The sequence below is a fragment of the Cupriavidus plantarum genome (assembly GCF_905397285.1).
In the GTDB taxonomy this organism is placed as follows: Bacteria; Pseudomonadota; Gammaproteobacteria; order Burkholderiales; family Burkholderiaceae; genus Cupriavidus; species Cupriavidus plantarum.
The window spans coordinates 284,613-341,785 of the sequence record NZ_CAJPUX010000005.1; the positions used below are offsets into that span (position 1 = coordinate 284,613).

The 57,173-nt window shown below is 67.2% G+C and carries 52 protein-coding genes (2 of these 52 cut by a window edge); 30 read left to right on the forward strand and 22 right to left on the reverse strand.

Features of this window, described 5'->3' with window-relative positions; genetic code table 11:
- The 5 genes from KHP16_RS21345 to KHP16_RS21365 all read right to left on the reverse strand — a co-directional run.
- Positions 1-155: the 5' portion of a hypothetical protein gene (locus KHP16_RS21345; protein ID WP_109583922.1), read on the reverse strand. 472 nt of this gene lie to the left of the window's left edge; the window shows 155 of its 627 coding nt (coding positions 1-155); its start codon is at positions 153-155; its stop codon lies beyond the left edge, outside the window.
- 208 nt (positions 156-363) lie between these two features.
- Positions 364-1,848: an HD domain-containing phosphohydrolase gene (locus tag KHP16_RS21350; protein ID WP_211961076.1), complete on the reverse strand. Its 1,485-nt coding sequence runs from the start codon at positions 1,846-1,848 to the stop codon at positions 364-366.
- Positions 1,849-1,945: 97 nt separating this feature from the next.
- Positions 1,946-3,139 (reverse strand): CaiB/BaiF CoA transferase family protein, encoded by a 1,194-nt coding sequence (locus KHP16_RS21355; protein ID WP_121492359.1) that lies wholly within the window; start codon positions 3,137-3,139, stop codon positions 1,946-1,948.
- A gap of 38 nt (positions 3,140-3,177) precedes the next feature.
- On the reverse strand, positions 3,178-4,182 hold the full coding sequence (locus tag KHP16_RS21360; protein WP_211961077.1) for a tripartite tricarboxylate transporter substrate binding protein: 1,005 nt from the start codon (positions 4,180-4,182) through the stop codon (positions 3,178-3,180).
- 63 nt (positions 4,183-4,245) lie between these two features.
- Complete coding sequence (locus tag KHP16_RS21365) at positions 4,246-5,124, reverse strand: HpcH/HpaI aldolase/citrate lyase family protein (RefSeq protein WP_211961078.1); 879 nt, start codon at positions 5,122-5,124, stop codon at positions 4,246-4,248.
- A gap of 133 nt (positions 5,125-5,257) precedes the next feature.
- On the opposite strand from KHP16_RS21365, the gene KHP16_RS21370 reads away from it, so the two are divergent.
- A complete protein-coding gene (locus KHP16_RS21370) occupies positions 5,258-6,160 on the forward strand; it encodes a LysR family transcriptional regulator (protein WP_115954276.1) in 903 nt (300 codons plus the stop codon).
- A gap of 78 nt (positions 6,161-6,238) precedes the next feature.
- Positions 6,239-7,171 (forward strand): MBL fold metallo-hydrolase, encoded by a 933-nt coding sequence (locus KHP16_RS21375; protein ID WP_109583915.1) that lies wholly within the window; start codon positions 6,239-6,241, stop codon positions 7,169-7,171.
- A 34-nt stretch (positions 7,172-7,205) separates the two neighbouring features.
- Here KHP16_RS21375 and mqo read toward each other — a convergent pair whose 3' ends face one another.
- Complete coding sequence (gene mqo, locus KHP16_RS21380; protein ID WP_211961079.1) at positions 7,206-8,900, reverse strand: malate dehydrogenase (quinone); 1,695 nt, start codon at positions 8,898-8,900, stop codon at positions 7,206-7,208.
- Between the two features lie 423 nt (positions 8,901-9,323).
- On the opposite strand from mqo, the gene KHP16_RS21385 reads away from it, so the two are divergent.
- Both KHP16_RS21385 and KHP16_RS21390 read left to right on the forward strand, forming a co-directional pair.
- The gene (locus KHP16_RS21385) at positions 9,324-10,229 is read left to right on the forward strand and encodes a manganese catalase family protein (protein ID WP_211961080.1); all 906 of its coding nucleotides are present in this window, start codon (positions 9,324-9,326) and stop codon (positions 10,227-10,229) included.
- Positions 10,230-10,928: 699 nt separating this feature from the next.
- Positions 10,929-12,593, forward strand: coding sequence for an ABC-F family ATP-binding cassette domain-containing protein (locus tag KHP16_RS21390; protein WP_109583912.1), 1,665 nt, complete (start codon positions 10,929-10,931; stop codon positions 12,591-12,593).
- Between the two features lie 102 nt (positions 12,594-12,695).
- On the opposite strand, the gene KHP16_RS21395 is transcribed toward KHP16_RS21390, so the two are convergent.
- On the reverse strand, positions 12,696-13,319 hold the full coding sequence (locus KHP16_RS21395; RefSeq protein WP_211961081.1) for a TetR/AcrR family transcriptional regulator: 624 nt from the start codon (positions 13,317-13,319) through the stop codon (positions 12,696-12,698).
- Between the two features lie 112 nt (positions 13,320-13,431).
- Between KHP16_RS21395 and KHP16_RS21400 the strand changes: the two genes are divergently transcribed.
- From KHP16_RS21400 to nadC, 15 genes are all read left to right on the forward strand, one after another.
- A complete protein-coding gene (locus tag KHP16_RS21400) occupies positions 13,432-14,724 on the forward strand; it encodes an NAD(P)/FAD-dependent oxidoreductase (protein WP_211961082.1) in 1,293 nt (430 codons plus the stop codon).
- 8 nt (positions 14,725-14,732) lie between these two features.
- The gene (locus tag KHP16_RS21405; protein ID WP_309136565.1) at positions 14,733-15,635 is read left to right on the forward strand and encodes a DUF1365 domain-containing protein; all 903 of its coding nucleotides are present in this window, start codon (positions 14,733-14,735) and stop codon (positions 15,633-15,635) included.
- Complete coding sequence (locus KHP16_RS21410; protein WP_373561956.1) at positions 15,632-16,864, forward strand: SAM-dependent methyltransferase; 1,233 nt, start codon at positions 15,632-15,634, stop codon at positions 16,862-16,864. The genes KHP16_RS21405 and KHP16_RS21410 overlap by 4 nt, the downstream gene beginning before the upstream one ends.
- Positions 16,865-16,904: 40 nt before the next feature.
- Positions 16,905-17,432, forward strand: a complete 528-nt coding sequence (locus tag KHP16_RS21415) for a chalcone isomerase family protein (RefSeq protein WP_244835937.1) — start codon at positions 16,905-16,907, stop codon at positions 17,430-17,432.
- Entirely contained in the window at positions 17,429-18,700 is a 1,272-nt protein-coding gene (locus tag KHP16_RS21420; protein ID WP_211961083.1) for an MFS transporter, read from the forward strand. Before KHP16_RS21415 ends, KHP16_RS21420 begins: the two co-directional genes overlap by 4 nt.
- Entirely contained in the window at positions 18,697-19,233 is a 537-nt protein-coding gene (locus KHP16_RS21425) for a DUF3833 domain-containing protein (protein WP_109583908.1), read from the forward strand. Before KHP16_RS21420 ends, KHP16_RS21425 begins: the two co-directional genes overlap by 4 nt.
- Before the next feature lie 17 nt (positions 19,234-19,250).
- Positions 19,251-20,036: an SDR family NAD(P)-dependent oxidoreductase gene (locus tag KHP16_RS21430; RefSeq protein ID WP_244214745.1), complete on the forward strand. Its 786-nt coding sequence runs from the start codon at positions 19,251-19,253 to the stop codon at positions 20,034-20,036.
- 12 nt (positions 20,037-20,048) lie between these two features.
- Positions 20,049-20,492 (forward strand): nuclear transport factor 2 family protein, encoded by a 444-nt coding sequence (locus KHP16_RS21435; RefSeq protein ID WP_109583907.1) that lies wholly within the window; start codon positions 20,049-20,051, stop codon positions 20,490-20,492.
- Positions 20,489-21,373: an alpha/beta hydrolase gene (locus tag KHP16_RS21440; protein WP_121492351.1), complete on the forward strand. Its 885-nt coding sequence runs from the start codon at positions 20,489-20,491 to the stop codon at positions 21,371-21,373. The genes KHP16_RS21435 and KHP16_RS21440 overlap by 4 nt, the downstream gene beginning before the upstream one ends.
- Positions 21,374-21,490: 117 nt before the next feature.
- Entirely contained in the window at positions 21,491-22,432 is a 942-nt protein-coding gene (locus KHP16_RS21445) for a LysR family transcriptional regulator (protein ID WP_121492350.1), read from the forward strand.
- A gap of 59 nt (positions 22,433-22,491) precedes the next feature.
- A complete protein-coding gene (locus tag KHP16_RS21450; protein WP_109583904.1) occupies positions 22,492-23,457 on the forward strand; it encodes a Bug family tripartite tricarboxylate transporter substrate binding protein in 966 nt (321 codons plus the stop codon).
- Positions 23,458-23,503: 46 nt separating this feature from the next.
- Positions 23,504-24,739, forward strand: a complete 1,236-nt coding sequence (locus KHP16_RS21455) for a CaiB/BaiF CoA transferase family protein (protein ID WP_109583903.1) — start codon at positions 23,504-23,506, stop codon at positions 24,737-24,739.
- 44 nt (positions 24,740-24,783) lie between these two features.
- Positions 24,784-25,578 (forward strand): enoyl-CoA hydratase/isomerase family protein, encoded by a 795-nt coding sequence (locus KHP16_RS21460; RefSeq protein ID WP_211961084.1) that lies wholly within the window; start codon positions 24,784-24,786, stop codon positions 25,576-25,578.
- Positions 25,579-25,631: 53 nt separating this feature from the next.
- Positions 25,632-26,138 carry a MarR family winged helix-turn-helix transcriptional regulator gene (locus tag KHP16_RS21465; RefSeq protein WP_109583901.1) on the forward strand — a complete coding sequence of 169 codons (507 nt, stop codon included), beginning with the start codon at positions 25,632-25,634 and terminating at the stop codon, positions 26,136-26,138.
- 229 nt (positions 26,139-26,367) lie between these two features.
- Positions 26,368-27,201, forward strand: a complete 834-nt coding sequence (nadC, locus tag KHP16_RS21470; protein ID WP_109583900.1) for a carboxylating nicotinate-nucleotide diphosphorylase — start codon at positions 26,368-26,370, stop codon at positions 27,199-27,201.
- Positions 27,202-27,311: 110 nt separating this feature from the next.
- Here nadC and KHP16_RS21475 read toward each other — a convergent pair whose 3' ends face one another.
- Positions 27,312-27,857: a MarR family winged helix-turn-helix transcriptional regulator gene (locus tag KHP16_RS21475; RefSeq protein WP_109583899.1), complete on the reverse strand. Its 546-nt coding sequence runs from the start codon at positions 27,855-27,857 to the stop codon at positions 27,312-27,314.
- Between the two features lie 307 nt (positions 27,858-28,164).
- On the opposite strand from KHP16_RS21475, the gene phnN reads away from it, so the two are divergent.
- The 3 genes from phnN to KHP16_RS21490 all read left to right on the forward strand — a co-directional run bounded on the left by phnN (position 28,165) and on the right by KHP16_RS21490 (position 32,344).
- Positions 28,165-30,030: a phosphonate metabolism protein/1,5-bisphosphokinase (PRPP-forming) PhnN gene (gene phnN, locus KHP16_RS21480; protein ID WP_244835938.1), complete on the forward strand. Its 1,866-nt coding sequence runs from the start codon at positions 28,165-28,167 to the stop codon at positions 30,028-30,030.
- Between the two features lie 43 nt (positions 30,031-30,073).
- Positions 30,074-31,066, forward strand: a complete 993-nt coding sequence (locus KHP16_RS21485) for a tripartite tricarboxylate transporter substrate binding protein (protein WP_121492345.1) — start codon at positions 30,074-30,076, stop codon at positions 31,064-31,066.
- Between the two features lie 132 nt (positions 31,067-31,198).
- Positions 31,199-32,344: a porin gene (locus KHP16_RS21490; protein WP_211961086.1), complete on the forward strand. Its 1,146-nt coding sequence runs from the start codon at positions 31,199-31,201 to the stop codon at positions 32,342-32,344.
- 49 nt (positions 32,345-32,393) lie between these two features.
- On the opposite strand, the gene KHP16_RS21495 is transcribed toward KHP16_RS21490, so the two are convergent.
- Positions 32,394-34,577, reverse strand: a complete 2,184-nt coding sequence (locus KHP16_RS21495) for a xanthine dehydrogenase family protein molybdopterin-binding subunit (protein ID WP_211961087.1) — start codon at positions 34,575-34,577, stop codon at positions 32,394-32,396.
- 60 nt (positions 34,578-34,637) lie between these two features.
- On the opposite strand from KHP16_RS21495, the gene KHP16_RS21500 reads away from it, so the two are divergent.
- Positions 34,638-35,369, forward strand: coding sequence for a TetR/AcrR family transcriptional regulator (locus KHP16_RS21500; RefSeq protein WP_121492342.1), 732 nt, complete (start codon positions 34,638-34,640; stop codon positions 35,367-35,369).
- 1 nt (position 35,370) lies between these two features.
- On the opposite strand, the gene KHP16_RS21505 is transcribed toward KHP16_RS21500, so the two are convergent.
- Genes KHP16_RS21505 through KHP16_RS21520 form a run of 4 tightly spaced genes read right to left on the reverse strand, consistent with a single transcriptional unit; the run spans position 35,371 to position 38,717 of the window.
- Positions 35,371-36,009 carry an N-carbamoylsarcosine amidohydrolase gene (locus KHP16_RS21505; RefSeq protein WP_109583893.1) on the reverse strand — a complete coding sequence of 213 codons (639 nt, stop codon included), beginning with the start codon at positions 36,007-36,009 and terminating at the stop codon, positions 35,371-35,373.
- Entirely contained in the window at positions 36,002-37,099 is a 1,098-nt protein-coding gene (locus tag KHP16_RS21510) for a M29 family metallopeptidase (RefSeq protein WP_244835939.1), read from the reverse strand. The genes KHP16_RS21505 and KHP16_RS21510 overlap by 8 nt, the downstream gene beginning before the upstream one ends.
- 22 nt (positions 37,100-37,121) lie before the next feature.
- Positions 37,122-37,949 carry an alpha/beta fold hydrolase gene (locus KHP16_RS21515; RefSeq protein ID WP_211961088.1) on the reverse strand — a complete coding sequence of 276 codons (828 nt, stop codon included), beginning with the start codon at positions 37,947-37,949 and terminating at the stop codon, positions 37,122-37,124.
- A gap of 15 nt (positions 37,950-37,964) precedes the next feature.
- A complete protein-coding gene (locus KHP16_RS21520) occupies positions 37,965-38,717 on the reverse strand; it encodes a maleate cis-trans isomerase family protein (protein WP_115954259.1) in 753 nt (250 codons plus the stop codon).
- A gap of 329 nt (positions 38,718-39,046) precedes the next feature.
- Here KHP16_RS21520 and KHP16_RS21525 point away from each other — a divergent pair, with 329 nt between their 5' ends.
- The 4 genes from KHP16_RS21525 to KHP16_RS21540 all read left to right on the forward strand — a co-directional run bounded on the left by KHP16_RS21525 (position 39,047) and on the right by KHP16_RS21540 (position 45,469).
- Complete coding sequence (locus KHP16_RS21525) at positions 39,047-40,207, forward strand: FAD-dependent monooxygenase (RefSeq protein ID WP_211961089.1); 1,161 nt, start codon at positions 39,047-39,049, stop codon at positions 40,205-40,207.
- 31 nt (positions 40,208-40,238) lie between these two features.
- A complete protein-coding gene (locus tag KHP16_RS21530; RefSeq protein ID WP_109583889.1) occupies positions 40,239-40,748 on the forward strand; it encodes a (2Fe-2S)-binding protein in 510 nt (169 codons plus the stop codon).
- Positions 40,745-43,858 carry a c-type cytochrome gene (locus tag KHP16_RS21535; RefSeq protein ID WP_211961090.1) on the forward strand — a complete coding sequence of 1,038 codons (3,114 nt, stop codon included), beginning with the start codon at positions 40,745-40,747 and terminating at the stop codon, positions 43,856-43,858. Before KHP16_RS21530 ends, KHP16_RS21535 begins: the two co-directional genes overlap by 4 nt.
- Before the next feature lie 258 nt (positions 43,859-44,116).
- Positions 44,117-45,469: an MFS transporter gene (locus KHP16_RS21540; protein WP_109583887.1), complete on the forward strand. Its 1,353-nt coding sequence runs from the start codon at positions 44,117-44,119 to the stop codon at positions 45,467-45,469.
- An 8-nt stretch (positions 45,470-45,477) separates the two neighbouring features.
- Here the strand turns inward: KHP16_RS21540 and KHP16_RS21545 are convergent, their stop codons facing one another.
- From KHP16_RS21545 to KHP16_RS21580, 8 genes are read right to left on the reverse strand one after another with little or no spacing between them, the layout of a single operon-like run.
- Positions 45,478-46,425, reverse strand: coding sequence for a glycosyltransferase (locus KHP16_RS21545; protein ID WP_115954256.1), 948 nt, complete (start codon positions 46,423-46,425; stop codon positions 45,478-45,480).
- Positions 46,418-47,542 carry a glycosyltransferase family 9 protein gene (locus tag KHP16_RS21550; RefSeq protein ID WP_415831260.1) on the reverse strand — a complete coding sequence of 375 codons (1,125 nt, stop codon included), beginning with the start codon at positions 47,540-47,542 and terminating at the stop codon, positions 46,418-46,420. The genes KHP16_RS21545 and KHP16_RS21550 overlap by 8 nt, the downstream gene beginning before the upstream one ends.
- On the reverse strand, positions 47,539-48,525 hold the full coding sequence (locus KHP16_RS21555; protein ID WP_109583885.1) for a glycosyltransferase family 2 protein: 987 nt from the start codon (positions 48,523-48,525) through the stop codon (positions 47,539-47,541). The genes KHP16_RS21550 and KHP16_RS21555 overlap by 4 nt, the downstream gene beginning before the upstream one ends.
- Complete coding sequence (locus tag KHP16_RS21560; protein WP_211961091.1) at positions 48,512-50,329, reverse strand: carbamoyltransferase family protein; 1,818 nt, start codon at positions 50,327-50,329, stop codon at positions 48,512-48,514. The genes KHP16_RS21555 and KHP16_RS21560 overlap by 14 nt, the downstream gene beginning before the upstream one ends.
- Positions 50,260-51,507, reverse strand: a complete 1,248-nt coding sequence (locus KHP16_RS21565; protein ID WP_211961092.1) for a glycosyltransferase family 9 protein — start codon at positions 51,505-51,507, stop codon at positions 50,260-50,262. Before KHP16_RS21565 ends, KHP16_RS21560 begins: the two co-directional genes overlap by 70 nt.
- Positions 51,504-52,094 (reverse strand): D-glycero-alpha-D-manno-heptose-1,7-bisphosphate 7-phosphatase, encoded by a 591-nt coding sequence (locus KHP16_RS21570; protein ID WP_109583882.1) that lies wholly within the window; start codon positions 52,092-52,094, stop codon positions 51,504-51,506. Before KHP16_RS21570 ends, KHP16_RS21565 begins: the two co-directional genes overlap by 4 nt.
- Positions 52,085-52,828 (reverse strand): SDR family oxidoreductase, encoded by a 744-nt coding sequence (locus KHP16_RS21575; protein WP_375153831.1) that lies wholly within the window; start codon positions 52,826-52,828, stop codon positions 52,085-52,087. Before KHP16_RS21575 ends, KHP16_RS21570 begins: the two co-directional genes overlap by 10 nt.
- Positions 52,809-53,333 carry a hypothetical protein gene (locus tag KHP16_RS21580; RefSeq protein ID WP_211961093.1) on the reverse strand — a complete coding sequence of 175 codons (525 nt, stop codon included), beginning with the start codon at positions 53,331-53,333 and terminating at the stop codon, positions 52,809-52,811. Before KHP16_RS21580 ends, KHP16_RS21575 begins: the two co-directional genes overlap by 20 nt.
- A 415-nt stretch (positions 53,334-53,748) precedes the next feature.
- On the opposite strand from KHP16_RS21580, the gene KHP16_RS21585 reads away from it, so the two are divergent.
- From KHP16_RS21585 to KHP16_RS21595, 3 genes are read left to right on the forward strand one after another with little or no spacing between them, the layout of a single operon-like run.
- Positions 53,749-55,005 (forward strand): glycosyltransferase, encoded by a 1,257-nt coding sequence (locus tag KHP16_RS21585; RefSeq protein WP_211961094.1) that lies wholly within the window; start codon positions 53,749-53,751, stop codon positions 55,003-55,005.
- A 36-nt stretch (positions 55,006-55,041) separates the two neighbouring features.
- Complete coding sequence (locus KHP16_RS21590; protein WP_211961095.1) at positions 55,042-56,043, forward strand: UDP-glucuronic acid decarboxylase family protein; 1,002 nt, start codon at positions 55,042-55,044, stop codon at positions 56,041-56,043.
- 15 nt (positions 56,044-56,058) lie between these two features.
- Positions 56,059-56,934: a glycosyltransferase family 2 protein gene (locus KHP16_RS21595; protein WP_211961096.1), complete on the forward strand. Its 876-nt coding sequence runs from the start codon at positions 56,059-56,061 to the stop codon at positions 56,932-56,934.
- A gap of 16 nt (positions 56,935-56,950) precedes the next feature.
- On the opposite strand, the gene KHP16_RS21600 is transcribed toward KHP16_RS21595, so the two are convergent.
- Positions 56,951-57,173 carry the end of an ABC transporter transmembrane domain-containing protein gene (locus tag KHP16_RS21600; RefSeq protein WP_115954481.1) on the reverse strand. It continues 2,519 nt past the right edge of the window, so the window shows 223 of its 2,742 coding nt (coding positions 2,520-2,742); the start codon falls outside the window, past its right edge; it ends in the stop codon at positions 56,951-56,953.

Genomic DNA, 57,173 nt, shown 5'->3' on the forward strand with positions numbered 1-57,173 from the left:
GACTTCACCTGGAGCTCGTTCCCGGAGAGCGCGGTAACGGTGCCGCGCACACGGACGGTCTGGTCCGCGGCCTGAGCGGCACCCATGGCGCCGATCGTGAGCAGCAGGCCCGCGAGGGTGCCGGTGATTGCCTTGTTCAGTCGTGAGACTGTCATGTTGGATTCCTTAGCCTGGCGCGGATTCGGAGGATTGCATGGAACGATGCGCCGGATCGTTCCATGGCAGCCTACTCAACCAACTAGTTGGTAGACTATAAAGTCAAAAAATTTCAGCGGCCCGCCACCGCGCCGAGGTAGGCCGTGGCCCGCTCGGCGGCGGCATGCAGCAAGGCGGCGACGGGAGCGCCAGGAGGGTGATTGCGCGTCATAGCAGCCCGATCGCCGAAGCCTTGAGCGTCGCCGCCGCCCGCGTCGTGCAGCCTAGCTTGCGAAACACGCTCTCGACGTGCGTCGCCACGGTGCTCGGGCTCAGGTTCAGTTCGCGCGCGGCCTCCTTGTTGGTCGCGCCGCGCGAGATGGCGCGCAACACATCGGACTCGCGCGGCGACAGCAGGTGCCGGGTTTCCGTGCGTTCCGCGGCCGGCCGGGCGATACCGGCGCCGCCCGACACCAGCGCATCGACGGCCTCTCCGCACAACCGCCCCGCCCGCACGTCCTCGCGCAACTGCTGGGCCGCGGCATCGGCCGGCATCGCCGCGCGCCATGGCCGCGGGGACCGCATCGCTACCCAGGCCACCGACGCCGCCAGCACGCGCGCCTCGGTCGACAGCGACTGATCGCGCGCGCCCCGGAAATAGCCCGAACCATCGATGCGCTCGTAGGCGAACGACGCCAGCGTGGCGGCCTCGCCGAGCGGGCCCGCCCACTGGCCGGCGCGCGACGTCCAGTAGGGCACGAGCCGCAGCGTCTCCCACGCGCTGGCGGGCAGATGGGTGGTCATGTTCCAGATCTGGATGGGTACCGAGGCGCGGCCGAGCCCGTGCAGCAAACCCGCGTGATACACGCGTTCCTGCGCGGCCTTGTCCGACGACAGCCGTCCGAACGCCTGCGCTGCCGTCGCGGCCACCGCGCGGGAGAAACCCGTCATCCATGGCAGCTTCAGGTCGATGACATCCGCGATCAGGTCGGCTGGCGTTGTCAGCGCCATCCGCGGCGTGCTCAGCGCCATGTCGAGCGTCGCGGGAGAACTGCCCTCGAGTTCGGCGAGCCAGTCGGCGGCGTGGCGCGCCGCGAGGGCCGCCAGCGATGCGGGATAGCGCTTGTCGCCACGCTCGCGAATTCTGGCGAGTGCCTGTTCCGTGCCGTAGGTGCGACCGAGGACCTCGATATCGCCCGCTATCGACACGACGGACACGGTGGCCGGCACCGCATCCCCCGCCAGCTGGGCGGGCTGCCCGCTGCCATCCCACGCTTCGAGGATATGGCGCAGCGTCGTTTCCGTCGCGGACGACAGGGCCAGCAAGCGGCCCACCTCCGCCGAGACCTCGCAATGGATCTGCGCGAGCGGCCGCAGTACGACACCCATGTTGGCCACGTCCGCCACGGGCCGGATTGCTTCCGGCCGCCCCTCGAGCATCGCCACGCGCACGGCGATGTCGTCCCCGAACACGTCGGAGAAATCGCCCGCGTTGGCGGTGCAGCCGGACCAGCGCAGCAGCGCCGCCTCGCACACCGCCGCCTGCGCGGCGGCATCGAGCTCAGCCACGTGCGCCAGCCGGACGGCCAGCCACGCCGTGCGCAGCGAATGATTCGTCGGCTGACCCATGCTCAGGTCGCCGACGAACGCGAGCGCCTTCACGACATCGAAAACGCGAAGCGGATGGCGCCCGCGGTAAATCTTCTCTTTCATCGCGACTCAGGGAGGGACATCCCCGGAGGGCATCCGCATACCTACTTGAATGAAACCATCGCGACTATACCGTGCCCCCCGCGACGGAGGGGATCGGTCATTCAACCGACCCCGCGGCTGCCTTCAGCCGGTCGGCAGCTTCGCGCACGAGGCTGCCGTGCTGGTCGAGGGTGGGCGCGGCAAAGGGGTCGGGCCCCGGCGTCCGACCGAACTTCACCGGGCGCGTGAAGCCGCGATACCGGCCGACCACCGGATGCTCGAACGTCGCGATCATGTCCTCCGCCATGACCTGCGGGAAGTCGAACATGTCTTCCACGCTGCGCGCCGCCGAACACGGGACCTCCTCGCCGAAGATCGCTTCCCATTCCATGGCCGATCGTTCGCGCAACGCCGCATGCAGCGCGGGCACGATTTCGTCATGATGCTGCGCCCGCTTGCGCACCGAGTCGTAACGATCGGTTTTCAGCAGATGGGAGAGCCCCGTCTTCTCGCACAACGCCTGCCAGAAGTGCGGTGTATTGGCGGAGATGTAGATATACCCTTCCCGCGTCGGATGGATGCCCGTGATCCCCCCCGACCGCATGTCGCGCCCGACGTCCCGCGGTTCCGAATCGGCCCAGATCATGCGCGCCGACTGCATCGTCAATGCCGAACGCAACAGCGAGACGCCGACGTACTGGCCCTGCCCGCTCTTCTCGCGCTCGTAGAGCGCGGAGGCCACGGCGCCCGCCACCAGCGAGGCCGCGTAATAATCGACGATCGAGCCATACAGGATCTCGGGCGGCCCCTCCTTCTTCCCCTGCAGCGTGCACATGCCCGTCATCGTCTGCAGGACCTGATCGTAGCCCGCCTTGTCCTTGAGCGGGCCCGTCTCGCCATAGCCGCTCACCGCGCAGTAGACCAGACGCGGATGGGTCTGACTCAGCTGTTCGTAGGCGATGCCGAGCCGACCGGGCACGCTTGGGCGAAAGTTGTGCACGAGCACGTCCGCCTCGTTGGCGAGCACGCGCAGCCGCTCCAGGTCCCCGGGGTGCTTGAGGTCGAGCACCACACCGAACTTGCTGCGGTTGACGCCGAGGAACGCGCGGCTCTCCGTCTCCAGCGTCGAAGGATACTTGCGCAGGTTGTCCCCTGCGGGCGGCTCCACCTTGATGACCGTGGCGCCCTGATCGGCCAGCAGCGAGCATCCATAGGGGCCCGCGATATAAGCGCTCAGGTCCAGCACCCTGACGCCGCTCAGCGGGCCCGGACGTCCCTTGCGCGCCGCGCTGAAGACATGTTCGGTATTCATGCAATGCTCCTCGGTCGATGCTACCGTTTCGGCTATCGTCAGTCGGCAACGATGTTCTGTTCCTTCGCCAGCGCCTTCCAGCGCGAGACGTCCGCCGCGATCGTCTCGGTGAACTGCTGCGGCGTGACCGGCTTTGCTTCCGCGCCCTCCTTGAGGATCGCGTTACGGATGGCGGGCTTCTCCAGCGCGCGATTCACCGCGGCATTGAGCTGCGCCACGATCGGCGCGGGCGTGCCGGCCGGCGCGAGGAAACCCCACCACAGTTCGAATTCATAGCCGGGGACCGCACTCGCCATCGGCGCGAGGTCCGGTGCGATGGGACTCGGCTTTGCGCTCGTAATGCCCACCGCGCGCACCTTGCCCGCGCGGACCATCGGCAGCAGCGACGGGCCGCTCGAGATCAGCAGCTGGGTCTGGTTGCCGATGAGGTCCGTGATGGCGGGACCCATGCCCTTGTAGGGCACGTGCTGGATCTGCAGCTTGCCCGCCTTCGCCTTGAGCAGCTCGGTGCCGAACTCGTTGACGCTGCCCGGGCCAGACGATGCGTAGTTGTACTTGCCGGGATTCTTCCGGATCAGGTCGATGAGTTCCTGCGGCGTCCTGGGCGGCAATGCATTGCTGACCGCGACGATGAACGGCCCCTGCGCGACCATCGCGACGGGCGCGAAACTCTTCACCGCGTCATACGTCAGTCTCGTCTGGACCGCGGCATTCGTCGTCATGCTCGACGAGACCGCCACGAGGGTATAGCCGTCCGGCGCCGCCTTCGCGACCATCGACGTGCCCGTGTTGCCACTGGCGCCGGGACGGTTGTCGATGATGACCGGCTGCTTCAGGTCCTCTCCGATCTCCTTCGCCACGATGCGCGCGAAGATATCGTTCGAACCGCCCGGCGGGTACGGCACGACGATCGTGATCGGCTTCGAGGGGTAGGCCTCCGCGGCATAGGCGGGCGCGGCCAGCGTCGCCGCGGCGAGGCAAGCGAAGGCCGCGATTCCATACGCTACGCAAGGCGGGCAAGACGAGTAAGACGGGCGAGTCATGGTGTTGTCTCCGGATTTTCTTGTCATGGGGTACAGCGCGATCAGCAAGAGATCGGGCTTGAATCAGGCGGGAATCAAGCCCAGCCGCCTGCCCGTCTCGACGATCGCCTGCGCCCGCTGCACGAACGGCGGATCGATCATCTTGCCGTCCACGACATACGCGCCGATGCCATCGGTTTCCGCACGGGACGCGGCGTCGATCACGCGCAACGCATGCGCGAGCTCCTCGTCCGACGGACGATAGACGTCATTGGCCAGCGCGATCTGTGTCGGGTGGATGCAGCTCTTGCCGAGGAATCCGAGCTGGCGCGACATCTCCGCTTCCGCGCGAAACCCGTCGGCGTCACGGATATTCGCGAACACCGTGTCGTACGCGTAGACGTTGCCCTCCGCGGCCGCCATGCGCACCGCGAACATGGCGTTGGCGATCGCCCCGGTGTTCCGGCGATGGATGCCCGCCGGCTCGAAGAGGTCGCCCAGACCTAGCTGGAGGCCGGCCACGCGCGGATGCGCGGTCGCCAGCTCGGCGGCGCGCCGCAGCGCCGCGGGCGTTTCGATATTGAGCAGCAGCCGGACCGGCGCATCGTTGCCCGTGAACCCATTGGCACGCTCGGCAAGCGCGATCGCGTCGGCCACGCGGCGTACGTCTTCCACGGTCTCGGGCTTCGGCAGGTTGATGACGTCGAGGCCGGGCACGACCACCGCGGCGAGGTCGGCCTCGAAGTGCGGGGTGTCCGCGCCATTGACGCGGACGATCAGCGTCTTGCGCGAGGTCTGGGCCATATCGGACCGCAGCATCCCGGACAGCAGCTCCCGCGCTTCCGCCTTGCGGTCTTCGGCGACGGCGTCTTCGAGGTCGAAGGACAAACCATCGGCCTCGCTGGCGAAGGCCTTGGGAAAGAACTCCGGCCGCGAGCCGGGGACGAACAGCTTGCTCCTCATGGCAATGCTCCCTCTTTGTGGACTTGCTTCGAATGAGAGCGAGTTTGCCTAAAGCCATCCGCAAGATAAACTATACTTTTCTACCTTCACACCATAGAAAATCTATGTAGCCCCGCTATATGGAACCCCCTTCATGGAGACCAACTATCTGCGCGCTTTCGCGCTGGTCGTCGAAACCGGCACGCTCGCCGAGGCCGCCCGGCGCCTCAACGTCACACCCGCGGCCGTCTCGCAGCAAATCCAGGTACTGGAGCGGCAGCTCGGCACCACCCTGCTGGGCCGCGCGGGCCGCACCGTCGCGCCGACGGCGTCCGGCCGCCGGCTCGCGGAACGCTGCGTGGGCCTGCTCGGCCAGGTGGACGAGCTGCGTGCCTGGGTCAATCAGGCCGAGGAGCTGAAGGAGCTCCGCATCGGCACGATCAATACGGCGCTGCACAGCCTGCTGCCCGACGCCCTCGCACGCTTCACCCATGCGCATCCGGACGTGTCGGTCCATATCCGGTCGGCCACGTCGGCCGAATTGTTCGACGCGGTCAAGCAACTCGAGCTCGATGCGGCGGTCTGCCTGCATCCGCCCTTTGCCTTGCCCAAGACGTTCGCATGGGAGCTGTTGCGGCAGGAGCCGCTGGTGGTGCTCGCCCGTGCGCGTGACCGGCAAGCCGATCCGCATGAACTGCTCCGGACGCGCCCGCTCATTCGCTACGACCGGAGTCTCGGCGGCGGCAGGCAGGCGGACGACTATCTGCGTACAAACGGCATCGTTCCCGCGGCCGAACGCTTCGAGTTGAGTTCGCTGCTCGCCATCGCGATGATGGTCGATCGCGGGCTCGGCGTGTCGCTGGTCCCCGATATCGCCTCGCCGCTCACGGCACGCCTGCAGGTCGCGAAGCTGGACTTGCCGGTGCCATCGGAGCCGCGGCGGTTCGGCGTGCTGTGGCGTCGCACGTCGCCATGCGCGAGCCTGATTCAATCGTTCTTCGAACACGCGCGCGCGGCATGCGGCGCGCCGATTGTCGCTTCCATGACAACATACTGAAGGCCTCCAGCACCCTACTGGAACGTGGCTCCCATTACTAGAATCCGTTGCACCCACTGACTGAACAGGATTCTGAAGATGAGCCAGACGACCCACAATGTGCAGCCCGTCCTTGCCCCCATCGGCAAGGAGGGCTTCGGTGAACTCGTATCCTCCCGCTACGCCGTGCGCGTGGGCGATGTCGACGTCCTGCTGATCAGCGATGGCGTGTTGCCGCTGCCCACCTCGACGATGTCCACCAACGTGAGCGAAGCGGATCGTAACGAATGGTTCGACAACCGCTTCCTGCAACGCGACATGTTCGACTGGGCGCTCAACATCGCGCTCATTCGCAGCGGCGACAAGCTGATCCTCGTCGATTCCGGCGTGGGCGACGGCTTCGAGTACTTCACGCGTGCGGGGCAGTCCGTGATGCGGCTCGAAACCGCGGGCATCGATCTGCGCGCCATCACGGACATCGTGGTCACGCATATGCACATGGATCATGTCGGCGGCCTGAATAACGATGGCGTCAAGGCGAAGCTGCGTCCCGACGTGCGCATCCACGTCGCCGCGGCGGAAGTCGAGTTCTGGAAAAACCCCGACTTCAGCAAGACGGTCATGCCGGAAACGGTTCCGCCGGCGCTGCGCAAGGCCGCCGCGAAGTTCGTGGAGCTCTATGGGGAGCACATTGTCCCGTTCGACAAGACCGTGGAAGTCGCACCGGGCGTCTCCGCCCGCGTGACGGGCGGCCATACGCCGGGCCATTGCGTGGTGGATGTGGCCTCGAACGGCGAGAAGCTGACCTTCGCCGGCGATGCGATCTTCGAAGTGGGATTCGAGCATCCCGAATGGCAAAACGGGTTCGAGCACGACCCCGAAGGCGCGGTAGACGTGCGCATCCAGCTGTTCGAGGAAGCCGCGCGGACGGGTTCCATGCTGGCGGCCGCGCACGTTGCGTTCCCCTCGATCGGTCACGTCGCCAGGACCGACACGGGCTACCGGTTTGTTCCCGTGCAGTGGGATTACTGAACCGCGCCGTCCAGGCGGCAGGGCGGGTGTTCCGCTACAGCGCCATATCGGGGTCCGCCTTCGCGGGCGCTGGCACGGAACGCCTCGGGGGCCCGGACGGCCCCGGCTCCGCCGGCCTGCTGACGTCGATGGGGGGCGGCGGCGTCAGCTGCAGCACGCCGGCGGTGTACCGCCATTCTTCGGCGACCCGCGCCGGGCTGTCGTTGAGCCGGGTTCCATAACTCGGCACGATCTGGCGCACCTTCTGTTGCCACGCCGGCGTGGCCAGGCGGTCCTTGAACACGCGCTCCAGCAGCGTGAGCATGATCGGCGCCGCCGTCGAGGCGCCCGGCGACGCGCCCAGCAACGCGGCAAGCGAGCCGTCCCGCGCGCTGACGATCTCGGTGCCGAGCTTGAGCACACCGCCCTTCTTCTCGTCGCGCTCGATGATCTGCACGCGCTGGCCCGCCTGCCACAGGCGCCAGTCCTCCTTGCGCGCCTCCGGGAAATACTCGCGCAGCGCATGGAAGCGATCGTCATCGGACTGCATCAGCTGGCCGGCGAGGTATTGCACGAGCGGAAACTCGTCCACGCCGACATGCACCATCGGCATGACGTTGTGGAAGTTCGTGCTGGTCATCAAGTCGAAGTACGAGCCTTGCTTGAGGAACTTCGTCGAGAACGTCGCGAACGGGCCGAACAGGATGACGCGCTTGCCATCGAGCACGCGCGTGTCCAGATGCGGGACCGACATCGGCGGCGAGCCCACCGACGCCTTGCCATAGGCCTTGGCAAGGTGACGTTCGACCACGCCCGGCTTGTCCGTGACAAGAAATGATCCGCCGACGGGAAACGCGCCATACTTCCTGCCTTCCGGAATGCCCGACTTCTGCAGCAGGTGCAACGCCCCGCCGCCCGCGCCGATGAACACGAACCGGGCATCGACTTCGGTCTCTTCTCCGCCCCGCGTGGGCGCGTAGCTCACGCGCCAGGTGCCATCGTCGTTGCGGTCGATGTCCTTGACCTCGCTCGACAGCGAAAGCGTGAAGCCCGGCTGCGCGGTCAGGTGCGCCACGAACTGCCGCGTGATCTCGCCGAAATTGACATCGGTGCCGATGGGCGTCCACGTGGCCGCGACCTTCTGGCCGGCATCGCGCCCCTCCATCATCAGCGGCACCCATTTCGCGATGGTAGCGGGATCCTCCGAATATTCCATCCCGCGAAATAGCGGACTCGCCTGCAGCGCGTCATAGCGCTTTTTCAGATAGCGAACATTGTCGTCACCCCAGACGAAGCTCATATGCGGCGTGGAATTGATAAACGATCGCGGATTCCTGAGCACGCCCTGCCTGACCTGCCAGGACCAGAACTGGCGAGAAATCTGGAAGGCTTCGTTGATCTCGATCGCCTTGGAAATATCGATCGTTCCGTCACTGCGCTCCGGCGTGTAATTCAGTTCCGCGAGCGCGGAATGGCCGGTGCCGGCATTGTTCCATCCATCGGAACTCTCCTTCGCCACGCCGTCGAGCCGTTCGATCATCTGCATCGACCATCCCGGCTCGAGCTGGTTCAGCCAGATGCCAAGCGTGGCGCTCATGATGCCGCCTCCGATCAGCAGCACATCCACCCGTCTGGGTTGATCGGCCCGAGCCGTCGCGCCGGAGACCGCGATCACGACCGCGAGAAGGAATACTCTGATGTACTGACTCACTTCGACGTTCTCCGTTGGCACGCCGTGATAGCGACGCATCGCTCTAGTCTATGAGGCGGGCACGCCAAACCGTCGCGGATGGCCACGCGGACGGTGCTCCAAAATGCGACCAAATCGAACAGTTCATGGATCGATTTTCCGACCCTAGAATGCGCATCACCCGCTGCAAGACCGAGTGGGTTTCTTTTTGGTCCTAAATCGATTTGCCCGTCATGCGTGACGGGCATTTTTTTTGAAACTTGCATCATGCGGGTCATGCAAATTCCGTCGTCCGCGATGCACGGGTTACACGATCCCGCTGGCTCCCGCCGCACGGTCACGCGCACGCAAGGTGCGGCCGCTTTGCGCCGAATGCCGCCACTATCCTGCGATTCCGGCGTACGAGCCGTCGCCGCGGGTCTTCCCGGCACACTCGTTGCAGATCGGGTCTCTGCGACACACCCCGCCATAAGGAGATCCGCCATGTTCGTTCACAACAAACGTTTGCAGTACACGGTTCGCGTCGCGCAGCCGAATCCCGGTCTCGCCAATCTGCTGCTGGAACAATTTGGCGGTCCGCAAGGCGAGCTCGCCGCGGCGTGCCGCTACTTCACGCAGGCGTTGGCCGAGGAAGATCCGGGCCGCAAGGACATGTTGTTCGACATCGCCACCGAGGAATTGAGCCACCTCGAGATCATCGGCTCGATCATCGGCATGCTGAATCGCGGGGCCAAGGGCGATCTTGCCGAAGGCGTGCAGCAGGAAGCCGAGTTGTATCGTTCGCTGCAGGGTGCGGGCAACGACAGCCACGTGACGCAGCTGCTGTATGGCGGCGGCCCCGCGCTGATCAACTCCGCCGGCGTACCGTGGACCGCCGCGTATATCGACACCATCGGCGAGCCGACCGCGGACCTCCGCTCGAACATTGCCGCGGAAGCGCGCGCAAAGATCATCTACGAGCGCCTGATGAACGTGACCGACGACCCCGGCGTGCAGGAGGCTCTCGGCTTTCTGATGACGCGCGAGGTTTCCCATCAGAAGTCGTTCGAGAAGGCCCTGTATTCGATCACGCCGAACTTTCCTCCGGGCAAGATTCCCGGCGATCCCCGCTTTGCCAGCGTCTACTTCAAGATGTCGCAGGGCGAAGCGATGCGCGGGCCCTGGAACGCGGACAGCACGTTCGCATTCGTGGAAGATCCGCCCCCCGCGGTGGACGGCGGCGACGGCCTGGCCACGGTGCAGTTGCCACCCGACCAGCAGTCCACGCTGGAAGCGTTCGCCATGCGCGCCGAGTCGGACGTCAACAGCGATCCCGTGACGGGGGCCGATCTCGGCAAGGCCGATGACGACCTCGACGGTTCCGGCGATCCGGAGCAACCCGCCCGCTGAAGGAATCCATCATGAACATGCCCGTCTCGGTCCGCCATCGTTGGCAGCGGCATCCGCTGCGGCTGCTGTCCGGAATCGCCATCGTCGTGGCGGGGGCCTTCGCGCTGACGGGGCTCATATGATGCTTTTGCCGGCGGCGCGGGGGACTGGCAACGGCCGCCGCCGGCACCTCACAACGTGACAGGTTTCTGAGGCGGTTACCTGCCAAGGCAGGACGGGTAACGGATTGCTCAGCCTCCCCCTCCTTTAGCCCGGTATGTTCGAGTCATCAACGAGGCGATCCTCTCCAAAAAAGACAAAGCTAGGTAAAACCCTATATCTCTCCTCCCCTTGTCGATTTTGGTTGCATGTCACTGTCTGTTCCGCAAAGGCGCCTTGTTAAGCTTCTGGCACTCGGCGCGCAGCTTCGTATCGTTCGTTCCGTCTTCAATCAAACCCCGGTGTATTGCGAACTCTCGCCCACGGAGGCAGAGGCGCTCATCGAAATCATTCCCATGTGGCGGATCCACAAGCTGCTGGCCACGGACGTCGTGCGGCTGGACACGGGAGACCTCTCCACGGCGAGGGAGGTGGTGCTGACGGCGCCACCCGAGCCCGGGACGGAATAGGGGCGACCGGATGGAGGCGGCCGGATGGAGGCGACAACCCTGGGGCGGCCGGTTCGGCTATCATGCGACTCCCCTCCGAAGCCGTCCCCTCATGATTACCGTCCGCAATGTCACGCTGCGCCGTGGCGTCAATGCCGTGCTCGACCGCGCCTCCGTCACCTTCAACCCCGGCGAAAAGATCGGGCTTGTGGGCCGTAATGGTGCGGGCAAGTCGTCTTTCTTCGCGCTGCTCAATGGCTCCCTGCACGAAGACAGCGGCGAGTTCTCTATTCCGGCCGCCTGGAAAATGGGGCAGGTTGCGCAGGACATGCCCGAAACCGAGCAGAGCGCGACGGACTTCGTGGTCGAGGGGGATACCGTCTTGCTCGCGGCCCAGGCCGAAGTCGCCGCCGCCGAGGCAACCGAAGATGGCATGCGCATGGCGCACGCCTATATGGCGTTGCACGACGCGGGCGCGCACGATGCGCCCGCCCGCGCACAGGCGCTGATCCTCGGCCTCGGCTTCAGCGGCGCGCAGCTCACCCAGCCCGTCAACAGTTTCTCCGGCGGCTGGCGCATGCGCCTGCAACTCGCGCGTGCGCTCATGTGCCCTTCGGACCTGTTGCTGCTCGACGAACCGACCAACCACCTGGACCTCGACGCCCTCGTCTGGCTGGAAGCCTGGCTCAAGCGCTATCAGGGCACGCTCATCGTCATCAGCCACGATCGCGAATTCCTCGATGCGGTGACGCAGGTGACCGTCCACGTCGACAACGCCAAGCTCGTGCGCTATGGCGGCAACTACAGCAAGTTCGAGGACATGCGCGCGGAGCAGCTCGTGCTGCAGCAGGCCGCCATGGCGAAACAGGCCGAGAAGATCGCTCACCTGCAGAAGTTCATCGACCGGTTCAAGGCCAAGGCCTCGAAGGCCAAGCAGGCGCAGAGCCGCGTGAAGGCGCTCGAGCGCATGGAGAAGATCGCACCGGTGCTGGCCGACGCGGAATTCAGCTTCGAGTTCAAGGAGCCGATGAACGTGCCGAACCCGTTGCTATCGATGCTGGACGCCAGCTTCGGCTATCCGGCGCCCGACGGTTCGCCGGATGGCACGCCGCCCACGATCATCGTGAAGGGCATCAACCGCTCCGTGCAGGCGGGCCAGCGAATCGGCATCCTTGGCGCAAACGGCCAGGGCAAGTCCACGCTGGTGAAAACGCTCGCCCATACGCTGGCGCCCACGTCCGGCGAGATCAGCGAAGGCAAGGGCCTGAACATCGGGTACTTCGCGCAGCAGGAACTCGACGTGCTGCGGCCCCACGATACGCCGATGGAACACATGATCCGCCTGGCCAAGGACACGCCGCCGCATATGCGCGCGCCCGGCCAGAGCGGCACGGAGCAATCGCTGCGCACGTTCCTCGGCACGTTCAACTTCACGGGGGACATGGTGCATCAGGCGGTGGGCACGATGAGCGGCGGCGAGAAGGCACGCCTCGTGCTGTGCATGATCGTGTGGCAGCGCCCCAACCTGCTGCTGCTCGACGAGCCGACCAACCACCTCGACCTCGCCACGCGCGAGGCGCTCGGCATCGCGCTCAACGAGTTCGAAGGCACCGTCATGCTGGTGAGCCACGATCGCGCGCTGCTGCGCGCCGTGTGCGACGAGTTCTGGCTGGTGACCCGCGGCGGCGTCGAACCGTTCGACGGGGATCTGGACGACTATCAGCAGTTCCTGCGCGAGGAAGCCGCCCGCATGCGGCAGCTGGCGGCCGCGGCGTAACGGCCGCTATCCGGTTCGCTATCCGGTTCGCTATCCGGTTCGCTATCCGGTTCGCTATCCGGTTCGCTATCCGGTTCGCTATCCGGTTCGCTATCCGGTCCGCTATCGGGACCGTTTCTGGGCGCCGATTCCGCCAAAGCACACGTCCAGCATGTGCGAGACGATCGCCTCGTCGTCGAGCTTCGCGTAGATCCGGAGGTACTCCACCGCCGGATCGCACGTCCGCGAGTAATAGCTGAACAGGATCACGTCGTCGGGCAGGCTCGCGTCTAGCGCGCCGGCCGCCTTCGCTTTGGCGACGAGTCCTTTCAGTTGGCCGTTCAGTTTGAGCACCCGGGTGACATAGCCCACGTTGCGCGTCAGCATGTCCCGCACACCCGGACTGGTCGACGGTAGGAACGGCAGCCCACCTTGAAGCCGCACGCGCAACGCCCACTCCAGCAGGGCCCGCAGGCGCCCCACCGCATCGAGATCGGCCGGCAGTTCCTCGAGGAACGACAGCGCGCCGTCGATCAGACGGATCATCGCCGCGCCCACCAGCGCGTCTTTCGACTTGAAGTGCTTGTAGAGGCTTGGTTTGGAGATGCCGACCTCCGTGGCCACGTCGTCCATGGTCATCAGATCGAACCCCTTGCCAGCCAGGATGCGCGTCGCCGCGTCCAGGATCGCGTCCTCGCGCAATTGAAACGCCTGATCCTTGAAACTGAGCCTGCCGAAAATACTCATTAGTAAATCTCGCTACTATGTAGTAGTCTTCTTTCCGAAGCGGTAGTCTTATCTTAGCACTCGCAGTGCCAAAGGGCGCCAGAAAGAACAAAAGCACAAAGGATGGTGGGTCGTGAGAGCCTTTCAAAACACAAAACAGGGACAAAGCGTCGCGGTCGTGGGCGCCGGCATTTCAGGGTTGGCCAGCGCGTGGCTGCTGTCGCGCCAGCATCGCGTCACGCTGTTCGAGGCGGGCGACTACCTTGGCGGGCATACGAATACGGTGGACGTCACGCTTGACGGGCATACCGCGCCCGTGGACACCGGCTTCCTAGTGTTCAACGAGCGCACCTATCCGAACCTCATCGCGATGTTCGACGAGCTTGGCGTGGCCTCCCACGCGAGCGACATGTCGTTTTCGGTGTCGATGGACCAGGGCCGCATGGAATGGGCCGGCACGAGCCTCAACACCGTGTTCGCCCAGCGCGGTAACGCGTTCTCTCCGACCTTCCTCGGCATGCTACGCGACATCGTCCGCTTCAACGGCGCGGCGCGGCGCCACCTCGCGCATGCCGAAAGCACGCATTGCTCGCTTGGCGACCTGCTCGTGGCGGGCAATTATGGCCAGCCGTTCCAGCAGCACTACCTGTTGCCGATGGCCGCCGCGATCTGGTCGTGCGCCGCCGCCGACGTGCTGCGCTTTCCGGCGGCCACGTTCCTGCGCTTCTGCCTGAACCACGCCCTGCTCCAGATCGCCAATCGCCCGCAATGGCGCACGGTCGCCGGGGGCGGCCGCGCCTACGTGCGGCGCATGACGGCGGCGCTCGGCGATATCCGGCTGCGGACGCCCGTGCGCGCGATCCGGCGCGACGACGACGGCGTCAGCGTGATGACGGACGAAGGGACCTCCCGGTTCGATGCCCTCGTCATGGCCACCCATGCGCCCGACACGCTCCGCATGCTGGCCGATGCGAGCGACGCGGAGCGCGCGGTGCTCGGCGCCGTGCGCTACGCGCCGAACGTCGCCATCCTCCATACCGACCCCACGCTGCTGCCGCGGCGGCCGCGCGTGTGGTCCGCGTGGAACTACCTTGGCGGCCAGCGCGACGAGACCTCCCGCGCGGTCTGCGTGAGTTATCTCGTGAACCAGCTTCAGCCGCTGCCATTTCGCACCCCGGTGGTGGTCACGCTCAACGCCTTCCGCGAGCCCGCGCCGGGCACGGAGCTGCGCCGCTTCCACTATCAGCATCCGTTGTTCGACCTGCAGGCGATTGCCGCGCAGCGCGCGTTGCCCGCCCTGCAGGGCGAGCGCCGCACGTGGTACGCGGGCGCATGGACCGGTTATGGGTTCCATGAGGACGGCCTGAAATCCGCACTGCGCGTGGCCGGTGACTTTGGCGTATTGCCTGCGTGGGCTCGACTATGAGCGCGACGATGAGCGCGACGATGACACCCATCGCGTGGCTGCTCGCCTCCCGCGTGATGCACGACCGCTTGCGGCCGGTGCGGAACCGCTTCGTCTATCCCGTGTTCTGCCTGCGCGTGAACCTCGATGCGCTGCCCCGGCTCGAGCGCTGGTGGTTCGGCGTGAACCGCGCGCGCATCGTGAGCCTGCGCACGGCCGACTATGGCCCGCGCGATGGCACCGACCTTGCGGCCTGGATGCGCGCGCGCCTGCGCAGCGCGGGGCTGCCGGATGACGGGGAAATCTGGCTGCAGACGTTTCCGCGCGTCTTCGGGTATGCGTTCAATCCGGTCAGCTTCTGGTATTGCCACGATCGCGATGGCGCCCTGCGCGCGCTGGTGGCCGAGGTGACCAACACGTTCGGCGGACGGCACGCGTACCTCGTCACGGCACCGGATCTGGGACCGATCGGCGAGGCGACCGTGCTCGCCACGCGCAAATGCCTGCATGTGTCGCCGTTCAATGACGTGCGCGGACATTATGGGTTTCACCTGCGCGAGACGGCCGGGACGTCGTTCGTCGGCATCGATTACTTCGACGATGACGGTCTGTTGCTCCGCACGTCGATGGCTGGCTACAAGCGCCCGTTGACCGGTGGCGCGATGCTTGCCGCGCTGCTGCGGCAGCCTTGGGTGACGCTGTCCGTCACGGCGCGCATTCACTGGCAGGCCTTGCGGCTGTGGGTGCGCGGGGTGCCGTTCCATGGCAGCGAGCCGCCCGCATCGCGCGCCGCGGCCCCCGCTCGGGCCGAGGCCGGCATCGCCCAGATGACGTCAATGCCGGCGTCACTGCCGGCGTCAATGCCGGCGCCCCCGCCCGCGTCCGCAGCCGAACCCGTGTCCAATTTTCTGCCAAACGATCTCCGCCCATGAACCGTTCCTCCTCCGGCCTCCGCGTGCAGTCTCGCCTCGGCGACATGCCGATCGCCGCCGGCGCATTCCTGGCCATGCTCACTCGCCTGACCACCGGGCACCTCGTGGTCACGCTGCCCGACGGCCGCGAGACGATCTTCGGCGATCCGCATGCCGCCCCCGGCGCGCGGCTCACGCTGCGCGACTGGCGCGCATGCGGCAGGATCCTGCGCGCGGGGGACATCGGCTTTGCGGAGGCATGGCGGGACGAGTGGGTCGATAGTCCCGACGTGACGGCGCTGCTGCGCGTGGCCATGCGCAACCAGTCCGTGCTGCCGCGCACGATCGTCGGCACATGGCTCTCCCGCCGCTGGTATCAGCTGCGCCATCTGCTCCGCCGGAATACGCCGCGCGGCAGCCGCCGCAACATCCACGCGCACTACGACCTCGGCAATCCGTTCTACGCGCTGTGGCTCGACGACACGTGGTCCTACTCCGCGGCGCTGTTCGACGGCGATTCCGGCCGGACGCTGCACGACGCGCAGGAAGCCAAGTACGCCCATATCGTCGAGACGCTGCAGCTGCGGCCCGGCATGCGCGTGCTCGAGATCGGCTGCGGCTGGGGCGGCTTCGCGATGCATGCCGCGCGCCGCGGCATCCACGTGCGTGGCGTCACGATATCGAACGCGCAGCTCGCGCTGGCGCGGGAGCGCGTCGCGGAAGCGGGCCTCGGTGACCATATCGATCTTGCATTGTGCGACTATCGCGACCTCCCCGCGCGCGGCGACCGCTATGACGCCGTCGTCTCGATCGAGATGTTCGAAGCCGTGGGCGAGCCCTACTGGCGCAAGTACTTCGACATCGTCCGCGGCTGCCTGCGTCCCGGCGGGCAGGCCGTGATCCAGACCATCACGATCGCCGATGCGCATTTCGACGCGTATCGCGCCAGCAGCGATTTCATCCGCGAGTTCATCTTCCCGGGCGGCATGCTGCCGAGCCCCGAGCGGCTATCCCGCGTCGCGGCGCGCTCCGGGCTCGCGGCGCGCCGCGTGCTGGCCTTCGGTCCCGACTACGCCGAGACGCTGCGGCGCTGGCGTCAGGCGTTCCACGCACGGCGCGACGACGTCTCCGCGCAGGGATTCGACGCGGCGTTCCTGCGGCTCTGGCATCTTTACTTCTGCTACTGCGAGGCGGGCTTCGACGAGGGCCGCACCGACGTCATGCAGTTCCTGCTCACGCGCGAGGGCTGACGTGCGCTACCCCCGCCCACCCCGCACGGCGATCGCCCTGATGGCGACGATCGCCATGATGGCGACGATGACCGCCGCGCGCGCGGAGGCGTGGCGCGACGCATGGCCGGGTACCGCCGACGCCCGCGCCGACATCCGGATGGTGGGCGAAGGCGACTTCCGCTGGTTCGGCATCCGCCTCTATACGGCGCAGCTCTGGGCCGCACACACTCCCGTCACGCTCGATACGCCGCTGGCGCTGCGACTGACTTACGCCCGCGGCATCGCGGGCGAACGGCTCACCGATACGAGCATGGACGAGATCAAACGCCTCGCCGCGGGGACGATTCCGGAAGCCACGCTGGACCAGTGGCGCGCCGCGCTGTCGCGCGTGCTGCCCGATGTGCGCGCCGGCGACGTCCTGACCGGCGTCTATCATCCCGGCCAGGGCGCGCGCTTCTACGCGGGCGATCGCGCCCTTGGCGCACTGGAGGATGCCGCGCTCGCCCGCGCATTCTTTTCCATCTGGCTCGATCCGTCCACGCGCGCGCCGGCGCTGCGCAGGCATCTGCTGGGTCTGCCGTCATGACCGCGCCCACCGCCAGCCGGCTTGCTGCTTATGGCGCGCTAGGATTGCCGCTCGCCATGGTGGCCCTGCCCGTCTACATCCAGGCGCCGGCGTACTACACCACGCAAATGGGCATGTCGCTGTCGCTGGCGGGTATCGTCCTCTTCGCGGCGCGACTGATCGATACCGCGCAAGACCCGCTGCTTGGATTGTGGGTGGACAAGCTGGCGCGCCGCCATGCATTGACGCCCGTGATGGGATGCGCCGCGCTCTGCCTCGTCGTGGCCTTCGCCGCGCTCTGGCTGCCGCCCGTTTCCGGCGATGCCTGGCTGGCGGCGTGGCTCGCCGCCACGCTCGTCGCGGTCTACCTCGCCCATAGCCTGATCAACATCGCCTACCTCGCATGGGCCGCGCGTCTCGGCGACGACGATACGCTGGCTCGCGCCGCCGCATGGCGCGAGGGCGCGGGCCTCGTTGGCGTGCTGCTTGCCACGGCGATACCGGCCACGCTGATCGCGATCGCCGGCACCGACGCGCGCCTGGCGATGACCTCCTTTGCGTCGCTATTCGCCGCGCTGCTCATCGCCGCGCTGTGGCTGCTTTTCCGGCTGGCCTCACCCTGGAACGCGAGAGCCGCCCCGCCGGGCGCCGCGCCAAAACCATGGCATGCCGTGCGGCACAATCGCGGCTTTCGCGCGCTGCTGGCCCCCTACTTTCTGAATGGCATCGCCGTCGCCATTCCCGCCACGCTCGCAATATTCTTCATCGAAGATCGTTTGATGGCGCCGCGGTGGGTCGCCCCCTGCCTGACGCTGTATTTCGTGGCAGGCGCGGCCGGTCTGCCCGCATGGGTTCACATCGCGCACCGCATCGGCGCCATGCACGCGTGGCGGCTGGCCATGGCCCTCGCCGTCGTCGCCTTCGTCTGGGCGGCGTTGCTCGAGCCAGGCAGCATCCTGCCGTTCGTGCTCATCTGTGCCATGTCGGGTCTGGCGGTCGGCGCCGATCTCGCGCTGCCTCCCGTCCTGCTGGCCACGCGCATTCCCGCGGGCGAGGGGCCTGCCGTCTACTACGGCGTCTGGACGCTGCTGACCAAGCTATGCCTGGCGATCGCGGGGCTGACGCTGCCCGTTCTCTCATGGCTGGGCTACCAGCCGGGAACCCCGGCAACCGGCTCGGCGGGCCACGCGCTGGCGTTCATGTACGCCGGCCTTCCGTGCGTGCTCAAACTTGCCGCGATGGCGCTGCTTCGCTCCGCCCGGTATCGGGCTCAGGAGATGTCCTCATGAAACGCGTTGCCATTCTGGGCGTCATCGCCGTCGCCGCGCTCTGCGCGGCATGCTCGGCGCCGGACGTCGCACATTACGCCGACCAGAAACCGCCCCTCGACGTTGCCCGTTTCTTCGCGGGGCGCACGGAGGCATGGGGCATGTTCCAGAAGCGGAGCGGCGAGATCGTCAAGCGCTTCCACGTCGACCTGCAGGGACAGGAGCGCGATGGGCGCTTCGTGCTGGAAGAGGACTTCCGCTACAGCGACGGCACGACGCAGCATCGCACATGGACCCTGACGCGCGCCGCCGATGGCAGCTGGCAAGGCACCGCCCCCGATGTCGTGGGGAGCGCCAGCGGCCAGGCCGCGGGCAATGTCCTGCGCTGGCGGTACACGCTGCAATTGCCCGTCGATGACAAGACCTACGACGTGCAGTTCGACGACTGGATGGTGCTCGTTGACGACCGCACGATGATCAATCGCGCGCGCGTCACCAAGTTCGGTTTCGAAGTCGGCCAGGTGACGGTGTTCTTCCGCCGTCCCGCACCCTGAATCAGGCGGATGTCACCATGCATGGCTTCTCCATGAACCCTCGCTGGACGGACTGGACGGGAAAGCGGGTCTGGATCGTCGGCGCTTCCAGCGGCATCGGCGCGGCGCTGGCGCGGGCGCTGCTGGCGCGGGGCGCGAATGTCGCGGTCTCCGCGCGGCGGGCCGGCGCATTGGCTGCCGTGATAGACGGCCACGCGAGCGGTGTCGCCGCGCCGATGGACGCGCGCGTCCCGTCCGACTGGGTGACCGTGCACGATGCCTTGTGTAAGGGGTGGGGCGCCGTGGACATGATCGTCTTCTGCGCCGCCGACTATCGGCCGCTGCGTCCGTGGGAGATCGACGCGGCCGAGGCGAGCAATACCATCGAGACCAACCTGTCCAGCGTCTATTACGGCATGGCCGCCGTGCTGCCCGCGATGATGTCGCGCCGGAGCGGCAGCCTGGTGATGCTCGCCAGCGTGGCGGGCTACCTGGGCCTGCCGAACGCCACCATCTACGGGCCGACAAAGGCCGCGATGATCAACCTTGCGGAGCTGTTGTACGCGGAGCTGCATCCGCACGGCATTGGCGTGTACCTCGTCAATCCCGGCTTCGTGAGCACGCGGCTCACGGCGCGCAACGACTTCACGATGCCCGCGCTGCTGACCCCCGAGGAGGCCGCGGCGTCGATCATTTCCGGCCTTGCGCGCGGCCGGTTCGAGATTGCATTCCCGTCGCGATTCACCTCGGTCATGCGCCTGCTCAGCATGCTGCCGTACCGGTTGCGGCTATCGCTGCTGCAACGATTGATGAACGCTTCCTGAACATGGCATGACATGACCACCGCCACTCGAGACTCGCAAACGCTGTCGGCCCTGCTGGACTGGTACGCCACGCTGACGCCCCAGTCGCTGTACGACCTCCCCCGGTTCTACGCGGAGGATGCGCGCTTTACCGATCCGTTCAATAGCGTGCGCGGCCACGCGGCCATTCAGGCGTTGTTCGCGCATATGTTCGAGACCGTCGACGTGCCGCGCTTCGCGATTCAGCGCCAGGTGATGGGCGACCAGGAAGCGTTCGCCACGTGGGTGTTCACGGGCGCGGTGCGCGGCCATGCGTTCAGCGTGCCCGGCAGCACGCATCTGCAATTCGACGACGATGGGCGCGTGTGCATGCATTGCGATTACTGGGACGCCGCCGCGCTGTGGCGGCAGCTCCCGGTGATCGGCGCACCCGTGCGCTGGCTCCAGCGGCACTTTGCCGCGCCCCCGACCCGATGAGCGCGCGAGCGATGTGGCGCGTGGCGGCGACGGCGTTCCTGCTGTCTATCGGTGGATGTTCGACGGTGGATGCGCTCAATGCGCTGACGCCGTCGAGCGACTACACCCACCTCAAGGACATCGCCTACGCGGCGGGCGACCGCACGCAACTGGACGTCTACGTGCCACGTGAACCGGCCTGTGGCGACAAGGCGCCCGTCGTCGTGTTCTTCTATGGCGGCACGTGGAATACCGGGTCGCGCGCGGACTATGCGTTCGTGGGCGCCAATCTCGCGCGCCATGGGATTCTGACGGTCATCGCCGACTACCGGCTCTATCCCGAGGTCACCTATCCGGATTTCCTGACCGACAGCGCGCAGGCCGTGGCATGGACGTTGCGCAGCATCGCGGCCTACCGCGGGGATCCCTCGCGGGTCTTCGTCATGGGCCACAGCGCGGGCGCCTACAACGCCGCCATGATCGCGCTGGACCAGCGGTGGCTGACCGCGGCGGGCGCCTCGCCGACGCAGCTACGCGGATGGATCGGCCTCGCGGGGCCTTACGACTTCCTGCCAATCGTCAATCCCGATGCGCAACCGGTGTTCCACCATCCTAACTACCCAGCCGGCTCGCAGCCGATCGACCTCGTCACGCGGCAATCGCCGCCCGCGTTCATCGGCGTGGACACCGGCGACCGACTGGTGGATCCAGAGCGCAATTCGAGGCAGATGACGCAAAAGCTGCGCGAGGCCGGCGTGCCTGTGACCCATCGCGAGTACGGCCATCTCTCGCACACGCTGCTCATCGGCGTGTTTGCCACGCCATTGCGCTGGCTGTCTCCGGTGAGCGACGACGTGTCGGCGTTTGTGCTGAGCGGCAGCGGGTGCGGCGGGAAGGGGTGATGGCGCGCCGATAACGGCTGACTTCCCGTCCCCGGCGCATCTCGGGCTCCGATCGGCGCGGTAGAATCGCAGTCTTCCCGACCTGGACGGCCCTCCCCCGAGCTCGCCTCAATCGCGATGTCCCCCAGCCAAGCCCGCGCCTCGCGCCTGCATTTCGATCTGACCACCGTCCAGCTGTTCATCGCCGTTGCCGACATGGGCAGTATCACCCGTGGCGCCGAGCGCGTGCACCTGGCGCCCGCGGCGGCGTCGCGGCGGATCCTGGAGCTCGAGTCGCAGCTGGGCGTGTCGCTATTCGAACGGCTGCCGCATGGGATGGCGGTGACCGAGGCCGGCGGTGCGTTGCTCGCGCATGCGCGCGGCATCAGCCATACCGTGCAGCGCATGCAGGACGATGCCGCGTCGTACGTCGGCGGCGTGCTGGGCGTGGTGCGTATTGCCGCGCCCAAGTCCGCGGTCATCCAGTTCCTGCCGGCCGACATCCAGCATTGCGCGGTGGAATGCCCGGGCATCCGCATCGATCTGCAGGAGATGAACAGCGAGGAGGTTCAGCAATCGCTGCGCCGCGGCATGGCGGACCTCGGTATCTATGATGGCAACCTCGGCGTCGTCGATCTGCCCACGGCGCCCTATCGGTCGGACCGGCTGGCGCTGGTCGTCGCCAGCCACCACGCCCTCGCGCGCCGCAAGCAGGTGTCGCTCGACGACATCCTCGACTGCGATCTCATCGTCCTCAGCGCCAGCTCGGCCATTTCCATCATGCTGGAACGGCTCGCCGCCGAAGCGGGCAGGACCGTGCGCATGCGGATGCGCGTGGAGGGCTTCGACAGTATCGCCGCGCTCGTCGCGGAGAACCTCGGCGCGGGCGTCATGCCCGAAGCCATCGCGAAGAAAGTTGCCGCGGGCGCGCGCTTCGTGCGGATACCGATCGCCGAGCCGTGGGCGGAGCGCCGCTTCGTCCTCTGCCACCGCCCCCACGGCGAGCTGTCGTCCGCCGCCCACGCGGTACTCCGGGTGCTTGCGCAAAAGGCGAAACCAGACTTCCCCAAACAGCGATAGCCTTCCGGGGGCGCTGCGAACATCATGGTCTCCATATAACAAGTACCACGGAGACAACGATGCAACGCAGACAGTTCCTATTGGGAGCGGTGGCCGGGCTGGCGGTTCCTTCGCTCGTCAGGGCCGCCGACATGGCGGGCCCGGTCCGGATCCTCGTCGGCTTCGCGCCCGGTGGCGGCACCGATGTGCTGGCCCGCGTGCTCGGTAACAAGCTCACACAGATGTGGGGCACGAGCGTGGTGGTCGAGAACAAGCCCGGCGCGTCGGGCTCGATCGCGGCCGGCTACGTGGCCAAGCAGCCGCCCGACGGCACCACGCTGCTGATGGCGCACGTCAACAGCCATGCCATCGCGCCCGCTATGCTCGACCTCAAGTACAACCCCCGCACGGATTTCTCGCCCATCGCGATGGTGGGCGTCACGCCCAACATGCTGACGTGCCGCGCGGAACAGAAGATCCGGACGGTGGCGGAAGTCGTGGCGCTCTGCAAGCAGCGCCCCGGCAAGATCTCGTTCGGCTCCTCGGGCATCGGCTCGTCCCAGCATCTGGCCCTTGAACTGTTCCGCATGCAGGCGAAGATCGACGTCGTCCACGTCCCGTACAAGGGATCGGGCCCGCTCGTGGCGGATCTGCTCGGCGGCCAGATCGACTATGCGTTCGACACGATGACCGCGGCCACGCCATTCATCCAGCAGGACAAGGTCATCGCCATCGCGCAGACCCGCCTGAAGCGCGCCGCCGCGTATCCGAACGTGCCGACGCTGGCGGAGTCGGGTTTTCCCGGACTCGACGCCGCGTCGTGGTACGGGCTGGTCGGCCCCAGGGGCATGTCGCCCGCGCTGGTCCAGCGCATGAACGCCGACGTCAACCGCGCGCTCGCGATGCCGGACGTCGTCGAACGACTCAAGAGCTTCGGCGCGGAAGACTACGGCGGCACGAGCCAGCAATTCGGCGACTTCATCGCCTCCGAGTCGGCCAAGTGGGCCAAGGTTGTGAAGGACGCGAACGTGAAGGCCGAGACCTGATCGGCCCGCCAGCTACGCCACCCGAACCATTCAGCAGGATACGAAGATGACCGATGCGCGCGATTCCCAGGCACAGCGCAGTGCCAACCCCCTGCCGCTGGCCGGCGTCCGGGTCCTCGACGTGACCCAGGTCATGGCCGGCCCCTATGCCTGCATGCTCCTCGCCGACCTCGGCGCCGACGTGATCAAGATCGAACCGCCCAAGGGCGGCGACCAGACGCGGGGCGCGATGGGCTTCAAGATGAAGGGCCCGGACAGCATGGGGTTTCTCAACATGAACCGCAACAAGCGGAGCATCACGCTGGATCTCAAGACCGAGTCCGCCCGTGAAGTGTTTCTCCGGCTCGCGAAAACCGCGGACATCCTCGTCGAGAACTACCGCCCCGGTGTGATGAAGCGCCTGGGCATCGACTACGACACGCTGCGCGAGATCAATCCGAAACTGGTGTACTGCAGTATCTCGGGTTTCGGCCAGACGGGACCGTGGGCCACGCGTCCCGGCTTCGACCTCATGGCGCAGGCCATGTCCGGCGTGATGAGCGTCACGGGGTATCCGGGCGGCGCCCCGGTCAAGGCCGGCGTGCCGGTGGCCGATATCGGGTGCGCGCTGTTCGCCGTCTACGGCATGCTGTCCGCGTACATCGGCGCGAAGCAAACCGGCAAGGGCCAGTACGTCGACGCTTCGCTGTTCGACTCGGCGCTCGCCTTCTCGATCTGGGACACTTCGGAGTACTGGGGCACAGGCCGCGAGCCCGAGCCGCTCGGCACGTCCAACCGCATGAGCGCGCCGTATCAGGCCGTCAAGGCGGCCGACGGGTACTTCGTGATGGGCGCGACCAACCAGAAGCTATGGCAGTTGCTCTGCAACACGCTCGAGCGGCCCGATCTGCTCAAGGACGAACGCTTCGGCACGGTGGCGCTGCGCCTCGCCAACCGCAACGAACTGATCCCCGCGCTCGAGGAAAGCTTTGCCGCCGACAAGTGCGACAACTGGATCGAACGGCTGCTGGAGGCGGGCATTCCGGCCGGACCGATCCTCACGTATCCTCAGGCCTTTGACAGCGAACATGGCCGGCACCGCCAGATGCGGATCGAGATCGACCACCCGATCGAGGGCAAGGTGCCGAATATCGGGTTCGCCGTCAAAATGGGCGGGACCCCGCAACAGGTGCGTCGTCACCCGCCGTTGCTGGGCGAGCATACCGCGGAGGTCCTTGACGAGCTTGGACTGTCGAAGGAACAGCAGGCGTCGCTGGCCAGCGCCGGCGCCTTCGGTAACTGAGTGGTAAACGAGCGGCGAACGATGCGCCATCGAGGAGGAGGCGAATGACAGAACCATCGGCACAGGGGCAGGTCACCCTGACGAGACAGGGCGCGATCGCCTTCGTCACCTTCGACCGCCCCGCCGCGCGCAACGCGATGACGTGGCACATGTACGCGCAGTTGGCCGACCACTGCCGAACGTTCGCCGGAGACACCCCCGACCGTCCCCGCGTCGTCGTCTTTCGTGGCGCGGGTGGCGAGGCCTTCGTTGCGGGGAGCGATATCGCCCAGTTCCAGGAATTCAAGGGCGGTGACGACGGCATCGCATACGAGGCAAAGATCGATGAAGGCATCGGCCTCCTCGAACGGCTGCCGATGCCGACCGTCGCCGTCGTCGATGGCTGGGCCGTCGGTGGCGGGCTTGCCATCGCGACCGCCTGCGACTTCCGCGTGGCCACGCCCAAGGCGCGCTTCGGCGTGCCCATCGCCAAGACGCTCGGCAACACGCTGTCCGCCGAGAACCTCGCCAAGCTGCGCGCCGCATGGGGCCTGCAGCCGCTCCGCCGCATGATGCTGCTCGCGCAGATTCTGGATGCCGACACCGCGCTCGCCTGCGGCTTTCTCCATGGCATTCACGCGCCCGAAGACATCGACGCGCAGGTCGCCGCGCTCTGCGACCAGCTCGGAGCCCTCGCGCCCGTCACGCAGCGCGTCGTCAAGGAGGCACTGCGCCGCCAGACCGTGGCGGCAGTCGCGGACACCGACGACCTTGTGCATGCCTGCTACGCCAGCGAAGACTTCCGCGAAGGCGTCGAGGCGTTCGTGCACCGACGCCCCCCCGCCTGGAAGGGACGCTAGCGCCGCAATGGCCGCTATACTTCCACATCTCTCGCGGCCATTGCTCTCACACAGTGACTACACAACCGAGCCACAGTTCGTCCCCTGACGAAAACGGTGACTATGACTTTACCGAGCAGGTCGGCCACCTGCTGCGCCGCGCCTATCAGCGGCACGTCTCCATCTTCCAGCAGACGATTCCCGATTCCCAGCTGACCGCCGGGCAGTTCGTGGTGCTGTGCGCGATCCAGGAGCAGGGCCCGTGCTCGCTCAGCGCCATCGCCCGCGCCACGGCGATCGACCAGGCCACCGTACGCGGGATCATCGAGCGATTGAAGTCGCGCGAGCTCATCGTCGTATCGCATGACGCGCGCGACAGGCGCAAGGTCGTGGTCTTGCTGTCGCCGGCCGGGCGGACGCTCATCGGCGAGGTCGTGCCGTTTGCGCAGGACATCAGCGAGCGGACCATGGGCGGCCTGAACCCCGCCGAGCGCGTCGCGCTGCTCTACCTGCTGCGCAAGATGAGCGACCTGGAGGACGCGTCGCCCGAGCCTCTGGCTGACGCCGACGGGACCGCCTGACCCGCCCTGCCGGGGTGCCGTTCCGCACCCTTTGACGCTCCCCACCGCTCGCCCTCCTCTTCCGTTCCTCCCGCCGTTTCAAGCCCGGCCCCGGGGTGGACCGCGCCTTAATAATCTTAGATATCGAATAACTGTTGACATCGGGCGTCCACGCGCTAGTATTACGCCATGTACTTCGATATCTAAGCAATACGAGGTGCCACTTCCACCGTCTCGAGGAGCCCATCCAATGTATGACATCTACACCACCGACAAGCTGATCGACCTTTGGCTGACCGAGGACATCGGCATCTGCGACCTGACCGTGCAGACGATGATCGAGCCGGGCGAAACCGGCACGTTCTGCATGAACGCGCGCGAACCGATGCTGATCGCGGGGATCGACGTCGCGGCCCGCATCTTCGCGCGCTACGATCCGTCGCTATCGATCGACGTCCGCGTCGCGGACGGCGACAAGGTGGAAAAAGGCGCCATCCTGCTGAACGTGAGCGGCAACGCACGCAGCGTGCTCACGGCAGAACGCACGGCGCTCAACATCATGCAGCGCCTGTGCGGCATCGCGAATCACACGGCGAAGTATGCCGAGGCCATCGCGCACACCAAGGCGCGCCTGATCGACAGCCGCAAGACCACGCCGGGCCTGCGCGCGCTGGAAAAACACGCCGTCACGTGCGGCGGCGGCCTGAACCACCGGCTCAGTCTCGACAACGGCGTGATGATCAAGGACAACCACATCGCGGTGTGCGGCAGCATTGCCGCGGCGGTAGAGCGCGTGCGCCGCAAGCTGCCGGTGCTGACCAAGCTCGAAGTGGAATGCGACCGCCTGGAGCAGGTGCACGAAGCATTGGCGGCGGGCGTGGACGTCATCATGCTGGACAACATGTCCGTGCCCGACATGAAGGAAGCGGTGCAGATCGTGAAGGGCCGCACCAAGGTCGAGGCATCGGGCGGCATCCGCCTGGAGACGATTCGCCCGATCGCGGAGACCGGCGTGGACTACATCTCCACGAGCAAGATCACGCAGTCGGCACCCGCCGTGGACATCGGGCTCGACGAAGCCTGATTCCCGTCAGTTGTAGCGCCTTCTACCCGAGAAGGCTTCGCCCTCGCCGGTGCATCCGTCGAGGGCCTTTTCCGTTGCGACTGCGTAGTGACTGGCGCTTGCGTTTCGGATTACAGGTCCGACAGCAGCCTGCCCACTTCCTGCGTGGACGGCACGCGCCGGCCGCGTTCGGCCAGCGCCATCTCGTCGGCGAGCAGCTTCTGCGTGATGGAGATCAGCACGCGGCGCGTCGTCAGTACGTCCTCCTCGCTAACCCCAGCCACGCTCAGCTCGTTGACCTCGGTGGCCAGCGGCTCGAGCTTGCGCCGCAGCGCGCGCCCCGTCTTGCTCAGGAACACGTGGATCTTCTTCTTGTTGCCAGGCAGGTGCGTCCGCTCGACATAGCCCAGCGCTTCCAGCGCCTTGACCGCGGCAAACGTCGTCGGCTCCGTCACGCCCGCGCGCTCGCTCAATTCACGCTGCGACAACCCATCGTGGCGCCAGAGAATCCGCAGGATCGTCCAGTGGCCATATGACACCGCATGGCTGGCCAGCCGCAGCTGCAACGCGCGGATATAGGCGCGGGCGGCGTCCTTGACGAGGTGGGCAAGACGTTCTTCATTGGCGTCGTCCAGCGGTGCTGGCGCGGCGGAATTATCTGGCTTTCTGGTGGCCATGGCGTGAGAGAGGGACGCGAACAGCGCACATGATAGCGCGTCCCGCCGACGCACTGTCGCCGCGTTACGCACGGCTCGATGTAGCGATCACTACATCAGTGCGCGGTGCGCGATGTCCATGCATCCCGCACCGCGACCGCGCATGCGAAACGTGCGCGTTTTCCCTGAGAAAACCGTGAATCCCGCGTACACACTCGATTTGCGGGAGCTGGCCCGTCCTTTGCATAAACTTAGACATCGAACTTAACTTGACACGCTATCGGCGGGTGCTAGCATAAGCCTACAAACTTCGATGTCTAAGTTAAATATGAACAAAACCGGCACGTTCTTTCTTGTCGTTGGCCCCAGCGGCGCGGGCAAGGATTCCCTGATCGATGGTGCACGCGCGATTCTCACGCACGGCTATCAATTCGCCCAGCGCGTGATCACGCGTCCGAGCGGCTCGCCTGGCGAGGACCATGAGGGCGTCACCGATCTGGAGTTCACCCGACGTCAGCAAGCCGGCGAGTTCCTCGTCACGTGGCATGCGCATGAACTGCGCTACGGGCTCCCCGCCGCGCTGATGGACACGCTCGCGGCCGGTACGCATGTCATTGCCAACGGATCGCGCGGCGTGGTCGCGGACCTGGCGGCGCGCCTGCCACGCTTCGTCGTTGTGCTGGTGACGGCGCCGCAGGACGTGCTCGCGCAGCGTATTGCCGGGCGGGGACGTGAATCGGGGGAGCAAATCTCCAGGCGCGTGTCGCGGCAGGCGGCGGCGATTCCCGAGGGCGTGACGTGTGTCACGGTGTCGAACGAGAGCACGCTCGAGGCCGGCATCGCGCGCTTCGTCGATGCCCTGCACAGCGCCGCCTGCACAGCCTCACCTACGTCCCCCACCTCGCCCGCCTTGCCCGCCTCACTCACCTCCACGCGCACGGCGCCCGCCGCCGCGGCGCCGGCGTCGAGCCGCGTGAACCTGATGGCCAAGCTGCGCGGCGAGGCCCTCGACGAGGCGGCCTACGTGGCCGTACTGAAGGATGCCATCGCGGGGCGCTACACCGAAGCCGAACTGACCGAGTTCCTCATCGCCGCGACAGGCAGCCTCGGCGACGACGAAGTCATCGCACTGGCCCGCGCGCGCACGGCCTTCACACCCCGCATCGCGTGGGACGAGCCGATCGTCGTCGACAAGCACTCGATGGGCGGCGTGCCGGGCAGCCGCATCACGCTGATCGTCGTGCCGATCGTCGCGGCCTACGGGCTCGCGATGCCGAAAACCTCCTCGCGCGCCATCACGTCGGCGGCAGGCACCGCGGATGCGATGGAAACCGTGGCACGCGTCGACCTCACGCAGGCCGACGTGCGGCGCTGCGTGACGCAGGCACGCGCCTGCATCGCGTGGAACGGCCGTCTCAATCATTCCGTGATCGACGACGTGATGAATGCGATCACGCGGCCCCTCAAGCTCGACTCGCGCCGCTGGTCGGTCGCGTCGATCCTCTCGAAGAAGTACACGGCGGGCGCCACGCACGTGATGGTGGACCTGCCCTATGGCCCGCAGACGAAACTCGCCGATCGCGCCGATGCGGAGGCGCTGGGCGCGCTGTTCGAGCGCGTCGGCGCGGGCCTCGGCATGCATGTGCACGCGATTGCCACGGACGGCAGCCATCCCATCGGGCGCGGCATCGGCCCGGCGCTCGAGGTGCGCGACGTCATGCAGGTGCTCGACAACGATCCGTCCGCCCCCGCCGACCTGCGCGCGAAGGCGCTGTTCTTTGCCGCGCGGATTCTCGCGTTCGACCCGCGCGTGGGGTCGGCCGAGCAAGGCATGCGAATTGCGGAAGCGCTGCTGGCTGAAGGCAAGGCAAGGGCAGCGTTCGACAGCATCGCCGGCGCGCAGGGCCGCAGGCCCGAGGCGGTGATGCCCGGCGTGCACATTGCGGAGATCCCGGCGGACCGGGCGGGCCGCGTCGCCGCGATCGACGGTCTGCGGATCTCCGGCGTGGCACGCGCGGCGGGCGCGCCGCGCGATCTCGGTGCAGGCGTGGACCTGCTATGCACGATTGGCGCGCATGTGGACGCCGGCCGGGCGCTCTACCGCATTCACGCGGCGTCGCCCGCGGCACTCGATGCCGCGGTGGCGCAGGCCCGCGGCGAATGTGGCCAGGCGGTCCGTGTCGATCCCGATTGAGTGTTCTTCCCCTTTCCTTCACCCTAACCGACGAGGCATATTCATGAGACCCCCCTCCATCGTCAGCGGTCTGGCATCGCTGCTGTTCGTAGCCGGCTCCATCGGCGCACTGTCCGGTATGGCACAGGCGAACGTTGCCAGTACCTTCCCGCAGAAGCCCATCCGCCTGGTCGTCACCTTCCCGGCAGGCGGTGGCACGGACGCGCTCGCGCGTGTGATCGGGACCGATATCAGCAAGTCGCTGGGGCAGCCCGTGGTCGTGGACAACCGTCCCGGCGCGAGCGGCAACATCGGCGCGGAGTTCGTCGCGAAAAGTCCGGCAGACGGTTACACGCTGCTGATCGTCAACAGCAGCTTCGCGATCAACCCCAGCGTCTTCAAGAAGCTCCAGTTCGACCCGAAGTCCGACTTCAGCGCGGTCATCTCGTTTGCCTCGGTGCCTTCGGTCATCGCCGTGCCGTATCAGTCGAAGATCCGCTCGTTTCAGGAACTGCTGACCGCCGGGAAGAGCAGCACGCCGCCCAGCTACGCGTCCTGCGGCAATGGCACGCCCCAGCATCTGGCTGGCGAACTGCTGAAGATCTCGGCCAAGATGGACATGCTTCACGTACCCTACAAGGGCTGCGCCCCCGCCATCGCCGACGTGCTCGGCGGCCAGGCCGACGTCAGCGTCAACACGCTGACCAATACCGTGCCCTACCTGAAGAGCAACAAGCTACGCGCGCTGGCGGTGACGTCGCAGGCGCGTTCGCCGTTCCTGCCGGACGTGCCGACCGTGAGCGAACTGGGTGTGCCGGGCTACGACGTCGATCAATGGTTCGGTATCCTCGCGCCGGCCCACACGCCGCCGGAGATCGTGCAGAAGCTCAATGCCGAAATTGCGAAGACCATCGCCAAACCGGAAATCAAGGCCTCGCTCGCGCAACTCGGTTTTGCCACGGGCACGAGCACACCGGCCGAGTTCCAGAAGCTCGTGACGAGCGACATCGACCGCTGGCAGAAATTCGCCACGAAGATCAATCTCTTTGTCGATTGATCGTCGACTGAACTAACGGGGCCTCGCCCAGGTTTCAGCAGGCAACTCCCCTCCTTTCCCGTATTCCGTATCGCCGCTACGCGGGCGCAAGCCAGCCCCCGTGAGGGCACGTTCGTCCAAAATTTCGACAACATGAGCCATACCTGCCCCTCCTTTCGTTCAACATTTCGTTCAACATTTCGTTCGACATTCCAACCGACATTCCGGCACCTCGCGCTGGGCGCCGCCGCGCTGTGCGCCGCGCAGGGCGCCCACGCCCAGTCAATCACGCTCTACGGCGTCGCCGACGCCGGCATTGAGTACCTCACGCACGCCGATGCCAATAACCACAGTCTGGCCCGCGTGACCTCCGGCAACCTGTCGGGCTCCCGCTGGGGCATGCGCGGCACCGAAAACCTCGGCGGCGGACTGCAGGCGCTGTTCGTGCTCGAAGGCGGCTTCGATATCGACAGCGGCACCGCGTCGCAAGGCGGCCGCCTGTTCGGGCGGCAGGCGTACACGGGGCTGTCGTCGCAGTACGGCCGCGTGACGCTGGGTCGCCAGAACAACATCCTGTACGACATCCTGATCAACTACGACGCCATGGCGGTGTCGCCGCGCTATTCGATCTTCACGATGGATACGTTCACGGCGGGCCGCTACGACAACGCCGCCAAGTACGTCGGCAAGTTCGGCGGGCTGACCGTCAGCGGCCTGTATTCGTTCGCGCGCGGCACATCGCTCTCGGGCGGCACGTTCGGCAGCGAAGTGCCGGGCAACCCGAAGAGCGACCGCGCCATGAGCGGGGGCCTGGAGTACAACGCCGGCAACGTCGGCGTGACGGTGATCTATGACATGCAGCAAGGCACGAGCGGGCTGGCCGGACAGAATCCGTCGCAGAAGGACCAGCGGCTCGCGGTCGCGGGAACCTATACGTTCTCCAACGCCAAACTGTTCGCGGGCTATCGCTGGCTCAACGGCAATATCGGCGCCACCGCGGCATTGCCGTCCAAGCGCGCCGATTTGTTCTGGATTGGCGCGGGGTACCAGCTCACGCCGGCTTTGTCGCTGAGCGGCGCGGGCTACCTGCTCAACGGCCGCAATGGCAATGGCGACGCATGGAGTGCATCGGTGCTGCTCGACTATGCGTTTTCCAAGCGCACGGATGTCTACGCGCAGGTTGCCTACATCCGCAACGACGATACCTCGCGCATCGGCCTGAACGGGCCGGCGACGACGATCGGCCCGGCCGGCACGAACCAGCTGGGCGCGCTCGTCGGCATGCGGCACAAGTTCTGATCGATCGGGAAGGCCCTGCCACCGGCCGGTGGCAGGGGGAAGCGGGCTTCTAGGCGTGTATCGCCGCGCAGGCGCCGCGCACGACTTCGGGCACGAAGGGCGCGCGCGTGAAGCGGATGCCCGTTGCATCGAACAGCGCATTGCCGATTGCCGGAGCGCCGGGTAGCGAAGCGGACTCGCCCGCGCCAAGCGGGCTCTCTTCCTGGCGCGGCATCAGCAGCACCTGGATCGGCGGCAGCTCGGGAAACGTCGCGATCGGATAGCTGCCCCACTCGCGGCTGGCCACGCCCTTCGCGTCGAAACGCACCTGCTCGCGCAAGACGCGGCTCAGGCTCTGCACCACATTGCCGTGGATCTGGTGCCGGACGCCGTCGGGGTTGACCATCATCCCGGTATCCTGGCCGACATGGAGCCGGGTCACGCGGACGTTCCCCGTGTCGGGACTCACTTCCACGTCGACGATCCACGCGGCCCAGGCCGCGCCGAAGCCCGGAAACTTGCTGTGAATGTAGCGCGCGTACGCGACGCCGCGTCCGCGCAGCAGGCCATCCGCGTCGGGCTGGCCCCGGGAGCCACGGGCGCCCTCTCGCCAGTCCGCAGCTTCCGCCAGAGCCTCCAGCAGCGCTCTGGCTCGCGGGTCCGGCAGTTGCCGCAGGCGAAATGCGAGCGGATCCGCATGGCATCGCTCGGCCATCTCGTCGATGAAGGACTCGTGCGCGAAGGTATTGGGCAGTGCGGAAACACCGCGCAGCCACGCGGCGCGCGCGATGGCGGGCGTATCGTCGCAGGCGATGTCGAGCGAGGGAAACGCATAAGCCGGCATCGCCGTGCGATCCCCCATCTCGAGCATGCGGGGCTCCGCCGGCACGCGGCCGGTCAGCAGCAGCGCAAGCACGGGCGCATCGTTCGACGGATAGCGCGAGACGAACTCGTAGGCCGTCAGCGTCCCGCGCGCATCCGCGCCGCCGCGCACATCCATCAGCTGCGCCGCGCCCTTCGGCTCCCACAGATGCTCCTGCTCGCGCGTGAGTTGCACACGCACGGGCCGGCCCACCGCGCGCGCGAGCAGCACGGCGTCCGCGCACACGTCGTCGGCGCAGTTGCGGCCGTAGCAGCCAGCGGCCTCCATGCGAACGATTTCGATGAGGCCTTCGTCGAGGCCCGTCAGCCGCGCCATGTCGATGCGCAGCACATGCGGATTCTGCGTGCCCGACCAGATCGTCAGGCGGCCATCGGTCCAGTCCGCGAGCGCGCATGACGGCCCGATGGAGCCATGCATCTGATACGGCCACACATAGGTCCGCTCGACGCGGTGCGCGGCGGCTGTGATGGCAGCCGCGGTGTCACCGGTCTGTGCCAGCTGGCGGCGTTGTCCCGGCGCGGCGCGCAGCGCGGCTTCCGGGGCGTTGAGGTCCGGCAGCGGCGGCACGGGCTTCCAGCGGACTTTCAGCCGCCGCGCTGCCTCGATCGCCTGCTCCTCGCGCTCGGCCACCACGCCGATGAAGTCGCCTTCCACATGCACGCCCACCACGCCCGGCACATCGGCGATCGACGTCCGGTCGACGTCGATCAGGCTCTTGCCCACAAAATCGCCGCAATCGCGGCCCGCGTACGGCGGGCGAATGACACGGCCATGCAGCATGCCGGGCACGCGCATGTCGTGCACGAAGGTCAACTCGCCGGTCGCCTTGGCCGGAATGTCGACGCGCGGCGCGCTGCGGCCGACCACGCGATACTGATCGACCGGCCTGGTCTTCACGTCGTCGGCGAGCGGGAGCTCCACATGTTCGCCGGCCAGCAGCGTGGCGAGGTCGATGGGACCCCCGTCTGCCTTCTCCACGAGCCACGCACGCGCCTGCGCCGCGGCGCGCCGTAGCGGCACTGCCGAGATCTGGATCGAGGCGCTGGCGATGGTCGGCCCCTGATTCGGCGTGGCCTCCGTATGACCGAGCACCATGGTCACGTCGGCGGGCTCGACCTCGAGTTCCTCGGCGACGATCTGCGCGAGGGAGGTCCGGATACCGGTGCCGAGGTCTACATGGCCGTTGAAGGCAAGGATCTCGCCCGAGGCGCGCACCGCGATGAAGATGTCCGGCAGGTCGGAGACGAAGCCGGAGGCCGCGCCGGGCTGCCCGGGCGAAGGTCGCGGCGCGGCTGCCGCGGGTCGCGTCACCAGCAGCACGCCCCGCTCTCGAAACAATGCTTCACGCAATGCGCGTGGGGTGTTTGACATCGTTCATCCTGATGAATTGCCCAGCTATACTTGCAACCGAAACTTCAGACGACGGCTCGAATGCCCAAAGACATCAAGCAGGCGCCTGCACGGCCCGGTACCCGCGCGCGACAGGCGCAGGACACGCGCGCCAAGATCCTCAAGGCCGCGATCAAGGTATTTGCCCAGCGCGGCTATGACGGGGGCCGCATCGAAGCGATCTCCTCGCTCGCCAACACCTACGATCGCATGATCTATTACTACTTCGGCAGCAAGGAGAAGCTGTTCATCGAAGTATTGGAAACGATCTACCTGCAGCTCAACGAAGCCGAACAGAAGCTCGAACTCGACGCCGACAATCCCGTGCGCGCGCTCACGCAGCTCGTCGACTTCGTCTGGCAATACTATCTGGAGCATCCCGAGTTCGTCGCGATTCTCAACAGCGAGAATCTGAACCGTGCGCGGCATGCCCGCAAATCCGAACGCCTGAGCGAGATCTCCGGTTACGCCCTGTCCGTACTGGATGGCATTCTTACGCGCGGTATCGCCGCGGGGACCTTCCAGCCCGGACTGACAGCGCGCGACGTCTACCTGATCATCGCCTCGCTCGGGTACTTCTACAACTCCAATCATCACACGCTGAGCGCGTTTCTCGGCGAGCCCATCATGGGCGCCGAGGCGGTCTCGCACTGGCGCGATGTTATCCAGCGCACGGTGCTCAACGCCGTGTGCCATCGCGCGGAAATCCTGCCGTTCGAAGCGCCGCCGGCGGTCCGCAGACCGCCGGGACGCCCGCGCCGCGCGCATGGCTAGTTCAGGCCGCGAGGGCCGCCGTCGCGCCGATCGCGGCTAGCGCCTCGTCGCGCGGCATGACCATCGCATACTTCTGCGCCATGTCGAACAGGTTCGCATCGTGCGGCCCAATGGCGCGGTCGCCGACGCAATCGGCGAGCACGAGCGGACGGAAGCCATAGGACATGGCATCCACCACGCTCGCGCGCACACAGCCGCTCGTCACGCACCCCGCCACGAGCAGCGTCTGCACGCCGCGCTGTGCAAGCCATGCCGCCAGCGACGTGCCGAAGAATGCCGAAGGCACGGTCTTGCGCACCACCAGTTCACCGGGCGCCGGCGCCAGTTCCGGCACGATCTGGCTCGTCGCGCCATCTTCCTTCAGCGTCAGCATGCCAGGCACCTTCAGCGTGAAGATGTTGTGATCGGCATCGTCGTCGGCGAACACGATACGGCTGTGGGCCACGGGCCAGCCCATGCGGCGCGCGGTATCCAGCAGGGGTTGCGTATTGGCGATGGCTTCCGGGATATTGCCGCCGCCGAACACCGCCGGATCGGCGAAGCCGTTGACGAAGTCGATGATCAGCAGGCCATATGGCGCCTTGAGTTCCATCGCGGTGCCGAAGCCTTGTCGGCGGTAAGTCTGAACCTCGTCATGCATGGGCGGACTCCTTGCGTGTGGGCGCGACGCCTTCCTGTGCATCGCTGTCCGATATCTTGACGTCCAATACCTTCCCGGCGTCCACCACCGGCTCGCCATCTAGGCTCACCGTGCAGCGCCGCAGCGGCATATCGATATGGCACGCCGTGGTGCGGCTGCCGCCTGCCTCGTTGTTCGGACCGAACGAGCACAGGAAGTTGCCCTCGAACGCGCGCGCGTCCATGCCGATGGTCGCCTCGCGGTCGTACATGGCCAGCGTAGACCAGCGCGCGCGCGGCTGCAGGCCCCAGCCGACGTGCGACATCGCGTACGCCTCGGGGTCATTGAAAGAGGCCATGTAGTCGGCCAGCAGCTCGGCGTCGAGTCCGCCCTCGATGGCGGTGACATAACCGTTCTTCACCGTCACGTGGATGGGCTCCTGCACGTACGACTTCATCGGCAGCAGAATGTCGCCGCGGTCGAGCACGAGGTGCCCGTTGGTGCCGCCCTCGTTCGGCCACGTCAGCACGAAGCCGCTCGGCCAGTGGTCCCACCGGCCGGGCTCGTCGACGAACCCGTACTCGCTGATGGCCGGGAACTCGCCCAGCGCGCAACGCAGCTCCGTCCCCGCGTCGGACGTGATGTGCATCGTCTTCGCGCGCGAGAGCCGCGCGGTGGCGGCCTTCACACGCGTGCGGTCGCCCTCTGTCGGGACGAGCCGCGCCAGCACTTCCGGCGGCTCCACGGCCAGCAGGATCCTGGTGCCCGTGGACAAGATCTCGTGCTGCTCCGGCGAAAACAAGAGCGTCATCAAGTCGAGCACGAGGTCGCTTGCCTTGAGGGCCGCGATGGCCGCGGCATTGCCCGTCAGTGGCGTCGTGCCGAGATAGGCCAGCGCGTCGCGGCTCAACGCTTTCTCGCCATTGACCGGGGGCAGATCGAGGCGGTTGACGATGGCGCCCATCGACGCTGCTGCGACAAGGGCGGTGCGCAGCGTTTGCGGATGCGTGTCGGCGCCGGTCAGCACCGTGACGGTCTGCCCGGGCTCGAGCTTCGACAGCGTAAGGACCTGCTTCCATGCGCAGGTCAGGTCATAGTCACTGACAGCCATGCTTGGCTCCTTGCAGTTGTGTTCAGTCCACCAGCGGGGCGCCGAGGAAATCGCCGAAGGCCGCATAGAAACCCGGCTCGTTGTCCCACGGAATCATGTGGCCGGCATCGGGCACGCGCGTCTCGAGCAGCCCCGGAAGCAGCGACCGCATCTCCTCGACGTCGGCCGGCAGCACCACGTCGCCACGCGCCGCGGTGATGAGCAGCGTCGGCACCGCGACGCGCGGCAGATCGGCATGGATGTCGTCGGTGTGGAAGCCATCGAAGCTCTGCAGCACGGCGCGCTCGTCGCATGTATGCAGCCATTCGGCGCGCAGACGGCGTTGGTCCTCCGTCCACGTCGGGCAGAACGGCCGCATGCCTTCGGCATCGGTGCCCCGCACCGCCAGCCGGATCGAATCGACGTACCACGGCAGTTGCGCCGGATACGCGCGGCGCCCCGGTCCCGACACAGGTGGATCGACCATGACGAGCCGCGTCAGGCCCGCCGGGCGCGATCGTGCCGCGCGTACGCCGATGCGGCCGCCCATGGAATGGCCGACGATCTGGTAGCGCTTCAGCCCCAGCGCCTCGGCCAGGGCAATCACGTCGGCCGCCTGCGCGTCAAGGCTGTAGTCCAGCGTATCGCCCGACGACGACAGCCCGCGGCCGCGCACGTCGAGCACGTAGGTATCGAAATGCGCGCCGAGGCGTTCGCCGACGAAGCCCCACGTGATGGCCGGGCTCGTGATGCCCGGAATCAGGATCACGGCGTCGCGCGCGGCGCGCGCGCCTTCGGCCCCGCCATAGCGCAGGTAATGCTGGCGAATGCCGTTGGCGTGCACATTGCCGCCATAGAGGAACGTGCTCATGTTCATTTCCTTCTATCAGTAAGCACCCGACAGCAGCGTGCCGCCACCGGGCACCACGGCTTCGAGGTCGAGTTCCTTCAGCAGCGCGTAGGTCGTGGCGATCGCCGCGGTGATCACGGGCTTGCCCGTCATCGCCTCGACCTTCTCCACCACGGGCAGCGACGGCATCTGCACGCAAGCCGACAGCACCACGGCATCCACGTCCTTCGTATTCATCGACGCGACGATGGCGGGCAGGCGCGACGGATCGTGGCGGCCGACCTCGAGGTTGTCCGGAATCTCGAGCGCGCGCCATTCGACGACCTCGAATCCTTCATGCTGGATGTAGTCGACCACGAGCTCGGTCAGCGGCTTCATATACGGCGCCACCAGCGCAATCCGCTTCGCGCCGATCACCTTGAGCGCGTTGACCAGCGCACCGGCACTGGTCACGACAGGCGCGGTCCCGCCGTTCTCCTCCGTCCGGGACTTCAGGCGCGCCTCCGAGGTGCGATGGTAGCCACGCCCCATCGACATGATCGCCACGAGACAGGCGTAGCCCAGCACGTCCACGCGGGCATCGCTCAGTTCCAGCGCGCAGCGGTCGGACTCGCCGTCCATCGCCGCGAGTTCCTCCTTCTTGACCGTCTTCATGCGCATGCGGCTCGAATGGAACGTGAAGCGCTCCGGGCGCACGAGCTGGCGCGCGGCCAGCATCGCGGGGATCTCGGTCTCCATGGTGGTGTTGGAACTCGGCACGATCTGCCCGACGCGGAAAACTTTCTGCACTTGTGACTCCGTTGACTTGTGTCTTTGTCTACCCACCCGCCTCGCTGCGCGGGACGCATGGCGCACTAGGCGGCGCGCTTTGGAAAATTCTAGTGTACACACCTTATTTTTACAACACGCTTTTCGTAGCGCATCATGGCACTCGTTCAGTGCATTCTGAATGAATGAATCCCTGCTTTGACGCATTATTGCGCCATTTTGCGGCATTTAATTTCTATCTTCACATTTAAATAAGGGTTTTCACTAGATCGAAGAAAGTCAGCTTTACTTGAAAAAGTATGGTGTGTACACTCGATTTCAACGTGACAGACCAACTCAGGAGAGACGTCGTGCAAGGGAATACGCGAATTGCGGTGATCGGTGCGGGCCTGGGCGGGACGGCGGCAGCCGCTCTGCTCCAGCGCGAGGGATTCGATGTGAAGCTGTACGAGCAGGCCCCGGGCTTCTCCCGGCTGGGTGCCGGCATCCACGTTGGGCCGAACGTGATGAAGATCCTGCGCCGCATCGGCATCGAGGACGCCATGAACGCGATGGGCTGCCATCCGGACTACTGGTACAGCCGCGACTGGAAAACGGCCGAAGTCGTCGCGCGGATTCCCCTTGGCGACTACGCGCTGTCCCATTACGGCGCGAGCTACCTGACCGTGCACCGCGGCGACTTCCATGCGCTGATGACGGAAGCGGTCGAGCCCAGCCGCCTGATGTTCAACAAGAAGCTGGAGCGCGTGGAAGACCTTGGCGACGTGGTCAAGCTGACCTTCACGGACGGCACCGTCGAAGACGCCGATATCGTGATTGGCGCGGATGGTGTGAACTCCCGCATTCGCGAGCACCTGCTCGGTGCGGAGCCGCCCAAGTACACGGGCTATGTGGCGCACCGCGCGGTGTTCCCGATTTCGCGCGTCAAGGGGTATACGCACGACCGCTGCACCAAATGGTGGTCGGACGATCGCCACATGATGGTCTACTTCGATACCAGCAAGCTCGACGAGATCTATTACGTGACGGGTGTGCCCGAGCCCGAATGGGACATGAGCAAGAGCTGGGTGCCAAGCAGCATCGAGGAAATGCGCGCCGCGTTCGATGGGTGGCACGAAGGCGTGCAATCGCTCATCGAGGGCACGGTGGAAGTCACCAAGTGGCCGCTGCTCGAGCGCGACCCGCTGCCGCTGTGGAGCCGTGGCCGCGTGGTGCTGCTGGGCGATGCATGTCATCCGATGAAGCCGCACATGGCGCAGGGCGCGGCGATGGCCATCGAGGATGCGGCGATGCTGACGCGCTGCTTCGTCGAGGCCGGGCTCAAGGATCACACCTATACGTTCTCGCTGTACGAGGCGAATCGTGCCGAGCGCGCGGGCCGCGTGCAGAAGGTCTCCCACGACAACACGTGGCTGCGCACGAACGAGAATCCCGACTGGTGCTTTGGCTACGACGTGTTCTCGGTGCCGCTGCGCGATCCCGCGACGCGTCCCGTGCCCGCCGCCGCCTGACCCTGCCTGACGACTAAGCCCCCCGACCTCGATGACCGCGCCCCGCCCCCTTCTGTTGCGCGTCAACCGGCAATCGCACGACGTCTGTGTGGATCCGCGCACGCCATTGCTTTATGTCCTGCGTAACGACCTTGCCTGCAATGGCCCGAAGTATGGCTGCGGGCTCGGCCAGTGCGGGGCCTGCACTGTATTGATCGATGGCGTCGCGGCACGGTCGTGCATCGTGCCGGCCAGCGCGGCGGAGGGGCGCGCGGTGACAACGCTCGAAGGGCTTGGCACGCGAGCGGCGCCGGATCCCGTGCAGCAGGCGTTTATCGAGGAGCAGGCTGCGCAGTGCGGCTACTGCCTCAACGGCATGATCATGAGCACCAAGGCGCTGCTGGCGGTCAACCCGGCGCCGACCGAGGACGAGGTCCGGGAAGCGTTGCGCTTCAACCTGTGCCGCTGCGGCACGCATGTCGAGATCCTGCGCGCGGTGCAGCGCGCGGCCGAGTTGCAGCGGCAGGACGCCGTGGCGCGCGAACTCGAGACCCTCCGATGAACGCCATTACACCCCCTGCGTCCCTTGCGTCCGGTACGCCCCACGTGCGCGATGCCGCGCGCGTGTCGCTGCCCGTGGCCACGGTCTTTGGCCACGTCGTGCGGCCTGCTGGCGGGTTGGGGCGGCTGGTGTCCTTCGATGCGGAAGCGGCGCGGCGGTGCGCGGGCGTTGTCGACGTCGTGCGGCGCGGCGATTTCCTTGCCGTGGTCGCAGCGTCGGTCGAGCAGGCGGAAGCCGGGGCGCAGGCGTTGCGGGCGGTGTGGGAAGGGCCAGACCCTTCGCCAGCGGTGACGCGCGTGCATCGGATTGCCGGGTATGGAGATGCCGATGCGATCTTCGCGGGCGCCTCGGCGGGGGACGGAGCAGGTGCGCAAGCCCGCGCATCGGCATCGGGTCCAGCGGGCGCATCGACGTCGATATCGACGTCGATATCGACGTCGGCACCGGCACAGGGTGGCGACGCCGTGTATCGCTGGCCGCTGATCGCGCCGCGATCGGACGCGTGCGGCACGGCCATCGCGCACTGGCGCGACGGCACCATGGTCGTCTGGCTGGCGGGCGCCCAACCCAGCGCGCTCAGGCTAGAGGTGGCCGCGCTGCTGAGCCTGCCCGAGACACAGGTGGCCATCGTCTGCGATCCGGACCCGCCCGCCGGGCACGACGACTTCTGCGCGCGCCAGGCCGCTGCCGACGCCGCGCTGCTCGCCCACGCGGTAAGGCGCCCCGTGCGCGTGACATTCCGCGCCGATCCCGCCGCGTTCGCGCCCAGGCTGACGCTCGCCGTACGGAGCACGCTCGGACCTGCCTCGGCCTACCGCATCAACGCCTCCACCACCGCCGGCGCCGACACGCCCATCGCGCTGCTGCAAACCGGCACGACGGTGCCGTATGCCGACGCGGGGGCAAGCGGCCATGACCCCGTGGCGGACGGCGGCACACTCGTCCCGCCATACGCCCCCGAACACCTGACCGTCACGGCGACGCTGCCGCCTGACGCTTCCGCAAACCCCATCGCCACCGCTCCCACCGCTCCCACCGAAGTCGCCGCGCGCGCGCATGTGTTTGCGCACGAGTCCCAGCTCGACGAGCTCGCGGTGCGGGCGGCTGTGGATCCCATCGCCCTGCGGCTCCAATGGCTCGACGACACCACCGGCAGCCAGCTGATCGAACGCGTCGCGGCGCAGGCCGGCTGGAATGGGCCCTTGGGTAGTCGTATGCAGGCGAGCGACGCCATCCGCCGCGGCCGTGGATTCGCCTATGCCCGCGCCATCGACATCGAGAACGGGCGCCCGACCCAGACTTGGTCGGCATGGGTCGCGGACGTGGAAGTCGACGCCCGCACCGGCGACATCAGCGTAACGCGCGTCACGGTGGGGCATGAGCGCGAAGACCACGCGTCGCCCGCGCGCCCCACCCCGCTGCGGGATGACATCGCCTCCGCCACGCGGCAGCTGACGACGGGCGGCACCGGCTACGACGACTGGGGGTCGAGCGCGTCGCAAGCCATCGCGACCCAGACACACGCGCTCGCCGACCCGACGCATGCGTCCACCCAACCGTCCCACACCGTTGCCCGGCAACCCCAGGTGAACGTCGTCGGCGCCCTGGCCGGCGGCGCCTCCGCCACGCTACCCGCCGCCGCCGCGGTGGCCAACGCGATCCACGATGCCACGGGCATCCGCCTGCGCGAACCGCCGTTCAGCGCGGGCGAGATCCGCCAAGGACTCGCATCGCGCGAACCCTCCCCGCCACGCACACGAAAGCGCGGCTGGTTGCTCGCCGCACTGGCGCCCGTCACGGCATTCGCAGGCCTGTGCGCAACGATCCTGCCATGGCGCGCGCCCCTCGCCCCGGTAGCGCCGCCAGTGCCAGGCTTCTACTCCGCCGCCACGATCGAACGCGGTCGCCTCGTCGCCGCGGCCGGCGACTGCGCGGTCTGTCACACCGCCCCCGGCGGTACGCGCAATGCCGGCGGCCTCGCGCTGGAAACGCCATTCGGCACGGTGTACAGCACCAACATCACGCCCGACGAGAAGACGGGCATCGGCAACTGGTCATACGCCGCATTCGAGCGCGCGATGCGTGAAGGCATCCATCGCGACGGCCGCCGCCTCTATCCTGCGTTCCCCTACACGGCGTTCGCCAAGGTGACCGATGCCGACATGCAGGCGCTCTACGCCTACCTGATGTCGGCCGAACCCGTGAGCGCGCGCCCGCCCGAAACGAAGCTCGATTTCCCCTTCAACCTGCGCCCCGCGCTGGCGGGCTGGAATGCGCTGTTCCATCGCAACACGCCGTTCGAACCCGTCGCCAACCGCTCCGCGCAGTGGAATCGCGGCGCCTATCTGGCGGAAGGCCTCGGCCATTGCAGCGCCTGCCATTCGCCCCGCAACGCGCTCGGCGCCGAACAAGGCGGCAGGGCCTATCTGACCGGCGGCATGGCGGAAGGCTGGGAAGCCCCGGCGTTGACCGCGCTGTCGAAATCGCCCGTGCCATGGACCGAGGAAGACCTGTTCCAGTACCTGCGAACGGGGTATGCCGCGCGGCATGGCGCGGCGGCGGGGCCGATGGCGCCCGTGGTGGAAAGCCTGCGCGAGCTACCGGAGAGCGATGTGCGGGCGATCGCGCACTATGTGGCCTCGTTCAGCGCGCCGGCGGCGGCATCGGCCCCGGCGGCGGCATCGGCCGCTACATCGGCCGTTACATCGGCCGTTACGCGGCCCGACGCGCAGGTACGGGCCATCGAGGCACGCAGCGAAGCGATGGGGCAGCGGCTGAACGGCAGCGCCGGCCGCCTGTATCAGGCAGCGTGCGCGGTGTGTCATCAGAGCCAGGGCGGTGTGCCGCAGTTCGGCGTCAAGCCCTCGCTCGCCGTGAACACGAACCTGCATAGCGCGCGGCCGGACAACGTCATTCAGGCGGTATTGCACGGCATTTCGGCGCCGCCCCATGCGGGCATCGGATACATGCCGGGCTTTGCCGACAGCCTGGACGATGAACAAATCAGCGGTCTGGTGCATTATCTGCGCGAACGCTTCGCGCCCGACGCGCCCAAATGGAGCGGCGTGGAGGAAGCCGTCGCGAAGATTCGCCGGCAGGCCACGCATTGACAGGCTTTGACCGTAGCTTCACACACAGCTTCAACCGGCAGCATCCAACAGAATCGATAGAAAAGTCGATCGTACGCCAGCTGGCGCGGACCTTGCAGACCGCAGCGCATCCATGCAAGGCCGCCCCAGTTCGGTGACATCTCGGGTATACAAACGAAGGCGAACACAGGATAAGGAGCGAAGATGCACTCCCCGTATCAAGACAGCGCGGCTGCCCTGCCCCCGGGCCTCTCCCACTCGGGCGCCGCTTCCACCGACATGCGCGATGGCGCGCCATCGTCGGCCTCCCGCCCCTCGGCATCCGGCAGCGTTTCGCTGGAGTCCGGCATTCGTGCCGCCGGCGTTGGCAAGTTCCAGTACCGCCTGTTCGTCATCTTCGGCCTCGTGTGGCTGGCCGATGCCATGCAGGTGCTCTCCATCGGCTTCAGCGCGCCCTCGATCGCCAAGACCTTCGGCATTACGGTGCCGCAGGCCCTGCAGACCGGCACGTTCTTCTTCGTCGGGATGCTCATCGGCGCCTTCGTATTCGGCCGCCTCGCCGACCGCATCGGGCGCCGCCCCGTGCTGCTGATGGCTGTGATCATCGACGCGGTGTGCGGCGTCGCCTCGGCCTTCGTGCCGGAGTTCACGTGGCTGCTGGTGCTGCGCTTCCTGACGGGCGTCGGCGTCGGCGGCACGCTGCCTGTGGACTACACGATGATGGCCGAGTTTCTGCCCAGCGACCGCCGCGGGCGCTGGCTGGTGCTGCTCGAATCGTTCTGGGCCATCGGCACCATCTGCCTCGCGCTACTGGCGCTGGCCGCGCTGTCCTATGGCGATCAAGCCTGGCGCATGATCTTCCTCGTGACGGGCATCCCCGCGCTGATCGGCGTCGTGCTGCGCTTCTATATTCCCGAGTCGCCGATGTTCCTGAACCGCAGCGGCCGCTCGGACGAAGCCCGCAAGGTGCTCGAACGCGTGGCGAAGGTCAACGGCAGCACGGCCGAGATTCCCCCGCTGCAATCCGAGCGCGCCGAGCCGAAATCCGTGTTCGCGCTGTTCTCCGGCAGCTTCCGCCGCCGCAGCCTGGCGCTGCTGCTCGCGTGGGCGCTCATCTCCATCGCCTACTACGGCGTCTTCGTCTACCTGCCCATCAAGCTCAGCGCGGAAGGCTTCGCCTTCATGCGCGGCCAGGTCTTCCTCGTGCTGCTGGCTATCGTGCAGTTGCCGGGCTTTGCGCTGTCCGCATACGGGGTCGAACGCTGGGGCCGCAAGCCGACGCTGATCGGTTTCCTCGTACTCAGCGCGGCGGGGTGCATGCTGTACAGCCTCGGCACCTCGCCTGCCGTGGTCATCGGCTCGACGCTGCTGATGAGCTTCTCGCTACTCGGCACATGGGGCGCGCTTTACGCGTTCACGCCCGAGGTCTATCCGACCGACCTTCGGGCCACGGGCATGGGCACCGCGGGCGCGGTGGCGCGCTTCGGCGGGCTGTTCGCGCCCGCGATCATCGCGCCCGTCATGGCGACGCATTTCACGCTGGCGCTCGCGATGATCTCGACGATGCTGTTGATCGGCGCGTTCGCGATCGGCGCGGTCAACGTGGAATCGAAGAACCGCGCGCTCGACTGACCGGCGGCTCACGCCGTCACCCCGCGCAGGACACGCTCCCAGTCCGCCACGAAGCGGTCGATGCCAAAGCGTTCCTGCGCGGTTTTCGCGGCACGCGCTCCCCAGCGCGCCGCAAGCACGGGATCCTCGAGCAATGCGCGCATGACCTCGGCGAGTCGGTCCGTATCCGTGTCCACGTATCCATTCTGTCCGCGCTCGATCACCGCGGCGAGTTCCGTCGTCGCCAGTCCCACTACCGGCATGCCGATGGCCATCGCTTCCACCACCGCGAGGCCCAGGCTCGTATAGCGGATCGGGTGGAAGAAGAACCGGTAGCGCGACATGAACGCCGCCACCTCCGGATTCGGCACCTCCCCAAGGCCGCCCGCGGCGCGCGCATCCATGCCGATCAGGTCCAGCGGCACGCGCTCGCGCATCGCCGCAAAGACATCCGCGCCCAACCGTCGGCCGCGCCGCGTCAGGTGATTGACCACGCTGATGCCGCGCGAGAGCGCGCCCGTATAGCGAACCTGCGGATCCACGAGCACGCCATGTTCGACCACGCAGGCCGGCGTCACGCCGTTGTCCCACATCAACGCATTGAACGGCGTCACATGCACCAGCAGCACGTCGCGATCCTGCACCGGATGCAGGGTGTCGGTCGGATGCCCCTGCGGCGGATCGTGTTCGAGGAACAGCGTCGGCAGCGCGCGCTGCGCGGGCGTCAGCAGCGCATCGCGGTCGCGCGCGAAGTGGTCGCGATGCTGGAACAGCACGCAATCGAACTCGCGATCGCGCACGGCGTCCCATGGCACCTCGTGTACATTGCCGCCCCATGGCAGCGCCCCGCCGACGCCCGCGTATCCCGGCGGATAGCCGGGTTTCGTCACGAGGTACAGGTCGTGCGGAATCTGCGAGAGGTAGTACAGATAGTTGCCGTGGACGTGCCACGTCAGGATCCGCAGGCGTTCACGCATGTTCGAGTTCTCCCTCGCGCCGTGCCGCCTCGTCCAGCACGTGTTCGATGGCCCGCATCACGTCGTCCACGCCGATATGCACGGCGCACGGATGCCCCAGCGGGCATTTCTCCCACCCGCACGGACGGCATGGCGGCCAGTCCGCCAGCACGCGATGCAGCGAGGTGTCCAGCGGCGCCCAGCGCGGACTGTCGCTGCCGCATGACACCACGACACTCGGCGTATCCATCGCGGCGGCGATATGCGACGCACCCGTGTCGTTGCAGACGAGCAGCCGCGCCTGGCCAATCAGCGCGGCCATCGTACCCAGTGTCGTCTGCCCTCCGAGGTTGATGACCTCGATGCCGCACTGCCCGGCCAGCCGCGCATCGAGCGGAAGTTCGTCCGGGGCGCCCGTCACCACGACGGGCCAGCGTTCGCGCAGCCGCCGCGCGACCTCCGCGAAACGCTCGACGGGCCATCGGCGCGACAACATGCGCGCGCCAGGATGCACGCACACATAGCCGCGCGGCTGCAACCCGTATCGGTCGGCCAGCGCGCGCCACCCCGCGTGGTCGACGGCGCGCAGCGGAAATGCCAGATGCGCGTCGGCGGTGGGATACCCCAGTGCGCGCGGCAGCGCGAGCAGCCGCTCGATCTCGTTTCCGTCGGGCCACGTCACCAGCAACTCGCCGCCATGGCGATGGACGCCCGCTTCCGCCGTCGATGCACAGTAACCCGCCATCTCCCGCGCTTCGAAGCGCCGCACCACCTCGTTGCTGAGCGTGCCGCTGCCATGCAGCTGGATCGCCAGATCGAAGCGGCGCGCGCGCGCCTCCGCATAGAACGCGGCCGCCGCGTCGGCGCGATACGGCTGTTCCGGCATGCCCGGCATGCCGGGAAATGCCATGAAGTCATCGACAAGCTCCGCGAAACGCGACGCGAAGTCGCTTGCCCATGGCAGCCCGACGAGCGTGATGTGCGCATAGGGCTCGCCTTCCCGCAGCGCGCGCAGCGCCGGCACCGCGCACAGCATGTCGCCCAGTTGCAGCGCGCGGAAGACGGCGATGCGGCGCCGGCCCGGATCGTCCTGCGTGCGCGCCTTGGGCATCTCCGCCGTTTCAAGGATTGCCGTCATAGGAACACCGTTCGGAAATGCAACGCGCCGCGAATCCGCCAGTACAGCGACAGCGGCGGAATGACGATCGACGTCACCGCCATCTCGGCCACGTGCGCGGGGGTCAGCGCCGCGCCTTTCAGACGGCGCGCGCAAAAGGCGGCCGTGATTGCGAGCCAGACACATGCCGCCGCGGCCGCCACATCGCCGCGCCCGATCAGCGTTGCCACGAACGCGACCAGCAATGCGCCCACGGCCACGTAGTAGTCCCAGGGCGGCACGCGGCGGATGCGCTGGCGATAGGCGATCGGATGCTTCTTGTACAGCAGCGCGTCGAAGAACACCTTCGCCTGCGCCGAGACACTGCTGCCCCAGCGCGTCGGCCGCACCGGATGTTCGACCACCGCGTTGCCGGCACGGCCCACCGGACCCGCGAGCTGCTCGAGACGGAACTGGAGGTCGGAGTCCTCGCGCCACGCGCGGCGGAAGCGTTCGTCGAAACCGCCGACGCGTTCGAGCGCCAGCCGGCGCACGAAGCAATTGGCCGTCACGAACTCCGCCTGCGCGAGGCCGCCGGTGTCGCGCTCATGGTCGGTGGGGCGCGTGGGCATCGGCACGACGACGTTCCCGGCGGCGGCGCTCCACGCGGGCGCGGCCGCGAGCGCGATGTAGCCCTCGCAGACCCAGTCCGGGCGCGGCACGGTATCGTCGTCCGTGAATGCGACGATATCCGCGCGCGCCATGCGCCAGCCTACGTTGCGCGCCCCGGCAGGTCCCTGCGTACGCGTCACCGCGACGTACCGCAGCGCGATGCGGGGATGATGCGCCGCGAGTTCGGCGACGAGTTCCGCGATGCGCCGCTCGCAGCCATCGTCGGCCACGATGATCTCGAAGCCGCGCGGATCGATCCGCTGGGCGCACAGCGCCAGCAGGCAACGCCGGAGCAGATCGGGACGGCGGTAGGTAGCAATGACGACCGAGACGATCGGATCAGGCGCTCGCATCGGCCACCTCCGGTTTGCCCAATGCGTGGCTCTCCACCTGGCTCTCCGTTCCCGCGGCCGCTGCCGCGCTGGGCTTTTCCAGCACGAAAGCGCCGATGACCAGGGCATCCAGCGGGGACGTCCAGAAACATTCCACCGCATCGCGCGGCGTGCACACGATTGGCTCGCCGCGCGTGTTGAACGACGTGTTGACCAGCACGGGTACACCCGTACGTCGCTCGAACGCGGCCAGCACATCGTAGTACGCGGCGTTCTGGTCGCGGCGAATCGTCTGCACGCGCGCGGTACCGTCGACGTGCGTGACCGCGGGAATGCGCGCGGCCTGTGCCTCGATCACGTCGTAGATGAACAGCATGAACGGCGCCGCGCCAGATGCGGGCGGCTTGTCCGCGTGGAACCACTCGGCGACATGCTCCTGCATCACGACCGGCGCCACCGGGCGAAAATCCTCGCGGTCTTTGATCTGGTTCAGCCGCTGCTGCATCGACGGGTCGATCGGCGACGCCAGAATCGATCGGGCGCCGAGCGCGCGCGGACCGAACTCCATGCGCCCCTGATACCAGCCGATGATCTTGTTCCGCGCGAGCAGCTCCGCCGCGTGTTCGGCGACGTTGTCCACGCGCCGATACGGCAGCTTCGACCAGTCGAGGAACGCCGCGATCTCGTCGTCGTCATAGGCCGGGCCCAGGTACGCATGTTCCATCGACCATTGTTTGGCCGGCCGCCCGCGCTGCTCATGGTCGACCCAGAGCGCGGCGCCAAGGGCGGTACCGGCATCGCCGGCGGCCGGCTGTACCCAGACTTCCTCGAACGGGCTGCGATCGCGGACGCGCGCGTTCATCACGCAGTTCAGCGCCACACCGCCAGCCATCGCGAGGCACGTCTCGCCCGTCTCGCGCGCGAGCCATGTCGTCATGTCCAGCACCGTTTCCTCGAGCACCTGCTGCAAAGAACGCGCGATATCGAAATGCTCGGGGCCGAACACCGCGCCGCGCAGGCGCGCGGGCCCGAGCAGCGGTTCGAGGTCGACGTCGGCGACGCGATAGCCGCCCTCGCCATCGGTCGTCACGATCTGGCGAAACGCATCGACACGCGTCGGCTGCCCGTACGAGGCGAGCGCCATGACCTTGTACTCGTCAGACGAATGCAGGAAGCCAAGATGCCGTGTCACGCGTTCATAGAGGAGCCCGAGCGAGTCGGGCAAGTCGATCTGCTTGATGCGGCGATACGTCTCGCCATCGAACACGCCATAGCTCGTGGTCACGCGTTCGCCGCGGCCGTCCATCGTCAACACGGCGCAGCGCGAGAACGGCGCGGCAAGGAACGCGCTCGCCTCGTGCCCCATATGGTGTTCGACGAAATGCCAGCGGAAGGGGCCATCGTGCCGGATGCCGCGAAACCGCGCGCCCAGGTGATGCGGGGCGCCTCCCGCGAGCTGCCGCGGCGCGTTGACGATGTAGGACAGGAACAGCGGATCCCACGGCGAGGTCACGGGCCCGGCCGTGCCGGCGCCCGAGGGCTCGAGCGGCAATGCCAGCGTCTCGTCGCCGCGGCGTTCGCCAAGCAACAGTGCCGGATCGTACGAATACGCGATATGGTCGACGTCCTGCAGCGTGATGCCCGCCTCCGCGAGGCAATAGTCGATGGCATGATACGGCAGCTCCCATGCGCTGAACGGCACGGGGCGCTTGCCGTGCTTGATGTGCGTGAAGCGCTCGTCCTCCACCGCGGCGATCACCTCGCCGTCGCGAACGAGACAGGCTGCGGAGTCGTGATAGGCAGCATTGATGCCGAGAGTGAACATGGTTCTCTTCCTCCAGTCGGGTGCCATGGCATGGCATCGGGTATCTGCGGCTCGCCGGCGAGCAGCGATCGCGCCGCCAGCAACACCTGCTCCACCGTCACATCGCGCAGGCATCGGTGATGCCCTTCGGGACATACGCTCTTGTAGCAATAGCGGCAGGGCACATCGGCAAACAGCGTGCGATGCGGGACCTGCCACGGACCGTGCTGCGGATTGGTGAGCGCGTAAAGATCGACGACGGGCGTGCCGAGCGCCGCGGCGAGGTGCACCGGCCCGCTGTTGTTGGAAATGATCAGGTTCGCGCGCTCGATCAGCGCGCCCATCGCGCCCAGCGGCAACTGCCCGGCCATCGAGCGCACGGCGGGGTGCGCGGCCTCCGCGCAGACGGACTCGGCCAGCGCGGCCTCCGACGCGCTGCCCGTGAGGAACACCTCCGCGCCGGTCTGCATGGCAAGTTCGCGCGCCACCGCCGCGAACCGCCGCGCCGGCCATCGGCGAGAGGCGGCCGTTGCGCCGGGATGGATCAGGATCAGGCCCTTGTTGCCGGCCGGATCAGGCGGCGCTCCCGGCGCGACTCGCGGAAAGCCATCCGCCATCGATGCCTGGAGCATTCGCCGATCCTCGTCCCGCACCGCGAATCGCATGCGCGTATCGGCCACGGTCGCGCCCACGCGGCGGACGAGGTCCAGCTGCCTGGCGACCTCGTGGCGCGGCAACGTCAGGCTGTCGCGCGACTCCGTCTCCGGGGCCCAGTCCGTCAGCAAGGCATAGGGATTCTCGCGGCAATGCGCGAGCCGCAGCGGAATGCCGGCAAGGCTGCAGAGCATCGCCGCGGGGAGCGCGCTCTGCGTATAGACGTTGAAAATCACCGCCGCGTCGAACGCTTCGGCCGCAAGCCGCGCGGCGCAAGCGCCAATCGCATCGCCGATGTCGTTCGGCACGCCGTCCTCGCGCACCGAAGCGTCATGGCGCGCCCATGGCGCGTCCCACGTCAGCAACCGATCCACCATCGGCAGATGTGGCGCCAGCATGGCGGCGCCCCGCGACGTCAGCAACGTCACGTGGCGATCCGCGCCGCTGTCCTTGAGCGCCTGCATCGCGGGCGTGCTCATCAGTACGTCGCCCATGTTGTCGAGCCGCACGCACAGGATGCGGCGGGCCGTGCGCCAGGCGCTCATGACATGGCCTCCGCCTCCACGCGCACCGCCTGCTCGACGATATGCGCGGCGGCATCGAGCGAATCGACGATGTACTGCGGCACGCGCATCTCCCCGGGCACCCATTCGGTCTCGTTGCCGCAGTCCACGAGGATGGTGCGGCAGCCGGCACGGCGGCCCGCTTCCACATCGTCGAGGATGTCGCCGATCATCCAGGATCGCGCAAGATCCAGCCCGAACATCGACGCGGCACGGGTCAACATGCCGGACATCGGCTTGCGGCAGTCGCAGGCGCGCGCATACTCGCCAACGATGCCTTCGGGATGATGCGGACAGGACAGGAACCCCGCGAGCCGCGCGCCGTGTTCGACGAACAAGTCGGCGAGCCGCCCCTCGACGCCCGCCAGCGCAGCGCGCGGAAACTTTCCGAGCGCCACGCCGGGCTGGTTGCTCACGACGATCAGCGGCATGCCGAGTGCCCCGAAACGCCGCAACGCCGCGCCCGCCGTGGGCGCAAGGCGCATTCGCGACGGGTCGACGTTGTACGGAACGTTCTCGAGCAGGGTGCCGTCCTTGTCCAGCAGCACCGCGGCCTGCCTCATGGCCATGAAGTCTCCTTCATCGGCAACACCATGACCTCCGGAATCACGGTGTCCTCCGGCTGGGTCAGCACGAACCGTATGGCACGCGCGACGTTGGCCGGATCCTGCAGCGTGGAGGTATCGATATCGGGAAAGCGATCCAGCAGGAACGGCGTGCGCATGCCGCCCGCCACCACCGCCGACACCTTGATGCCATGCGGGCGCAGTTCGGCATGCAACGCATGCGAGAAACCCAGGATGCCCCACTTGGTCGCGTGATACGCGGAAGCATTCGGCCACGCGCGCTTCGACGCCGTCGATGCGATGTTCACGATATGCCCGCCGCCACGCGCCTTGAGCAACGGCACCGCCGCGTGCGCGAGCAGATACGGTCCATAAAGGTTGACCATCAATACTTTCCGCCAGGCCTCCGTATCCACTTCCTCCACAGGCAGCGTGATGTCGATGGCGGCGTTGTTGATCAAGCCGTCGATCGAGCGGCCGCTCTCCGCCAGATTGGAGAACGCGCGCGTCACCGAACCGGGGTCCGCCACATCGAGCTGCAACGCGGCGGCGGTCGCGCCGGCGGCGGAGAGCGTCTCCACACATCCATGCGCGAGCGCGGCATCGATGTCCGCCACGACGACATGCGCGCCGGCCTCGCCGAGCATGCGGCACGTTGCGGCGCCAAGCCCGCGTCCGCCGCCGGTTACCAGATATGTCTTGCCTGCCAGTTGCGGATCATGTCCCTGCATTGCCAGCCTCCTGAGGTGATTGAGTGGAATCGGATGTGGCCGCCGCGGAGAGCCGTTCGTGCGCGACGGCACGCAGCAGGCACGCGACGCTGCGCGCGAACGCATCGTCGAACCAGGGGTTGGCGCCGCTGGTGGCGACGACGATGCCGTGTTCCACGATGCCGCCACCAAGCCGCATGTCGCCATGCCGAAGCAGATGCGGCGCATGACTCACGAGCAACGACGTGTCCAGTCCCGTGCGCCACGCGAGCTTCGCCTTGCCGCGCGCGTAATACGCATAGTCCGCATCCCAGCGCTCGCGCGCGGGCAGCGAATGTTCGTAAAGGATGGCCGCCTCGAAATCGCACGTGCCGTACGGACTGCCGGGGTCCATCACGACGACGTGCATGCATCCGCTCTCGCCGACCCCGACATCGTCGAGGCTGGCTGTGAGCATCGGCAGCGCCAGTTGCACCGCGCGGCGGGCGGCGCTGGCATCCAGGGCGGAGCGGGAAGGCGACTCTGTGTTCATTGGCGGTTTCCATGATGCGGAGCCGCCCTTCACGCAAGGTTCAAGCCACCACCTCCCCCTGTGGCACCGGACATGGCAATGCGAGCGCCCCGCCACCCGTTGTGCAGGCGCGGGCCGACGCGTCGTTACACCTGACGCGTAAGAACGTTCAACCGAGGCTTCAAAGCCGCGCGCGCGGCGCGACGCATCGCGAGCCGCGCGAGTCGGGAACTTCTAGAACCGTTATAACGCTTCTCCCCGCCGTCACATGGCGGGGTCCGCGCGCGCGCCATACGCGCAACACGCGCGCACGATACGCGCACGCGAGACGGCGCTGGCACGCAAGCTGCGGACGGGTGGGTCATCCCTCGCGCTATCGGGCCTCTTCGGGAGTGCGCAGGCAACGCGAACCTCTCGTCCTCCCAAGGAGCCGGACATGCACAGGATTGCCCTGATCAGCGAGCATGCCTCGCCATTGGCCAGCGTCGGCAGCATCGACTGCGGCGGCCAGAACGTCTACGTCGCGCATCTCGCGCGAGAGCTCGGCAAACGCGGCTATCAGGTGGATGTGTTCACCCGCCGGGACAAGGCGCTGCTGCCGGACGTGGTGGCGTTCGCGCCCAACGTGCGCGTGGTCCACGTCGCGGCCGGCCCCGCACGACAGATTCCGAAGGAGCAGCTGCTCCCCTTCATGCCGGCGTTCGGCGACGAGATGGTCGCGTTCATGCGCCGCGATTCCAAGGGCTACGACGTCCTGCATGCCAACTTCTTCATGTCCGGCGTCGCCGCGCTGCGCGCGCGGGCCATGCTGGGCATTCCGCTCGTCATGACGTTCCATGCGCTGGGCAAGGTCCGTCGCCTGCATCAGGGCAGCGCGGACGGATTCCCCGACAGCCGCTTCGATATCGAGGATGAACTTGTGCGCGAGGCGGATTGCGTCGTCGCCGAATGCCCACAGGACCTCGAGGATCTGGTCGAGCTATACGCGGCGGACCCCGCGCGGGTCGAGGTCGTGCCGTGCGGCTTCGACGACGGCGAGTTCTCGCCGATGGACCGGGGCCAGGCGCGTGAAGCCCTCCACTGGGCGCCGCGCACGTTCTCCGTCCTGCAGCTGGGCCGCCTCGTGCCGCGCAAGGGCATCGACAACGTGATCCGCGCCATCGGCTGTCTGCGCGCGAGCTTCGGCGTGGACGCGAGGCTCTACGTCGTGGGCGGCAATGCCGAACAGCCGAGCGTCGAAGCGACGCCCGAGATCGGGCGCCTCGCCGGCGTCGCGCAAGACGCCGGCGCCGCGGACCTCGTGACATTCGTCGGACGCCGCGGCCGCGAGCAGCTTCGCCATTTCTACAGCGCCGCCGACGTCTTCGTGACGACACCGTGGTACGAGCCCTTCGGCATCACGCCGGTCGAGGCAATGGCCTGCGGCGTGCCGGTCATCGGCGCGAACGTGGGCGGTATCCGCTCCACCGTGGCTGACGGCGAGACCGGCTTCCTCGTCCCGCCGCGTGCGCCGCACGCCCTGGCGGATCGGCTCGCGGCGCTGGCCGCCGACCCCGCGCTCGCCCGCGCGATGGGCCAGGCGGGCCGCGCCCGCGCGGAGGCCCACTACACGTGGAGCGGCGTGGCCGCGCAAATGGAACGCGTCTACGCCCGCGTGGCGACCGCACGCGCCGCCGGCCGCGTGGCGGCGTAATGACCTTGTTACGACGACATCCTCCCGGAGCGAACCATGAGGAAATATGACCGCAAGCGCGTGCTCGTGACGGGAGGCGCCGGATTTCTCGGCTCTCACCTGTGCGAGCGCCTCGTGGCCGATGGCGACGACGTCCTGTGCGTCGACAACTTCTACACAGGCAGCAAGGAGAATATCGCCGCGCTCATCTGCCACCCACGCTTCGAGCTGCTGCGTCATGACGTGACGTTCCCACTGTATGTCGAAGTGGACGAGATCTACAACCTCGCCTGCCCTGCTTCGCCAGTGCACTACCAGAGCGATCCGGTGCAGACGACGAAGACGAGCGTGCATGGCGCGATCAACCTGCTGGGCCTCGCCAAGCGAGTCAGGGCGCGCATCCTGCAGGCATCGACGAGCGAGGTCTATGGCGATCCGGATAGCCACCCGCAAGGGGAAAGCTACTGGGGCCACGTCAATCCCGTGGGCCGGCGTGCCTGCTACGACGAAGGCAAGCGATGCGCGGAAACGCTGTTCATGGACTATCACCGACAGCACGACGTCGATGTCCGGATTGCTCGGATTTTCAACACCTACGGCCCGCGCATGCATCCCGCGGATGGCCGCGTCGTGTCCAACTTCATCACGCAGGCCCTCGCGGGCGAGCCGCTCACCCTGTATGGCGATGGGTCGCAGACTCGCTCGTTCTGCTATGTGGAAGACCTGATCGATGGACTCGTCCGTCTGATGGCATCCGATGCGGCCGGCACGCCCGTCAACCTCGGCAATCCATGCGAATCCACGATGCGCGAGATCGCGACACGCGTCCTTGCCGCGACGGGATCGCTCTCGGCCATCGAGGCCCGGCCCTTGCCCGAGGACGATCCCCGGCAGCGATGCCCGGATATCACGCTCGCGCGCACGCTGCTCCACTGGTCGCCGAGCACTGACCTCGCGGAAGGCCTGCAACGAACCATCGCCTACTTCATCGCGCGTCTCGGACTGGCGGCGGTGGATACGAGCGATGCCCATCGCCCGCGGCGGGCCGTGGTCAGTTGAGCGGTGAACAGCGCGTTGACTCCCGATATCTGCGTCGTCGTGCTTACGTGCAACCGACGCGAGTCGCTGCGCCGCACGCTGACGCAGCTTTGCGCGTGGCCGGAGGCGGTGCCCGTGGCCGTCGCCGACAACGGCAGCACCGACGGCACGACGGAAATGCTGCGCGCGGACTTCCCAGGCGTCACGCACCTGCGTGGCGACACCAATATTGGCGCGGCCGGCCGCAACCGTGGCGCCGAATGGGCGGCGACGGTGGCCCGTACGCGCTACGTCGCGTTCTGCGATGACGATTGCTGGTGGGGGCGGGGATCGCTCTCGCGCGCCTGCGCGTTGTTCGACGCGCATCCGCGCGTCGGCGCGCTCACGGCCCGTGTCCTCGTCGGTGAATCGGAACGCGAAGATCCGACGAGCAGGGTCATGGCGCACAGTCCGCTTCCCTCGGCGGGATTGCCCGGCCGTGCCATTCTGGGCCTGATGGCGGGCGCTACAGCCTTTCGGACCGACGCGTTCCGCGCGGCCGGCGGCTATGAGCCGCGCTTCTTCATCGGTGGCGAAGAAACGGTGCTTGCACTCGACCTCGCAGCGGCGGGGTGGCAGCTGTTGTATGCGCCCGTGCTTGTCGTCCACCACTGGCCGAGTCCGCTTCGCGACGTTCGCGCGCGGCGGCGCCTCCTCGAACGCAATGCCATCTGGGCGGCCTGGCTCCGCTTGCCGGTGCCGATGGCATGCCGCGCGACCGCTGCCGCATTGCCGCGGCTATGGCGCGAACACGGCATCGCCGGCGTGATCGAGACGCTGCGCGCGGTACCGTGGATCACGCATGAGCGGCGCGTGGTGCCGCGTCCCATAGCCCGCGCGTTTGCGCGCGTCACAGGTGCCAATACGCGGTAGGCCCGAGATCGCCCCATCACGCGGCAGGCGCGCGTTGCGTATGCGTCTGGATCGCGGTGACGAGTTCGCTCATCTGCACGGGTTTCGACAGATGCAGCTGAAAACCCGCCATCATCGCGCGAATGCGGTCCTGCGGCTGCGCGTGGCCGGACAGCGCGATGGCTGTGAGCCGGCGCGGTAACGGCACCTCGCGCGCCGATTCCAGCCTGCGCAGATCGCGCAGTACCGTATAGCCGTCT

Excerpts from the sequence above, each read along its gene's own strand:
- phnN (WP_244835938.1), top strand. The coding sequence starts at position 28,165 with ATGAACAAAACCGGCACGTTCTTTCTTGTCGTTGGCCCCAGCGGCGCG.
- KHP16_RS21570 (WP_109583882.1), bottom strand. The coding sequence starts at position 52,094 with ATGGCCATGAGGCAGGCCGCGGTGCTGCTGGACAAGGACGGCACCCTG.
- KHP16_RS21390 (WP_109583912.1), top strand. The coding sequence starts at position 10,929 with ATGATTACCGTCCGCAATGTCACGCTGCGCCGTGGCGTCAATGCCGTG.
- KHP16_RS21385 (WP_211961080.1), top strand. The coding sequence starts at position 9,324 with ATGTTCGTTCACAACAAACGTTTGCAGTACACGGTTCGCGTCGCGCAG.
- KHP16_RS21590 (WP_211961095.1), top strand. The coding sequence starts at position 55,042 with ATGAGGAAATATGACCGCAAGCGCGTGCTCGTGACGGGAGGCGCCGGA.
- KHP16_RS21510 (WP_244835939.1), bottom strand. The coding sequence starts at position 37,099 with ATGGCTGTCAGTGACTATGACCTGACCTGCGCATGGAAGCAGGTCCTT.
- KHP16_RS21435 (WP_109583907.1), top strand. The coding sequence starts at position 20,049 with ATGACCACCGCCACTCGAGACTCGCAAACGCTGTCGGCCCTGCTGGAC.
- KHP16_RS21360 (WP_211961077.1), bottom strand. The coding sequence starts at position 4,182 with ATGACTCGCCCGTCTTACTCGTCTTGCCCGCCTTGCGTAGCGTATGGA.
- KHP16_RS21540 (WP_109583887.1), top strand. The coding sequence starts at position 44,117 with ATGCGCGATGGCGCGCCATCGTCGGCCTCCCGCCCCTCGGCATCCGGC.
- KHP16_RS21445 (WP_121492350.1), top strand. The coding sequence starts at position 21,491 with ATGTCCCCCAGCCAAGCCCGCGCCTCGCGCCTGCATTTCGATCTGACC.
- KHP16_RS21550 (WP_415831260.1), bottom strand. The coding sequence starts at position 47,542 with ATGACGGCAATCCTTGAAACGGCGGAGATGCCCAAGGCGCGCACGCAG.
- KHP16_RS21530 (WP_109583889.1), top strand. The coding sequence starts at position 40,239 with ATGACCGCGCCCCGCCCCCTTCTGTTGCGCGTCAACCGGCAATCGCAC.
- KHP16_RS21355 (WP_121492359.1), bottom strand. The coding sequence starts at position 3,139 with ATGAATACCGAACATGTCTTCAGCGCGGCGCGCAAGGGACGTCCGGGC.
- KHP16_RS21505 (WP_109583893.1), bottom strand. The coding sequence starts at position 36,009 with ATGCATGACGAGGTTCAGACTTACCGCCGACAAGGCTTCGGCACCGCG.
- KHP16_RS21365 (WP_211961078.1), bottom strand. The coding sequence starts at position 5,124 with ATGAGGAGCAAGCTGTTCGTCCCCGGCTCGCGGCCGGAGTTCTTTCCC.
- KHP16_RS21515 (WP_211961088.1), bottom strand. The coding sequence starts at position 37,949 with ATGAGCACGTTCCTCTATGGCGGCAATGTGCACGCCAACGGCATTCGC.
- KHP16_RS21545 (WP_115954256.1), bottom strand. The coding sequence starts at position 46,425 with ATGCGTGAACGCCTGCGGATCCTGACGTGGCACGTCCACGGCAACTAT.
- mqo (WP_211961079.1), bottom strand. The coding sequence starts at position 8,900 with ATGCGTCGCTATCACGGCGTGCCAACGGAGAACGTCGAAGTGAGTCAG.
- KHP16_RS21555 (WP_109583885.1), bottom strand. The coding sequence starts at position 48,525 with ATGCGAGCGCCTGATCCGATCGTCTCGGTCGTCATTGCTACCTACCGC.
- KHP16_RS21460 (WP_211961084.1), top strand. The coding sequence starts at position 24,784 with ATGACAGAACCATCGGCACAGGGGCAGGTCACCCTGACGAGACAGGGC.
- KHP16_RS21565 (WP_211961092.1), bottom strand. The coding sequence starts at position 51,507 with ATGAGCGCCTGGCGCACGGCCCGCCGCATCCTGTGCGTGCGGCTCGAC.
- KHP16_RS21415 (WP_244835937.1), top strand. The coding sequence starts at position 16,905 with ATGGCGACGATCGCCATGATGGCGACGATGACCGCCGCGCGCGCGGAG.
- KHP16_RS21535 (WP_211961090.1), top strand. The coding sequence starts at position 40,745 with ATGAACGCCATTACACCCCCTGCGTCCCTTGCGTCCGGTACGCCCCAC.
- KHP16_RS21430 (WP_244214745.1), top strand. The coding sequence starts at position 19,251 with ATGCATGGCTTCTCCATGAACCCTCGCTGGACGGACTGGACGGGAAAG.
- KHP16_RS21585 (WP_211961094.1), top strand. The coding sequence starts at position 53,749 with ATGCACAGGATTGCCCTGATCAGCGAGCATGCCTCGCCATTGGCCAGC.
- KHP16_RS21395 (WP_211961081.1), bottom strand. The coding sequence starts at position 13,319 with ATGAGTATTTTCGGCAGGCTCAGTTTCAAGGATCAGGCGTTTCAATTG.
- KHP16_RS21485 (WP_121492345.1), top strand. The coding sequence starts at position 30,074 with ATGAGACCCCCCTCCATCGTCAGCGGTCTGGCATCGCTGCTGTTCGTA.
- KHP16_RS21350 (WP_211961076.1), bottom strand. The coding sequence starts at position 1,848 with ATGAAAGAGAAGATTTACCGCGGGCGCCATCCGCTTCGCGTTTTCGAT.
- nadC (WP_109583900.1), top strand. The coding sequence starts at position 26,368 with ATGTATGACATCTACACCACCGACAAGCTGATCGACCTTTGGCTGACC.
- KHP16_RS21455 (WP_109583903.1), top strand. The coding sequence starts at position 23,504 with ATGACCGATGCGCGCGATTCCCAGGCACAGCGCAGTGCCAACCCCCTG.
- KHP16_RS21405 (WP_309136565.1), top strand. The coding sequence starts at position 14,733 with ATGAGCGCGACGATGACACCCATCGCGTGGCTGCTCGCCTCCCGCGTG.
- KHP16_RS21475 (WP_109583899.1), bottom strand. The coding sequence starts at position 27,857 with ATGGCCACCAGAAAGCCAGATAATTCCGCCGCGCCAGCACCGCTGGAC.
- KHP16_RS21580 (WP_211961093.1), bottom strand. The coding sequence starts at position 53,333 with ATGAACACAGAGTCGCCTTCCCGCTCCGCCCTGGATGCCAGCGCCGCC.
- KHP16_RS21425 (WP_109583908.1), top strand. The coding sequence starts at position 18,697 with ATGAAACGCGTTGCCATTCTGGGCGTCATCGCCGTCGCCGCGCTCTGC.
- KHP16_RS21495 (WP_211961087.1), bottom strand. The coding sequence starts at position 34,577 with ATGTCAAACACCCCACGCGCATTGCGTGAAGCATTGTTTCGAGAGCGG.
- KHP16_RS21410 (WP_373561956.1), top strand. The coding sequence starts at position 15,632 with ATGAACCGTTCCTCCTCCGGCCTCCGCGTGCAGTCTCGCCTCGGCGAC.
- KHP16_RS21450 (WP_109583904.1), top strand. The coding sequence starts at position 22,492 with ATGCAACGCAGACAGTTCCTATTGGGAGCGGTGGCCGGGCTGGCGGTT.
- KHP16_RS21560 (WP_211961091.1), bottom strand. The coding sequence starts at position 50,329 with ATGTTCACTCTCGGCATCAATGCTGCCTATCACGACTCCGCAGCCTGT.
- KHP16_RS21490 (WP_211961086.1), top strand. The coding sequence starts at position 31,199 with ATGAGCCATACCTGCCCCTCCTTTCGTTCAACATTTCGTTCAACATTT.
- KHP16_RS21440 (WP_121492351.1), top strand. The coding sequence starts at position 20,489 with ATGAGCGCGCGAGCGATGTGGCGCGTGGCGGCGACGGCGTTCCTGCTG.
- KHP16_RS21500 (WP_121492342.1), top strand. The coding sequence starts at position 34,638 with ATGCCCAAAGACATCAAGCAGGCGCCTGCACGGCCCGGTACCCGCGCG.
- KHP16_RS21370 (WP_115954276.1), top strand. The coding sequence starts at position 5,258 with ATGGAGACCAACTATCTGCGCGCTTTCGCGCTGGTCGTCGAAACCGGC.
- KHP16_RS21375 (WP_109583915.1), top strand. The coding sequence starts at position 6,239 with ATGAGCCAGACGACCCACAATGTGCAGCCCGTCCTTGCCCCCATCGGC.
- KHP16_RS21420 (WP_211961083.1), top strand. The coding sequence starts at position 17,429 with ATGACCGCGCCCACCGCCAGCCGGCTTGCTGCTTATGGCGCGCTAGGA.